This is a genomic window from Streptomyces sp. C36, from assembly GCF_040932295.1.
GTDB lineage: Bacteria > Actinomycetota > Actinomycetes > Streptomycetales > Streptomycetaceae > Streptomyces > Streptomyces triculaminicus.
The window spans coordinates 573,344-629,887 of the sequence record NZ_JBFQGI010000003.1 but is presented as its reverse complement, the minus strand read 5'-3'; the positions used below and the strand labels follow the sequence as shown (position 1 = coordinate 629,887).

The 56,544-nt window shown below is 72.4% G+C and carries 49 protein-coding genes, 1 tRNA gene and 2 pseudogenes (2 of these 52 only partly in view); 15 read left to right on the top strand and 37 right to left on the bottom strand.

Features of this window, described 5'->3' with window-relative positions:
• The 3 genes from AB4K12_RS12575 to AB4K12_RS12565 form a co-directional block, all read right to left on the bottom strand.
• A protein-coding gene (locus tag AB4K12_RS12575; RefSeq protein ID WP_368434277.1) for a long-chain-fatty-acid--CoA ligase crosses the window boundary here: on the bottom strand, positions 1-563 show its start. It extends 1,006 nt beyond the left edge of the window; 563 of the gene's 1,569 nt are visible here — the first part of the coding sequence; its start codon is at positions 561-563; its stop codon lies off the left edge, out of view.
• 50 nt (positions 564-613) lie between these two features.
• A complete protein-coding gene (locus tag AB4K12_RS12570) occupies positions 614-5,119 on the bottom strand; it encodes an SDR family NAD(P)-dependent oxidoreductase (RefSeq protein ID WP_368434276.1) in 4,506 nt (1,501 codons plus the stop codon).
• 151 nt (positions 5,120-5,270) lie between these two features.
• Complete coding sequence (locus tag AB4K12_RS12565) at positions 5,271-5,561, bottom strand: acyl carrier protein (protein ID WP_107431148.1); 291 nt, start codon at positions 5,559-5,561, stop codon at positions 5,271-5,273.
• Between the two features lie 276 nt (positions 5,562-5,837).
• Between AB4K12_RS12565 and AB4K12_RS12560 the strand changes: the two genes are divergently transcribed.
• Both AB4K12_RS12560 and AB4K12_RS12555 read left to right on the top strand, forming a co-directional pair.
• Positions 5,838-7,163 (top strand): CoA transferase, encoded by a 1,326-nt coding sequence (locus tag AB4K12_RS12560; RefSeq protein ID WP_368434275.1) that lies wholly within the window; start codon positions 5,838-5,840, stop codon positions 7,161-7,163.
• A 52-nt stretch (positions 7,164-7,215) separates the two neighbouring features.
• Entirely contained in the window at positions 7,216-7,776 is a 561-nt protein-coding gene (locus AB4K12_RS12555; protein ID WP_368434274.1) for a carboxymuconolactone decarboxylase family protein, read from the top strand.
• 82 nt (positions 7,777-7,858) lie between these two features.
• Here the strand turns inward: AB4K12_RS12555 and AB4K12_RS12550 are convergent, their stop codons facing one another.
• A complete protein-coding gene (locus AB4K12_RS12550; RefSeq protein WP_368434273.1) occupies positions 7,859-8,638 on the bottom strand; it encodes a thioesterase II family protein in 780 nt (259 codons plus the stop codon).
• Positions 8,639-8,957: 319 nt separating this feature from the next.
• Here AB4K12_RS12550 and AB4K12_RS12545 point away from each other — a divergent pair, with 319 nt between their 5' ends.
• The gene (locus tag AB4K12_RS12545) at positions 8,958-9,845 is read left to right on the top strand and encodes an NAD(P)-dependent oxidoreductase (protein WP_368434272.1); all 888 of its coding nucleotides are present in this window, start codon (positions 8,958-8,960) and stop codon (positions 9,843-9,845) included.
• Between the two features lie 22 nt (positions 9,846-9,867).
• Here AB4K12_RS12545 and AB4K12_RS12540 read toward each other — a convergent pair whose 3' ends face one another.
• Both AB4K12_RS12540 and AB4K12_RS12535 read right to left on the bottom strand, forming a co-directional pair.
• Entirely contained in the window at positions 9,868-10,938 is a 1,071-nt protein-coding gene (locus tag AB4K12_RS12540) for a methyltransferase (RefSeq protein WP_368434271.1), read from the bottom strand.
• Between the two features lie 156 nt (positions 10,939-11,094).
• Complete coding sequence (locus tag AB4K12_RS12535) at positions 11,095-11,469, bottom strand: hypothetical protein (protein ID WP_368434270.1); 375 nt, start codon at positions 11,467-11,469, stop codon at positions 11,095-11,097.
• A 167-nt stretch (positions 11,470-11,636) separates the two neighbouring features.
• Here AB4K12_RS12535 and AB4K12_RS12530 point away from each other — a divergent pair, with 167 nt between their 5' ends.
• Positions 11,637-12,740, top strand: a complete 1,104-nt coding sequence (locus AB4K12_RS12530) for a PP2C family protein-serine/threonine phosphatase (RefSeq protein WP_368434269.1) — start codon at positions 11,637-11,639, stop codon at positions 12,738-12,740.
• Between the two features lie 56 nt (positions 12,741-12,796).
• Here the strand turns inward: AB4K12_RS12530 and AB4K12_RS12525 are convergent, their stop codons facing one another.
• The gene (locus AB4K12_RS12525; protein WP_368434268.1) at positions 12,797-13,858 is read right to left on the bottom strand and encodes a methyltransferase; all 1,062 of its coding nucleotides are present in this window, start codon (positions 13,856-13,858) and stop codon (positions 12,797-12,799) included.
• 66 nt (positions 13,859-13,924) lie between these two features.
• The gene (locus tag AB4K12_RS12520) at positions 13,925-14,608 is read right to left on the bottom strand and encodes a hypothetical protein (protein WP_368434267.1); all 684 of its coding nucleotides are present in this window, start codon (positions 14,606-14,608) and stop codon (positions 13,925-13,927) included.
• Positions 14,609-14,906: 298 nt separating this feature from the next.
• On the opposite strand from AB4K12_RS12520, the gene AB4K12_RS12515 reads away from it, so the two are divergent.
• Positions 14,907-15,548 (top strand): TetR/AcrR family transcriptional regulator, encoded by a 642-nt coding sequence (locus AB4K12_RS12515; protein WP_368434266.1) that lies wholly within the window; start codon positions 14,907-14,909, stop codon positions 15,546-15,548.
• Positions 15,549-15,670: 122 nt separating this feature from the next.
• Complete coding sequence (locus AB4K12_RS12510) at positions 15,671-16,891, top strand: cytochrome P450 (protein WP_368434265.1); 1,221 nt, start codon at positions 15,671-15,673, stop codon at positions 16,889-16,891.
• 66 nt (positions 16,892-16,957) lie between these two features.
• Here the strand turns inward: AB4K12_RS12510 and AB4K12_RS12505 are convergent, their stop codons facing one another.
• The 15 genes from AB4K12_RS12505 to AB4K12_RS12435 form a co-directional block, all read right to left on the bottom strand.
• A complete protein-coding gene (locus AB4K12_RS12505; protein ID WP_368434264.1) occupies positions 16,958-18,412 on the bottom strand; it encodes an MFS transporter in 1,455 nt (484 codons plus the stop codon).
• 145 nt (positions 18,413-18,557) lie between these two features.
• Positions 18,558-19,382, bottom strand: coding sequence for an SDR family NAD(P)-dependent oxidoreductase (locus tag AB4K12_RS12500; RefSeq protein WP_368434263.1), 825 nt, complete (start codon positions 19,380-19,382; stop codon positions 18,558-18,560).
• Between the two features lie 75 nt (positions 19,383-19,457).
• Complete coding sequence (locus tag AB4K12_RS12495) at positions 19,458-20,102, bottom strand: hypothetical protein (RefSeq protein WP_368434262.1); 645 nt, start codon at positions 20,100-20,102, stop codon at positions 19,458-19,460.
• On the bottom strand, positions 20,099-21,406 hold the full coding sequence (locus tag AB4K12_RS12490; RefSeq protein ID WP_368434261.1) for an MFS transporter: 1,308 nt from the start codon (positions 21,404-21,406) through the stop codon (positions 20,099-20,101). The genes AB4K12_RS12495 and AB4K12_RS12490 overlap by 4 nt, the downstream gene beginning before the upstream one ends.
• Positions 21,403-22,215 (bottom strand): 4'-phosphopantetheinyl transferase superfamily protein, encoded by an 813-nt coding sequence (locus AB4K12_RS12485; RefSeq protein WP_368434260.1) that lies wholly within the window; start codon positions 22,213-22,215, stop codon positions 21,403-21,405. The genes AB4K12_RS12490 and AB4K12_RS12485 overlap by 4 nt, the downstream gene beginning before the upstream one ends.
• Positions 22,212-22,967, bottom strand: coding sequence for an SDR family oxidoreductase (locus AB4K12_RS12480; protein WP_368434259.1), 756 nt, complete (start codon positions 22,965-22,967; stop codon positions 22,212-22,214). The genes AB4K12_RS12485 and AB4K12_RS12480 overlap by 4 nt, the downstream gene beginning before the upstream one ends.
• Complete coding sequence (locus AB4K12_RS12475; RefSeq protein WP_368434258.1) at positions 22,964-24,967, bottom strand: SDR family oxidoreductase; 2,004 nt, start codon at positions 24,965-24,967, stop codon at positions 22,964-22,966. The genes AB4K12_RS12480 and AB4K12_RS12475 overlap by 4 nt, the downstream gene beginning before the upstream one ends.
• A gap of 2 nt (positions 24,968-24,969) precedes the next feature.
• Positions 24,970-25,905, bottom strand: coding sequence for an aromatase/cyclase (locus AB4K12_RS12470; RefSeq protein WP_368434257.1), 936 nt, complete (start codon positions 25,903-25,905; stop codon positions 24,970-24,972).
• Between the two features lie 20 nt (positions 25,906-25,925).
• Entirely contained in the window at positions 25,926-26,711 is a 786-nt protein-coding gene (fabG, locus tag AB4K12_RS12465; protein WP_368434256.1) for a 3-oxoacyl-ACP reductase FabG, read from the bottom strand.
• 25 nt (positions 26,712-26,736) lie between these two features.
• Positions 26,737-27,003: an acyl carrier protein gene (locus AB4K12_RS12460; RefSeq protein WP_368434255.1), complete on the bottom strand. Its 267-nt coding sequence runs from the start codon at positions 27,001-27,003 to the stop codon at positions 26,737-26,739.
• Positions 27,004-27,082: 79 nt separating this feature from the next.
• The gene (locus AB4K12_RS12455; RefSeq protein WP_368434254.1) at positions 27,083-28,303 is read right to left on the bottom strand and encodes a ketosynthase chain-length factor; all 1,221 of its coding nucleotides are present in this window, start codon (positions 28,301-28,303) and stop codon (positions 27,083-27,085) included.
• Positions 28,300-29,583, bottom strand: a complete 1,284-nt coding sequence (locus AB4K12_RS12450) for a beta-ketoacyl synthase (protein WP_368434253.1) — start codon at positions 29,581-29,583, stop codon at positions 28,300-28,302. The genes AB4K12_RS12455 and AB4K12_RS12450 overlap by 4 nt, the downstream gene beginning before the upstream one ends.
• A complete protein-coding gene (locus tag AB4K12_RS12445; RefSeq protein WP_368434252.1) occupies positions 29,580-29,906 on the bottom strand; it encodes a TcmI family type II polyketide cyclase in 327 nt (108 codons plus the stop codon). Before AB4K12_RS12445 ends, AB4K12_RS12450 begins: the two co-directional genes overlap by 4 nt.
• 35 nt (positions 29,907-29,941) lie before the next feature.
• A complete protein-coding gene (locus tag AB4K12_RS12440) occupies positions 29,942-31,423 on the bottom strand; it encodes an FAD-dependent monooxygenase (RefSeq protein WP_368434251.1) in 1,482 nt (493 codons plus the stop codon).
• A 237-nt stretch (positions 31,424-31,660) separates the two neighbouring features.
• The gene (locus AB4K12_RS12435) at positions 31,661-32,350 is read right to left on the bottom strand and encodes a response regulator transcription factor (RefSeq protein ID WP_368434250.1); all 690 of its coding nucleotides are present in this window, start codon (positions 32,348-32,350) and stop codon (positions 31,661-31,663) included.
• Positions 32,351-33,000: 650 nt separating this feature from the next.
• On the opposite strand from AB4K12_RS12435, the gene AB4K12_RS12430 reads away from it, so the two are divergent.
• The 3 genes from AB4K12_RS12430 (at position 33,001) to AB4K12_RS12420 (ending at position 35,408) form a co-directional block, all read left to right on the top strand.
• Positions 33,001-33,951 carry an NAD-dependent epimerase/dehydratase family protein gene (locus tag AB4K12_RS12430; protein WP_368434249.1) on the top strand — a complete coding sequence of 317 codons (951 nt, stop codon included), beginning with the start codon at positions 33,001-33,003 and terminating at the stop codon, positions 33,949-33,951.
• A 99-nt stretch (positions 33,952-34,050) separates the two neighbouring features.
• The gene (locus AB4K12_RS12425; RefSeq protein ID WP_368434248.1) at positions 34,051-35,040 is read left to right on the top strand and encodes a DUF1648 domain-containing protein; all 990 of its coding nucleotides are present in this window, start codon (positions 34,051-34,053) and stop codon (positions 35,038-35,040) included.
• A gap of 2 nt (positions 35,041-35,042) precedes the next feature.
• Positions 35,043-35,408: a GntR family transcriptional regulator gene (locus tag AB4K12_RS12420; RefSeq protein WP_368434247.1), complete on the top strand. Its 366-nt coding sequence runs from the start codon at positions 35,043-35,045 to the stop codon at positions 35,406-35,408.
• Between the two features lie 27 nt (positions 35,409-35,435).
• On the opposite strand, the gene AB4K12_RS12415 is transcribed toward AB4K12_RS12420, so the two are convergent.
• Positions 35,436-36,113 carry a macro domain-containing protein gene (locus AB4K12_RS12415; RefSeq protein WP_368434246.1) on the bottom strand — a complete coding sequence of 226 codons (678 nt, stop codon included), beginning with the start codon at positions 36,111-36,113 and terminating at the stop codon, positions 35,436-35,438.
• A gap of 109 nt (positions 36,114-36,222) precedes the next feature.
• Between AB4K12_RS12415 and AB4K12_RS12410 the strand changes: the two genes are divergently transcribed.
• Positions 36,223-37,845 carry an ADP-ribosyltransferase domain-containing protein gene (locus tag AB4K12_RS12410; protein ID WP_368434245.1) on the top strand — a complete coding sequence of 541 codons (1,623 nt, stop codon included), beginning with the start codon at positions 36,223-36,225 and terminating at the stop codon, positions 37,843-37,845.
• A 10-nt stretch (positions 37,846-37,855) separates the two neighbouring features.
• Here AB4K12_RS12410 and AB4K12_RS12405 read toward each other — a convergent pair whose 3' ends face one another.
• Positions 37,856-38,488 carry a 2'-5' RNA ligase family protein gene (locus tag AB4K12_RS12405; protein WP_368434244.1) on the bottom strand — a complete coding sequence of 211 codons (633 nt, stop codon included), beginning with the start codon at positions 38,486-38,488 and terminating at the stop codon, positions 37,856-37,858.
• 255 nt (positions 38,489-38,743) lie between these two features.
• On the opposite strand from AB4K12_RS12405, the gene AB4K12_RS12400 reads away from it, so the two are divergent.
• Positions 38,744-40,690, top strand: a complete 1,947-nt coding sequence (locus AB4K12_RS12400) for an amino acid transporter (protein WP_368434243.1) — start codon at positions 38,744-38,746, stop codon at positions 40,688-40,690.
• Between the two features lie 95 nt (positions 40,691-40,785).
• Here AB4K12_RS12400 and AB4K12_RS12395 read toward each other — a convergent pair.
• Both AB4K12_RS12395 and AB4K12_RS12390 read right to left on the bottom strand, forming a co-directional pair.
• Positions 40,786-41,130 (bottom strand): annotated as a pseudogene (locus tag AB4K12_RS12395) (MarR family transcriptional regulator); the annotation flags it as partial.
• Between the two features lie 132 nt (positions 41,131-41,262).
• Positions 41,263-41,460, bottom strand: a pseudogene (locus AB4K12_RS12390) (helix-turn-helix domain-containing protein); the annotation flags it as partial.
• A 183-nt stretch (positions 41,461-41,643) separates the two neighbouring features.
• On the opposite strand from AB4K12_RS12390, the gene AB4K12_RS12385 reads away from it, so the two are divergent.
• Positions 41,644-42,834 carry a cytochrome P450 gene (locus tag AB4K12_RS12385; protein WP_368434242.1) on the top strand — a complete coding sequence of 397 codons (1,191 nt, stop codon included), beginning with the start codon at positions 41,644-41,646 and terminating at the stop codon, positions 42,832-42,834.
• Positions 42,835-42,990: 156 nt separating this feature from the next.
• On the opposite strand, the gene AB4K12_RS12380 is transcribed toward AB4K12_RS12385, so the two are convergent.
• Positions 42,991-43,064: transfer RNA gene (locus AB4K12_RS12380), tRNA-Pro, on the bottom strand.
• Positions 43,065-43,322: 258 nt separating this feature from the next.
• Here AB4K12_RS12380 and AB4K12_RS12375 point away from each other — a divergent pair.
• On the top strand, positions 43,323-46,658 hold the full coding sequence (locus AB4K12_RS12375) for an amidohydrolase family protein (RefSeq protein WP_368434241.1): 3,336 nt from the start codon (positions 43,323-43,325) through the stop codon (positions 46,656-46,658).
• 37 nt (positions 46,659-46,695) lie between these two features.
• On the opposite strand, the gene AB4K12_RS12370 is transcribed toward AB4K12_RS12375, so the two are convergent.
• From AB4K12_RS12370 to AB4K12_RS12345, 6 genes are all read right to left on the bottom strand, one after another.
• Positions 46,696-47,571, bottom strand: a complete 876-nt coding sequence (locus AB4K12_RS12370) for a chitosanase (RefSeq protein WP_368434240.1) — start codon at positions 47,569-47,571, stop codon at positions 46,696-46,698.
• 164 nt (positions 47,572-47,735) lie between these two features.
• Positions 47,736-48,908, bottom strand: a complete 1,173-nt coding sequence (locus tag AB4K12_RS12365; protein WP_368434239.1) for an MBL fold metallo-hydrolase — start codon at positions 48,906-48,908, stop codon at positions 47,736-47,738.
• A 284-nt stretch (positions 48,909-49,192) separates the two neighbouring features.
• The gene (locus tag AB4K12_RS12360; RefSeq protein WP_368434238.1) at positions 49,193-49,840 is read right to left on the bottom strand and encodes an alpha-ketoglutarate-dependent dioxygenase AlkB; all 648 of its coding nucleotides are present in this window, start codon (positions 49,838-49,840) and stop codon (positions 49,193-49,195) included.
• 66 nt (positions 49,841-49,906) lie between these two features.
• Positions 49,907-50,755, bottom strand: coding sequence for an SAM-dependent methyltransferase (locus AB4K12_RS12355; protein ID WP_368434455.1), 849 nt, complete (start codon positions 50,753-50,755; stop codon positions 49,907-49,909).
• A gap of 113 nt (positions 50,756-50,868) precedes the next feature.
• Positions 50,869-51,132 carry a DUF397 domain-containing protein gene (locus AB4K12_RS12350; RefSeq protein WP_362252451.1) on the bottom strand — a complete coding sequence of 88 codons (264 nt, stop codon included), beginning with the start codon at positions 51,130-51,132 and terminating at the stop codon, positions 50,869-50,871.
• A 3-nt stretch (positions 51,133-51,135) separates the two neighbouring features.
• Positions 51,136-52,002, bottom strand: coding sequence for a helix-turn-helix domain-containing protein (locus tag AB4K12_RS12345; protein ID WP_368434237.1), 867 nt, complete (start codon positions 52,000-52,002; stop codon positions 51,136-51,138).
• A 100-nt stretch (positions 52,003-52,102) separates the two neighbouring features.
• On the opposite strand from AB4K12_RS12345, the gene AB4K12_RS12340 reads away from it, so the two are divergent.
• Entirely contained in the window at positions 52,103-52,597 is a 495-nt protein-coding gene (locus AB4K12_RS12340) for an ATP-binding protein (RefSeq protein ID WP_368434236.1), read from the top strand.
• Positions 52,598-52,630: 33 nt separating this feature from the next.
• Here the strand turns inward: AB4K12_RS12340 and AB4K12_RS12335 are convergent, their stop codons facing one another.
• Positions 52,631-53,431 carry an SGNH/GDSL hydrolase family protein gene (locus AB4K12_RS12335; RefSeq protein ID WP_207248411.1) on the bottom strand — a complete coding sequence of 267 codons (801 nt, stop codon included), beginning with the start codon at positions 53,429-53,431 and terminating at the stop codon, positions 52,631-52,633.
• Positions 53,432-53,587: 156 nt separating this feature from the next.
• Here AB4K12_RS12335 and AB4K12_RS12330 point away from each other — a divergent pair, with 156 nt between their 5' ends.
• A complete protein-coding gene (locus AB4K12_RS12330; RefSeq protein WP_368434235.1) occupies positions 53,588-54,394 on the top strand; it encodes a tyrosine-protein phosphatase in 807 nt (268 codons plus the stop codon).
• A 25-nt stretch (positions 54,395-54,419) separates the two neighbouring features.
• Here AB4K12_RS12330 and AB4K12_RS12325 read toward each other — a convergent pair whose 3' ends face one another.
• Positions 54,420-55,817: an aspartate aminotransferase family protein gene (locus AB4K12_RS12325; protein ID WP_368434234.1), complete on the bottom strand. Its 1,398-nt coding sequence runs from the start codon at positions 55,815-55,817 to the stop codon at positions 54,420-54,422.
• Positions 55,814-56,544 carry the 3' portion of a 1-deoxy-D-xylulose-5-phosphate synthase gene (gene dxs / locus AB4K12_RS12320; RefSeq protein WP_368434233.1) on the bottom strand. It continues 1,198 nt past the right edge of the window, so the window shows 731 of its 1,929 coding nt (coding positions 1,199-1,929); its start codon lies beyond the right edge, outside the window; the stop codon is at positions 55,814-55,816. The genes AB4K12_RS12325 and dxs overlap by 4 nt, the downstream gene beginning before the upstream one ends.

Genomic DNA, 56,544 nt, shown 5'->3' with positions numbered 1-56,544 from the left:
AAGCTGCGGTGGGGCAGCACCACGCCCTTGGGCAGACCGCTGGTGCCGCTGGTGTAGATCTGCGCGACGGGCGTCTCGTCGTCGCCGAAGGGGGCCAGGTCGTCGTCGGGGCACTCCGCCTTCCGGGCGGTCAGCCCGCCGGCGGCGGCCCCCGCCGGGCCGAACGGCACCAGGGCCGTCAGCCGGGGCAGCCGGTCCCTGACCTTCTCGGCGACCGGCAGGTGCTCCTCGTCGACCAGGAGCAGCTCGGTGCCGGAGTCGCGCAGGATGTGGTCGACCTCCTCCGCGGTCAGCCGCCAGTTGACCGGGACGAGCACCGCGCCGATCTTGGCGCAGGCGAAGGCCGCCTCCCAGTACTCCTCCGACTCCTTGCCGAGGTAGGCCACGCGGGAACCGGGGCCGATCCCGGCGGCGCGGAACGCGCGGGCCGTACGGTTGCTCTCCCGGTGCAGCTGCGCGTAGCTGACGACGCGGCCCTCGCAGATGACGGCCGCCTGGTCGGGCCGCACACCGGCCTGGTGCGCGATGACGCCGTCCAGCGTCCGCGGACGGGCTGGGTCCATGGGCATGTCCTTGTCCGTTCCGTTCGGTGGGGTGGCAGGGCCGGCGCCGCTCACGCCGCCTCCTCGAGGCCGGGACCGAGCAGCCGGTCGATGTAGTCGGCCAGCAGGTTCACGCTGGGCTGGTCGAAGGCGATCGACACGGGCAGGGTGACCCGGAAGGTGGACTCCAGGGCGTTCTTCAGCTCCACCGCGTTGAGGGAGTCCAGGCCGAGGTCGGCGAGCTCGGCGTCGGGCTCCACGTCCTCGGCGGCGAACTGCAGCACGTCGGAGATCCTGGCGCGCACCGTCGCGTTGATGGCGTTCAGCCGCTCCTGTCCCGAGGCGGCCAGCAGCGTCGCCAGGTCGAGGGCCGCGCCGCCGCCGTCGGCGCCGGCGCCGTTCGTCCTCAGCTCGGTGTACAGGGCGTTCTCCGGCCTACGGGCGATGAAGCGCTCCCAGTCGCAGGCCCCGGCCATGATGTGGGCGCCCTCGCGCTCGAGCAGGGTGGGCAGCGCCTCCATGGCCTCGACGGGCTCGAGGAACGTGATGCCCTGGCCCTCCCAGCTCCTGACCAGCGAGCTGCTGAGCTTGCGCGCCGGGTCCACGGCGGCCCAGGGGCCCCATCCGACGCTCAGCGAGGGCAGGCCCCGGGCGTCGCGCCAGGCCATCAGGTGGTCGAGGAAGGCGTTGCCGGCGCAGGAGTTGGTCTGCGTGGTGGCGCCCAGGACCGACGCCGCGGTGGAGTAGCCGACGAAGAAGTCCAGCTCCGGCATCGAGACGGTGGCCTCGTGCAGCAGCCAGGCGCCGAAGACCTTGGTCCGGAAGACGGTGTCGATGCTCTCCCAGGTCTGGTCCGCGACGGGGATGTCGGCGACCGTGCCGGCCGCGTGGACGATGCCGCCCACCGGGTGGCCGCCCTCGGCGAGCGCGGCGGTGACCCGTACGACGTCCTCGGCCGAGCCGATGTCGCAGCGCGGTGCCGTCACCTGGACCCCCTCCCCCAGTTTCAGGGCGGCCAGTTCCTCGGCCGAGGCCCCGGTGCGGGTGAGGAGCGCCAGATGGCGGGCGCCGAGGCCGACGAGCCGCCGGGCCGTGGTCAGGCCCAGGGCGCCGAGGCCGCCGACGACGACGTAGGTGCGGTCGGGGCGGATCGTGACCGGCTTCTCGCGGCGCGGCCGATCGCCCGGTTCGGCGCGGCGCAGGCGCCGTACCCAGCGCTCCTGGCCGCGGTGGGCGAGCTGGGCCTCGGCGTCGCCGGCCGACAGCCACTCGCCGACGAGCGCCTCGTGGCCGGTGCCGTCGGCCGGGAGGTCGACCAGGGTCACCTGGTAGCCCGGGCACTCGACCGCGAGCGCCCGTCCGAAGCCCCAGAGGGTGGACGCGGCGGGCACCCGGTCGCCGGGCGCGTCGCCGGGCAGCTGCTGGGCGCCCTCGGTGATCAGCCACAGGCGCTGGTTGCGGCCGAAGCGCACCTCGCCCAGCGTGCCCAGGACGTCCAGCAGCTCACGGTAGTTGGCCTCGCTCTCGGCGCGCAGCCGCTCGGCCTCCGTGCCGCCGGGGCCGTCCGGGGCGCCGAGGTCGCCGCGCCAGAACCAGCAGAGGTCGGTGGGCGGTTCGTCGCGGAGCAGCGCGGCCAGGTCGCCGGCCGAGGCCGCGAAGGTCAGGCGCACGCCGGCGTCGGCGGCGCTCGCCACGAGGTGGGGGTACCGCTCGGCGGTGCCGCCGAGCGCCAGCACATGGCGCGTTCCGCGACGGGTGTCCGGCAGCGGCTGCCGGTCCCAGTGCGCCTCGTAGAAGAGGTGGCGGTCCTTCTCCCGCTCGGCCTCCGGGGTGCGTTCGGCCCGCCACGCCTCCTCGGCCTGCCGGCGCTGCGGCGTCGGCAGCCAGTACGGCTTGCGGTCGAAGGCGTACGCGGGCAGGTCGGCCTTACGGCCCGGGCGGCCCCGGTGGTAGCCGGTCCAGGAGACGGGCAGGCCCGCGGAGTACAGCTGGGCCAGCGACCGGCGGACGCGCTCCGCGTCCTGGTCGCCCCGGTAGGTGCTGCTCAGCCACAGGTGGCCCGGGTCGGCGGCGCAGTTGCGGGCGAGCGACGTCAGGGCGCCGGAGGGCCCGACCTCCACGAAGGCGTGGCGGCCGCGCTTCTCCACGGCCGCGATCCCGGCCTCGAAGTCGACCGGGGCGACCAGGTGGCGGACCCAGTAGTCGGGGGTGGCGATCTCCGCCGCCTTGGCGACCTGGCCGGTGACGTTGGAGACCAGCGTCATGTTCGGGGTCCGGAAGCTGATGGTCTCCAGGACCGCCCGGAAGTCGTCGAGGATCCCGGACAGCAGCGGCGAGTGGTACGGCACGGCCGACGGCAGGACGGTGAACTTGACGCCCTTCTCCGCGAGCACCTCGCCGAGCGCGGTGAGCGCGTCGCGGCCGCCGGACACCAGGCACTGGGTGGGGCCGTTGATCGCGCCGATGCCCAGGTCCGGGTACGGCTCGAGGAGCGGGGCGATGTCCCGGGCCGGGGCGCCCACGGCCGCCATTCCGCCGGGGACCGTCACCGACTGGCTCAGCCGTCCCCGCTCGGCCACCAGCCGGGCGGCGTCCTCGAGCGAGAACAGTCCGGCGACGGCTGCCGCGGCGACCTCGCCGAGGCTGTGGCCGATGAGCACGGAGGGCCGCAGCCCCCAGGAGAGCCACAGCTGGGCCAGGGCGTACTCCAGGCTGAACACGGCGGGCTGGGCGTAGCGGGCCTGGTCGATCAGGCCGGGCGCCTCGCCCTCGCCCTCGCCCTGACTCTCGCCCTGACTCTCGCTCTCGCTCTCGCCGAGCATGAGGTCCTTGAGCGAGAGGCCGAGGAGGGGGGCGAAGAGGCGGTCGCACTCGTCCAGGGCGTCGCGGAAGACGGGGTACTGGCGGTAGAGGGCGGCGCCCATGCCGGTGTACTGCGAGCCCATGCCGGTGAACAGCAGCGCCACCTTGGGGACGCCGGTGGTCGCCTGGGCGTCCGCCTGCTCCAGGTGCTTGTCGAGCAGGCGGGTGATGTCGCGGTGCTCGCGGACGGGCGCGGCGATCCGGTACTTGAAGTGGGCGCGGCCGGTGTTGGCCGTGCGGCAGAGGTCGGCGACCGGCTGTCCCGGATCGAGCTCCAGGAACTCCTTGTAGCGTTCCGCCTGCGCGCGCAGCGACTTGCGGTTCTTGGCCGAGAGGGTGAAGACGCCGCCCTGGGGCTGCGTCGCGTCGGTCTCGGTGAGGGCCGGGGTCCCGGTGACCGCGGGGGCCTCGGCGACGGCAGGGGTGTCGGCCGGGGCCTGCTCCACGACGACGCTCGCGAGCGTGCCCGTGACGCCGAAGCCGTTGACGAGCGCGCGCCGGGTCTCGGCGGCGGGCCAGGGGCGGGCCTCGGTGGGGATGGTGACCGGGGCGGTGGCCCAGGCGATGCGCCGCGAGGGGTTGACGAAGTTCAGGTGCGGGAAGATCGTGCCCTCGCGCAGCTGGAGGGCCGCCTTGATGATCCCGCCGACGCCGGCGGCGCCTTCCATGTGGCCGATGTTCGTCTTGAGGGAGCCGACCACCACGGGGGCGGACGGGCTGTGCGACTCGGCGAAGACGTCGCTGATGGCGCCCATCTCGGTCGGGTCGCCCAGGGCCGTGCCGGTGCCGTGGGCCTCGACGTACTGGATGTCGGCCGGCTCCAGGCGGGCGCTGGCGAGCGAGGCGCGCAGCACGGCCTCCTGGGCGGCGCCGTTGGGCGCGGCCAGTCCGGCGCTCTCGCCGTCCTGGCCCACCGCCGAACCGCTGATCACCGCGTGCACGGTGTCGCCGTCCCTGCGGGCGTCGGACAGCCGCTTGAGCACCAGCACGCCGCAGCCCTCGGCGCGGCCGTAGCCGTCGGCGCTGTCGTCGAACGACTTGCACTGCCCGTCGGGGGCGAGCATGTTGCCCGCCTGCAGGACGCTGTTGCCCAGGGCGTTGTGGATGACGTTCACGCCACCGCACAGGGCCAGACCGCACTCGCCGTTGCGCAGCGCCTGGACGGCCAGGTGGGCGGCCGCCAGCGACGAGGAGCAGGTGGTGTCGACGGTGAGGCAGGGGCCGCGCAGGCCGAGGAAGTACGACAGCCGGCCCGAGACGCCGCTGTGGCTCAGGCCCGGCGCGAGATAGCCGTCCACGTCGGCGGGGTCGAGGTCGGTGGCCTCGAAGATGTAGTCCAGCGTGGTCACGCCCATGAACACGCCACTGGTGCTGTGGCGCAGGGCGGCCGGGTCCATGCCGGCGTGCTCCAGCGCCTCCCAGGCCGTCTCCAGGGCCAGGCGCTGGTGGGGGTCGATGTATACGGCTTCCTTGGGCGAGATGTTGAAGAAGGCGGCGTCGAACCGGTCGATGCCGTCGAGGAATCCGCCGACCGGCCGGTCGCGGTCCGAGGCGCCGCCGGGGTCCGGGTCCAGGTGCCTGCGGTCGTCGGGCAACGGCCGGATGCCGGACTTCCCCGCGCGCAGGAATTCGGTGAAACCGGGGACGTCGGTGTTTCCCCCAGGAAAGCGCAAGCCCATCCCCACAATGGCGATGGGCTCGTACTTCTCGCGCATCAGTTCACCGATGAGCTCATCTTTCCTGTGAATCTCCTCGAGGGCCTTCCGAAGCTCTTCCCGGGTTGATTCATTGATGCTTGACACTATTGTTCTCCAGTCCTGGGACGTCCGCCGCAGGCGGCCCTTCCGGCTCGACGATGCCGCATCGTCAGGAGGTCTCGGCGAGATAGTCGATCAGCTGGCCGACCGTGGGCCTGCGGAAGAGGACCGCGATGTCGATCTCCTGCCCGACCCTCGTCTCCAGGGTCTGCTTGATATCGCTCAGGCGCAGCGAGGTGAGGCCGAGGTCGAAGAACCCCACGTCCAGCGGCAGGTCCTCGTCCTCCTCCATGTACAGCGCCGACTTGAACTCCTCGGTCACCAGGACCTCAAGGGCCTTCCTGAATTCATGCGGAGGCAATTCGCGCAACTCCTCGAGAGATACACCCTGATACTCCACGGAAACTCCTCCACATCGTCAGATGAAGCACTCGCCGTTAAATTCAATCACCTGTTGCTGACACCCGCCTGACGCCCAGCTGACGCGAACTCGCAGCCCCTTCATCCCATTTCGCGGACTAGGTTCTGGTGCTACCGTTGCACCATGAAAGAAGATGGCTTCGACACACTCGAAGAGCTTGACAACGTACTTGAATTACTGGGGATTTCCCGCGATCCCGCGGTAAGTGAGTTGACGATCACAGGCAGCGATCCGGTGCTTCCGTCCACGATCCGAATGGGATCGGCGATAGGAATTTCCCTGCTTTCGGTCTCCGTCGCGGCGGCCCAGATCTGGCACGAGCGGACCGGCCGTGCGCAGAGCCTCGACATCGATCTTCCCCAGGCCCTGCACCAGATCACGCCCTACCTCGGCGGCGGGAACCGGCTGGGCGGCTACGGCTCCAACATGGGCTCGATCCTGGGCGGCGACGGGCAGACCGGTCCCCTCGTCTGGGACTTCTACCGGACGGCGGACGACCGCTGGGTCATCGTCATCGCCTGTTACCCCCGGACCCGCGACGAGATGCTGGACCTCCTCGGCACCCCGCACACCCGGGAGCGCATCGCCGCGGCCGTGGCGACCTGGAACTCCTGGGAACTGGAGGAGGCCGCGGCCGCCCGGGGCGTGCCGCTCGCCGTGGTGCGCACCCGCGAGGAGTTCCTCGCCCACCCGCAGGGCAAGGCGATCCTGTCCGAGCCCGTGGTGTCCATCGAACGGGTCGGCGATGCCCCGCCGCGGCCGCTGCCGTCCGGCCCCCGGCCGCTGTCCGGGCTGCGCTGCCTGCAGTTCACCCACATCTTCGCGGGCACCGCGGCGGGCCGTGCGCTCGCCGAGCACGGGGCGGACGCCCTCCACGTGTGCGAGCCCAACGCCTTCGACCACGACCTGTGCTGGAACGAGTGCGGCGTCGGCCTGCGCTCGACCCGCCTGGACCTCAAGGACAGGGACGGTGAGGGCCGGCGCACCTTCGACGAACTGCTGCGCACCGCCGACGTCTTCGTGCACAACCACAGGGCGTCGAAGATGGCCCGGCTCGGCCTCACTCCCGAGGAGTGCATCGAGATGGCGCCGGGCCTCATCCACCTGTCCGTCAGCGCGTACGGGGAGAACGGGCCCTGGCACGACCGGGGCGGGTTCGACCACCAGGGCCAGGCGCTGGTGGGCATCAACTGGAACGAGCGCCAGGGCGACGAGCCCCAGGTGCCGCCCGGGCGGATGCTCAACGACTACCTCGCCGCCAACTTCGCCGCGGCGGGCGTCATGGCCGCGGCCGTCCGCCGGGCCCGCGAGGGCGGCAGCTACCGGGTGCACGTCTCGCTGGCCGGCGTCGCCAACTGGGCGTGGGAACTGGGCATCCTGTCCCGGGAGTCCATCGCGCACCTGGGCGCCGACACCCTCCCGCCCGAGCCCGAGTGGCTCGTCCACGACACCCCGATGGGCGAGTTCCGGCACGTCGCCCCGGCCGTACGGCTGAGCGAGACCCCCGCCGGCTGGGACGACACGGTCCTGGTGCCGCGCGGCTCCTCCCGGCCCGAGTGGCGGGCCCCCCACCCGGCCTGAGCCGCCCCACGCACCGCGATCCCGAACACCTCACCGTTTCCAAGGAGTCACGATGCCTCGCATGCCCTACAAGGACGCCGACGCCCTGCCCGAGTCGATGCGGGCCCTGAGCCAGGGCAGGATCATCAACGTGTACCGGATGCTGCTGCACTCCCAGCAGACCGTGGAACAGATCGCCCGGCTCGGTTCCGCCCTCTTCGCCACCGGCGCCTCGCTGAGCGCCGTCGACCGCGAGCTGCTCATCCTCAACTTCGGCCTGCACTACGAGGCCGAGTACGAATGGGCCCAGCACGTGTCCATCTCGGCGGCCGTCGGGGTCACCGACGAGCAGCGCGTCGCCCTGCGGCAGGGCGACACCGACGCCGACGTCTTCACCCCGGCGCAGCGGGCCCTGCTCCGGTTCTCCGGCGCCGTCGCCGACGGGCCGACCGTCAAGGACGACGTCCACGCGGCGGTCCGTGAGCACTACAGCGAGGAGCAGGTCGTCGAGACGCTGGTGCTGGCGGGCTTCTACTTCCTCCTCGGCCGTGTCTGCACCGTGCTGGACGTCGACATCGACGCGTCGGACGGCTACGAGGTCGTCCGCCAGGCGCTGCGCCTCCAGGGGCAGTAGCACCCGCCGGGTTCCGGAAAGCCCTGCGCCCCGGGGCCGGGAGGCCGAACGCCTCCCGGCCCCGGGGCGCACCCGTGGGGGCTCAGGCCCTTGCGGCCAGCCGCCGGCGCAGATGGCGGTCCAGGCTGTTCTGGACGGCGAGGGCGTGCTCGAAGAGATAGAAGTGGTCCCCCGGGAACTCCGTGGCGCCGAGGAACTCCGGGGTCAGCCCGGCCCAGGCCTCCAGGGCGCCGGGCCCGAGGGTGGGGTCGGACGTCCCTCCGTAGGCCGCGATGGGGCAGGAGACGGCGGCGCCGTCCTCGGTGTAGTCCGCCGCGACGACGAAGTCCCCGCGCAGGGAGGGCATCACCGCGGCCAGCATGTCCCGGCTGACCGGAACTTCGTCCGGAATGAGCCCGAACTCGGCGACACGGTCGAGGATCTGCTGGTCCGTCATGTCCGCTACGCCCTCCAGCTCCTTGGACGCGACGAGGCCGGGGGCCCAGCCGGAGACGCCCAGCAGCTCGGGGCCCTGCCCGCCGTTCCGCTCGATCTCCACCGTCAGCCGGTAGGCGAGCAGCGCGCCGAAGCTGTGGCCGAAGACGACGTACGGCCTGCCGTCGAGCTCCGCCTCCAGCGCCTCCTGGAGTTCGGCGAGGAGCGGCTCGATCCGGGTGAACACCGGCTCGTCCAGCCGTTCCTGCCGACCGGGCAGCTGCAGGGCCCGGCATTCGATCCCCGAGGAGACGGTGGCCGCCCACATCCGGTAGGTCAGCGAGGTGCCGCCCGCGTGCGGAAAGAGGAACAGCTGCGCCTCGGCGTCCAGCGAGGGGTCGGGTGACGAGAACCAAGGGGCCCGCCGCGGCCCCGTGCCCGTGGTCATGTGATCTCCGTTCAGTCGATGGCACGCGTCACGGCAGCGGCGCCTCGGGGATCCCCGCGACCGCGCCGTCGGGCCGGCCGCCCCCGGGCACGCTCCCGCACGCCCCGCCTGACGGCCGAGTCAACCAGCCCCCGCTGACATGTCGCTGATCGGCGGACCTCCCCTTCGCCCGCACACCCTGGGACACCCTTAGGCGGTTTTTACCCCTCTTCTCCTTGAATGAGTGGATGAGTGCCATGAGGGAAGAATCCCGCATGGGCGTCATTCAGGGGGAAGTCGCCTGATTTATGTGAATCCAGGGGGACATGTGAATACCGATGTGACCGTTCTCGGTCTCGGGCCGATGGGGTCGGCGCTGGCCGGCGCCTTCGTCGCCGCGGGACACCGCACGACGGTGTGGAACCGCACGCCCGGCAAGGCGGAGCCGTTGGTACGGCAGGGCGCCGTGGAGGCGGGGTCGGCCGGTGAGGCCCTGGCGGCGAGCCCGCTGGCCGTGGTGAGCCTGTCGACGTACGAGGCCGTCCGGGAGGTGCTGCGCCCCGCGGCCGGCGACCTCGCGGGCCGGACGCTGGTCAACCTCACCTCGGGGCCGCCCGTGTGCGCACGGGAGATGGACGCCTGGGCCGGACGGGCCGGCGCCGCCTACCTCGACGGTGTGGTCATGACGACCCCGTCCGGCATCGGCCGTCGGGACTTCCTGCAGCTCTACGCCGGCTCGGCGGCGGCCTTCGAGCGGCATCGCGAGACGCTCGCCGCGCTGGGCGACGCCACGTACGTGGGCGCCGACCCGGCCCTGTCGTCCGTGTACGACACCACACTGCTGTGCCAGATGTGGTCCACGCTCACCGGCTGGCTGCACAGCGTGGTGCTCATCGGCGCCGACGGTCCCGGCGGCAACGTGACCGCGACGGAATACACCGAGGTGGCCAACCGCTGGATGGACACCGTGCGCTCCTTCATGAGCGCGTACGCACCCCAGGTGGACTCGGGCGAGTACCCCAGCGGCGACTTCCCGCTGGATCTCCACCGCTCGACGATGCGCATCCTCGCCCACGCCTGCGAGCTCCGCGGGGCCGACACCGGCATGTCGGAGCTCTTCAGCGCACTGACCGAGCGCGCGATCGCCGCCGGGCACGGCGGCGACAGCTACGCGCGCCTGGTGGAGTTCGTACGACGGGAGGTCCGGCCGGAAGCGACCCTGTCCTGACCCGGCACGGGCGAGCCCGTGCTCACTTGCGGGCGATCACCATCGACTCGGGCCCGGCCAGGTGACGCACCCTGCTCTCACGGAACCCCGTGTCCGCCAGCCAGGCCCGGCAGTCGGCGCCGGTGTACTCGAAGCCGCCGGGCGTCTCCAGGAGCATCGTGAGGCTCATGAGCAGCCCGGGAACGTTCCGGCGGCGTTCGTCGTCGATGAGCGTTTCGTAGACGATGAGGAAGCCGCCCTCCGGCAGCGCTTCGTACGCCTTGCCCAGCAGCGTCTTCGCCCTGGCCAGGGTCCAGTTGCTCAGGATGTGCCCGAGGATCAGCACGTCGGCCCCGGGCAGCGGTTCGGCGAAGAAGTCGCCGGCGCGGAACGAGACCCGGCCGGCGAGGCCGGCCCCCTCCACCCGGCGCCGGAAGCCGGGGCCCACGGCGGCCAGGTCGAAGCCCGTGCCGCGCAGATGGGGATGACGCCGCAGCAGATGGGTCAGCACGGTGCCGTCGGCGCAGCCGATGTCGGCGACGGTGCGATGGGCGGACCAGTCGAAGGCCTCGGCGAGGGCATGGGCCGAGCGCAGGGACAGGCCGGTCATGGCCTGCTGGAAGGCGTCGAGGCGGTCGGCGTCGTCGTAGAGGTCGGCGTAGATGCCCTCCTCGCCGGCCGCGATCTCGTTCTGCGGCTCCCCCGTGCGCAGGCCCGCGTCGAGCCTTCCCCAGAGGTCGTACATACGGGCGTCGCTCATCTCCAGCAGGCCGCCCAGGTAGGCGGGCTCGCCGCGGACGAGGTGGCGGGCGGCGACGGGGGCGTTCGCGTAGACGCCGTCGGCGCGCTCCAGGACGCCCAGAGCGACGAGGGCGTCGAAGTAGTCGCGAGCGGAGCGGGGATGCAATCGCAGGCGGGCGCGCAGTTCCTCGCCACTCAGCGGCCCCTCGGCCAGCTCCGTGAAGAGGCCGAGGCGGGCGGCGACGAGCAGGGCCTTCGACGCCATGAAACCGGTGGCGACCTCCAGGAGACGGTCGATCTCCGAGGGAGTCCCGGGGGCGTTCTCCGAGGCGGTCTCCGGAGCGGTCTCCGGGCCGGGGAGCGTGTCGCTCATGGGTTCCTCACAGGGAACTCGCAGAGAAATGGTCGGACATTTCTCAGCTACCCACCGTGTGCCCGGTTCAGGCCCTTTCGCCGGTACCGCCGAGCCGCGCTCAGCTCGTGCGTACGTGCGAACCGGCGCCGCCCGCCGGGTGCGGGCGGCCGCGGTTCAGTGGTCGGAGTAGCTGAAGTCGCCCACGGTCCAGGCGCTGACGTCCTCGATCGCGACGCGGTACATCCCGCCCGTCTCGGGGATCCCGATGCTGCCCTGCAGGATCCGGGCGACGTGGAAGTGCAGATGCGTGGGCGGCTCACCGCGCTCGGCCCGGCCCTGGGGCCGGTCGGCGGTGAAGATCCCGGAGAACGGACCCAGACGGTCGGAGTCCGTCAGGACCTCCGACACTCGCTCCTTCCATACGGATTCCGGGGCCAGCCGCCCGGTGATGACAGTGCCGCCGGTGACCACGGTCAGGGACATCTGATTGCTTTGCTCGGACTCCACCTTGGTGGCCACGTCAACGAGCAGTGCGTCAGGGCTCGACATGAGAGCCGATTCTATTCGCCGACCCGGCCGCCCGGGTGGGCCCGGCCCGGCCTCCTGCCCTCAGTCGCACGAAGGCGACCCCGGGGTCACGCGCCCACAGGTCAGGATTCCCCCTAAAAGGAACAATCAAAACCATACATCCACATTATGCAGATATGATATGCGTCATGGCCAAGTCCGGACAGTCGCGCCTCCACCGCCCCCGTGGCCGGTGGTCCCTCGTGCAGCTGTCCCCGGTGATCCTCACCGTGGTCATCGCCGGCCTGGCCTACTCCACGCCCCCGGACATGGCCTTCAGCCGCATCCTGCCCGCGGCCCCCGCTCTGGCGGCCGCCATGTGGCCCGTGCTGCCCACCGTGCTGCTGGGGACGGTCTGCTTTCTGCTCATGATCGGCCTGAGCCTCGTGTTCCCCGGCCTGGGCGCGTGGTACACCGTGGCGGGCATCGTCGCGGTCACCGTGGCGGCCGCGTACGGAAGTCATGTGCGGCTCCAGCGGGAGCAGTCCCTCTTCCAGGTCCGGCTCGTCGCCGACGCGGCGCAGATGGTGGTCCTGAGCCCGATGCCGCGCCGCTTCGGGGGCATCGAGATCGAGTCGCTGTACCTCGCGGCCGCGGCGGAGGCCCGTATCGGCGGCGACTTCTACGAGGCGGTCGACACCCCCTACGGGGTCCGGTTGATCATCGGCGATGTGCGGGGCAAGGGCCTGCCCGCGGTGGGCACGGCGGCGGCGGTGGTCAACGCCTTCCGGGAGGCGGCCTACGACGAACCCGACCTCGGCGGCATCGCGCGCCGCCTGGAGGCCAGCAGCGCCCGCTACAGCGCCGCGTTCGCCACCGAGGACCTGATGGAGAGCTTCACCACCGCCGTACTCGTCGAGATCCCGCACGACAGGTGCCACATCAGAATCCTCAACTGCGGGCACCCCCCGCCGCTGCTCCTGAACCGTGAGGGACTGCGCGTCCTGAGTCCCACCGCTCCCTCGCCGCTGCTCAACCTCGCCGGGCTGATCGGCGACAACTACAGCATCGACACCTTCGACTGCGCCCCCGACGACCAGCTGCTCCTCTACACCGACGGCGTCACCGAGGCCCGCGACCGCGGCGGCCAGTTCTTCCCGCTGACGGACTGGATGCGGCGGCAGCAGCCCCCGGTACGGCCCCGGGAACTGCTCGACGGCCTCCACCGCGACCTCCTGCGCTACAGCAGCGGAGGCCTCGACGACGACCTCGCCGCCCTCGCCGTACGCCTGCGCGACGCCCCGGACGCGTGAGGGGGCCACCGCCTCCCCGGCCGGCCCAACCCGCCGGGGGCGCGTGCGGGCGCCGCTCAGCTGTCCTTGTGGGCGACGACCAGCACCTCGTTGACACCGTCCGGAAGCGCGACCGTCTCGGGGCGGAAGCCGGTCTCCTTCAGCCAGGCGTGGCACTCGTCCACGGAGTACTCCCGGCCGCCGTTGGACCACACGAGCATGCTCAGGCTCGCCAGCGTCGCGTACAGCGAGGGCACGGCGTCGCCGACCATGGGGTCGTAGACGATCACCGCGCCTCCGGGCCGCACGGCCCGGTGGGCGCTGCGCAGCAGCCTGAGCCGGTCCTCCGGGCCCCAGTTGTGCAGGACGTGGCCGAAGACCAGCACATCGGCCTCGGGCAGCGGGTCGGCGAAGAAGTCGCCCCCGTGGAAGGAGACCGCCGCCGTGCCGCCGAGGCCGGCCATGTGCGCGTCGAAGGACGGCTCGAGCGGCGGCAGGTCGAAGACGGTGCCGGTCAGGTGCGGGTGGCGGGAGACGAGTTCATGGGCGATGTTGCCGCGGGCGCCGCCCACGTCCACGAACGACGTCCAGCGGCTCCAGTCGAGGTCGGCGAGGTGCGCGGCGATGCCCGAGTTGAACATGTCCATGCTGTCGAGGAAGAGGTCGGTGGCGGGCTTGTCCTCGTAGAGCGAGTGGTAGGGGTTGCCCTCGCGGGCCGCCCGGTTCTGCGGCTCCCCGGTGCGCAGCGCCTCACCCAGGCCGTCCCAGGCGGGGTTCAGTTCCCGCTGGCAGAACTGCAGGTAGCCGCCCATGAAACCGGGCCGGCCGCGCACCAGGTGCTGCTCGGCGGCGGGACCGTTGGCGTACCGCCCGCCGTCGGTCTCCAGCAGCCCCAGGCCCACGAGCCCCACGAAGAAGGACTCCGCGCCCGGCATGCGGTGGCCCAGGCGCGCGGCCAGCTCGTCGGCCGTGGCGGGCGAGCCCGACAGGTGGGTGAAGAGGTCGGCGTCCATGGCGGTCAGCAGGAGCTTGGTCTGCCAGTGACCGAACAGGATGCCCATGACCTGGCCGGCGCCGGCGCCGTCGGCGGGCTGGGCGGGCTGGGCGGGCTGCTCGGGGCGGCTGGAGTGGGAGTTCATGTGTGGAGGCCCTCCTCGGGCGGAACGGAGTGAGCTGCGGGCGGAAGGGGGGTGGCGCCGGGCCGGTCAGACGGCCGGGCCGGCGAGGCTGAGGTGGTGGCGGTAGCGGGCCCCGGCGTCGCCGCCGCCGGCGTGCGCCAGCAGCGGCTCGATCACCGCGTCGATGTGCGCGACGGCCTCCTCCTCGGAGACCCACTCGGAGAGGACGAGCACGCTCGCGTCGTCGGTGCCGACGTGGAAGTTGGCGGCGATCGCACCGGGGTACGCCCGCTCCTCCCCCTCGGTCTCCTCCTCCGAGGACAGCAGGGCGTCGGTCCACTCCCGGGCCGAGACGCCGTCGGCCATCGTGAAGAAGGCCCCGGGGAAGCACTCGGCGACCACGCCCGGGTCCGGGGCGGCCACCGGGCGTACGACGCGGTAGAGGTGGAAGACGGCGGGCTCGGGCACGGCGGTGTCGAGCACTCCCCAGCCGGGCTTGCCACGGGAGACGCTCGTCCCGTCCCGCAGCGACTCCCGCAGGGCCTCCTCGGACGACCACTGCGCGTAGGTCAGGAGGGAACGACCATCCGTGCTCGTGTAGCAGTTGAGGGAGACGAGCCCTTCGGGCCATCCGCCGGCGCGCCAGTGCGCGACGACGGCGTCCGCCGCGGCGCGCTGCCGCGCGGGGCCGTCCACGGGCACGATGGCGACGAGTACGGCGGCGACGTCGGGACGTTCGAATACCGGTCGCGGCCCGGCTGCAATGGACATCCTCGGCTCCTCAAGACGGTGGCCCACACACGTGCTCGCCCATCTTCGGCAGCGCTCCGAAAAGATCCGACAACCGCTTTTCAAGAAATCCGTGAACTCGTGTCAGTTCTTTCCGGCAGGGCGCGGGCACTGTCAATTCACTGTCAGCGGAGTCATAAATACCGTCGCGCCACGGCGAACGGGCCGGAGCCGGCGGAACGGTGGGCAGTCGGCGGCGGGGCCGGGAGGGCGGGCGCCGAAGGGACTCCCGGCTGAACGCACCCGTACAATTCGGCGCCCCTGACGGTAAGATGTGCGGGTGACGACCCGAGGGCGCATCGACAAACGGCACGCGATCCTGAACGCCGCGTTCACCGTCTTCTCCCGCAAGGGCTACTCCCAGTCCTGCGTGAACGAGATCGCGGCCGAGGCGGGCGTCGCCAAGCCGACGGTCTACAACCACCTGGACAGCAAGGAGAACCTGTTCCGGCATGCCATGACCGCCGCGGCCGAGGGCGCCATGGCCCGCAACCTCGCCGCGATCGAGGGGCTGCGGGACGCGGGCGGCGAGCTGCGCGGCGCGCTGGAGGAGCTGGGCCTCCAGCTCCTGCTGTGCTACGCCAACGAGCAGTCCTGGGCCCTGCGGAGGCTGCTGTACGCCGAGGTCACCCAGTTCCCCGACCTCCTCGACATCGTCCTCGGCAACGGCACCAACCGCCTCGCCGAGGCCCTGGCCGACCGCCTCGCCCGGCTGACGCTCACCGGCCGGCTGCGGGTGACCGACCCGGCCGCGGCCGCCGAGCAGTTCCTCGCCCTGCTCACCGGACCCGTCGACATCCGCTCGCGTCTGGGCACCCGGCCGCTGACCGAACCGGAACTGCGGGACGTGGCCGGGAACGCCGTCAGCACATTCCTGCTGGCATTCGCCGCCGAGGACGCCCGGGCCGCGGCCGCCACCTGAATTTGACGGCGAATTGGTCGACTTCACGCGTTCTTGTAAGGAGAGCGATTGAAGCCCCTGCGAGTCTCCTCCTAGCTTGGCAGACGGCCAACGGCCCGAATCGCCGAGGAGGCACGCAGCAGATGACCGCCCCACACCCCGGTACCTGCCCTTTCCACGCCGCGGATTTCTCCGCCGAACGCCTGGACATGGATCCGCGATACGCCCGGTTACGGCTGACGGAACCCGTGGCGAGGGTGACGATGCCCTACGGCGGCGACGCCTGGCTGGTCACCCGCCACGAGGACGCCCGGACCGTCCTCGCCGACCCCCGCTTCTCCCGCGCCGCCGCGGCGGGCCGGGACATTCCGCGCAGCACCCCGCTGCCCGACCAGCAGAACGCCTCGCTGCTGAGCCTGGACCCGCCGGAGCACAGCCGGCTGCGACGGCTGGTGACCAAGGCCTTCACCCACCGCAGGGTGAGCGCCATGCGGCCGCGCGTCCAGGAGATCGTCGACGGCATGGTCGACCGGATGACCGAGACCGGGCCGCCCGCCGACCTGGTCTCCGCCCTCGCCTGGCCGCTGCCCCTCACCGTGATCTGCGAGATCCTCGGCGTCCCGGCGGAGGACCACGGGCTGTTCCGGGACTGGATCGACCGGTCGGTGGCCCTGTCCGCCGACGACCCGGAGACCATCAAGGAGGCCGACAACGCCCTTTTCTCCTATGTCTCCGGCCTCGTCGAGCGGCGCCGGGCCGCCCCCGCCGACGACCTGCTGGGACAGCTGGTGGTCGCGCGGGACGAGGGCGACCGGCTCAGCGAGCTCGAGCTGGTCGTCTTCGGGGTCAACCTGCTCATCGCCGGGCAGGAGACCACCGCCAACGAGCTGGGGAACTTCCTGCACACCCTGCTGAGCCGCCGGGAGCACTGGGAGGCGCTGACCGCCGACCCGTCCCTGATCCCCTCGGCCGTCGAGGAGTTGCTGCGTCACATCCCGCTGGAGGCGAGCGTCGGCGGGCTGGGGTTCCCCCGCGTCGCCCTCGAGGACGTCGAGCTCGGCGGCCGGACCGTCCGCGCGGGGGACACCGTCGTGGTTCCCAACGCCTCGGCGAACCGGGACGGAAGCGTCTTCGACCGGCCGGACGAGCTGGTGCTCGACCGGGAGCGCAACCCGCATCTGACCTTCGGGCACGGCGCCCACCACTGCCTCGGCGCCCCGCTGGCCCGGCTGGAGCTCCAGGTGGCCCTCGAGACGCTGGTCCGGCGCCTGCCGTCGCTGCGCCTGGACGTCCCGGCGGACGAGGTGGCGTGGAAGGCGAACCGGATGATGCGGGGGCCCGAGGCGCTTCCGGTGGCCTGGTAGCCCCGCCACGGGCGCCGGACGGGCTCGGGGAGCCCGTCCGGCGTCACGCTCGCCCTCGGACGGTCCTCAGGCGGCGGTCCTCTCCCGCGGGGCCAGGGCCAGCGCCAGGATCGCGCAGACGACCAGCGCCGTGGCGGTCGCGGCGGCGATCACCGTGAAGGCCGACCGGTAGCCGCCGTCCAGCGCGGAGAAGAACACCGAGCCCATCACGGCCACGCCCAGCGACCCTCCGAACTGCTGGGTCGTGCTCCAGATGCCCGAGGCGGTGCCCACATGCCGGGGCGGCACCGCGGAGGTGAACAGCGTCACCAGCGGCGGGATGATCAGGTTGAGCGCGGCGCCGAGCACGACCAGGCCGGGTACGAGCGACCAGGACGAGACCGTTCCGCCGGCCGCGCGGGCGGCGACGAGGACGCCCAGCGTGCCCACGGCGAACAGCAGGCAGCCCGCCATCACCACGCCCCGGCCGAAGCGGACGGTCAGCCGGCCGGCGACCACGGCGGTGAACAGGCTCCCCACGCAGAAGGACACCGTGACCAGGCCGGCGCGCAGCGGGCTGTAGCCCTGCCCGTCCTGGAGCCAGAGGGTGAGCACGAGCAGGAAGCCGTTGTAGCTGGCGAAGGCGAGCAGCAGGACGGCGAGTCCTCCGCTGAAGGAGCGGTCGCGGAAGAGCCCGGCCGGCAGCAGGGGCGCGTTGCGCCGCCCTCCCCCGCGCTCCTCGGCCAGGGCCAGCGCCACGATGGCGACGACCCCGGCGGCCAGCGACAGCCAGCACCAGACGGGCCAGCCGTACTGGCGGCCCTCCATCAGCGGGAAGACGACGGCGACCAGGCCGACGGTGAGCACGGCGGCGGACAGCAGGTTGGGCCGGGTGCCGCCGGGCACCTTCGTCTCGGGCACCAGCCAGGCGCCGAAGGCGATCACCAGTGCGGCGACGGGCACGTTGACCAGGAACAGGGTGCGCCATCCGAGGTCGCCGACGTTGGCGGTGATGAGGACGCCGCCCACGACCAGGCCCAGCGCCTGCGCCATGCCGGCGACGATGCCGAACAGGCCGAAGACGGTGGCGCGTTCGCGCCCCTCGAAGGTGCTCTGCAGGGTGCTCATGACCTGCGGGGCGATGCCGGCGGCGGCCAGGCCCTGGACGACGCGGGCCACGATCAGCTCCGTCGGGCTGTCGGCGAAGCTGCACCAGAGGCTGGCCAGACCGAAGAGGGCCACCGCGTAGAGGAAGATCCGTTTGCGGCCCCACACGTCCCCCAGCCGGGCCGTCGTGATCAGCGCGACGGCGAAGGCCAGCAGGTAGGAGGCGGAGATCCACTCCAGCTGGGTCGGACTCGCGTCCAACTCCCGCTGGATGGTGGGTAACGCGACGTTGACGATCGTGACGTCCAGCAGGTCCATCAGGAAGGCCACCGTCAGCACGGCCGCCGCCGCCCACCGGCGCGGGTACGGCCCCGCGGCTCCCGGCTCGGTCACGGCTTCGGCGGATACGGCGGGGGAGGCCGGTTCGACGCTCACAGCAGGTCTCCAACTCGGCTCGGTACACTGGAGTATCTGAACTAGTGGGTTCAATTTAGTGACCGAGCCGGTAGCCCGCAAGGTGGTTGGAGGTCGTGCCGATGCCCAAGGTCGTTTCAGGACGGGCCCGTTGACGCGGGCGCCGTCAGCGCGCCAGCATCGTCTCGGTCGCCTCGTGCAGCCGGGCCGCGTCGCCCGCATCGAAGGACGGGTGCCCCAGTCCGATCGGCCGGTTCTCCGCGTACGCGCTCAGCCGCGCCGCGGGCGGGGCGTCGATGAGGGCGGCGATCGGCACGATGCCCTGCTCCACGGGCTTGCCGAACTTCTTCATCATCTCGATGTGGGCCGCGGTCTCGGCGTCGTAGTCACCGGAGAAGCTCGTCGACACGCTGCCCGGGTTGATCAGGACGTACCGGACCCGGCCGGCCGCGTGCCGCTCGGCGAAGGAGACGCCGAGCAGGTCGTTGGCCTTGCCGCCCTGGTTCAGCGCCTCAACGCCGTCGTAGCCGCGGGCGAGGCCGAAGTCGTCCCAGTGGACCCGGCCCATCGGAGTGCCGGGCCCGGCCACGTTCATGATGACGGGCCGCTCGGCCTTCTCCAGTTCCCCGATGAGCCCGTGGCTCAGCAGGAAACGGCTCAGGTAGAAGAGCGCGAAAGTGCGCTCGAAACCTTCGGAGGTCTGCCGACGGATGCTGCTGTAGTGCCGGGCGCACAGCACGAGCGCGTCCACCACGGGGAAGTTCTCCCTGATGTGCTCGATCACCCGCCGGTTCTCGGCGACAAGGGCGAGATCGGCCTTGACGAAGAACGCCCGGTCGTCCGCTCCGATTTCCCGGGCGGAGTCCAGTAATGCCTTTCCTTTCTTCACGTCGCGGCCGAGGATCACCACCCTTTCGCCACGCCTCAGATAGGCGAGGGCCAGTGCCCTGCCCATCCCGTCGGTGCCGCCCTGAATCACCATGGTGCGCATCCGGAAAACCTCCCTGAACGGCGGCGAGAGATACTCAACTCGCCTTTGCCGACCCGGAGTTGGGCCGACTGCGCGTCAACGTACCACGCTGCCGAAGAGGCGGTAGCGCTTGAATCCGATGGGCCGGACACCAGGGATGTCGTTGCTGGCGCGCAGTGTCGAAGCCCGGCTCGCGCCGTCCAGGAATACGTCGTGCGCGGCGTCCGACGTCCATTCGGCGTAATTGAGCACGCGGGTGCCGTCCACGCTGGCGTGGAAATTGACGGAGATCATGCCCGGGTGTTGTGCGAGCGGCATGTTCTCGAGCGTGCCGACGAGCGAGCCGATGACGTGCTCCTGCCGTTCCGCGCCGTCGACGTCGAAGGCGGCGACGACCACGCAGCCCGTCTCCCGGGGAGCGGCATCGGGCACGACGGTCCGGTGCAGCCGGTATTCGACGGCGCCCGTCCGCGCGGCGGGGCCGAGCGAGCGCACGAAGGGCGCGTACGCCCTGGCGTCGTCGCACTGGGCATAGGTCAGTACGGTCTCGTCGTCGGCGCTGAGGAAACAGCTGAAGGACAGAATTCCCCGCGGCCACGGCGTGCCGCTCCATTGGTCGAGGAGTTCCCCGAGCACGGCGGTGCCGTGTTGGCGGCCGGGTACGTGGCGATGGCTGACGAACACCGCCCCGGCGTCGGCACGGCGGACGTCCGGCAGGGCGGCGGTGGCGGGCGAGGTCATGGCGCCTCCTGGGCGTGGTGGTCGGGGGTTCCGGCGCCCGGGGCCGGTGCGCGCAGCCCGGCGACGGCCGTCACCAGGCCCACGGCCGAGACCGCGGTGAGCAGCGACAGGGCCGGCCGGTAGCCGTCGTGGGCCGTCAGCAGCGCGCCGACCGCCGGCAGCGTCAGGACGCCGCCGAGCTGGACCCCGGTCTGGTAGAGCGGCACCGCGCGGCCCCGTCGCGCCGCCGGGACGGTGGCGGTGGCCTGCATGTTGAGCGCCGCGAAGGCGAGGACGAAGCCCGCCTCGACCAGTAGCAGGACGGGCAGCATCCCCGTGGCGTACGGCCGCCCCTCCGGCCGCCACAGGTACAGCGCGCAGCCCGCGAAGGGCGTGAGCGCCCCGAGGGCGACGAGCCGGGCGGTGCCGTGGCGGGCGACCAGCCGGCCGGCGAACGGGACGGTCACCGCCAGCGGGACGCACGCGGGCAGCAGCGCCAGCGCGCACTTCCACGGCGCCCAGCCGAACCGTTCCTGGCACTGGAAGGTGACCAGCAGCAGCAGACCGGCGTAGGTGCCGTTGAGGGAGGCGGCGCCCAGGGCCGAACGCCGCAGCCGGCCGTCGCGCAGCAGGCAGGGCCGGGGCCCGGCCGGGGCGCCGGCGTCCGGCGGGTCCGGCGGGTCGGGCGGGTCGGGCGGGTCGGGCGGGAGAAGTCGCAGCCCGAGCAGCATCAGGGCCAGGGCCACCGGGGCCGGGAAGAGGAACGTCCAGCGCCAGCCGGCCTCCAGCAGCGCCCCGGACAGCAGCGCGCCCACGGTGAAGCCGGCGGCCCCGAAGAGGGAGTAGACGGACACCGCCCTGCGCTGGTCCGGCCCGTCGCGGAACGTGGTGCTGATGATGGCGAGCCCGGTGGGCGCGGTCAGCGCGGCGCACAGGCCCTTGAGGATCCGGGTGGCGATCAGGAGCGCGGGGCCGTCGGCGAGCCCGCCGGCCACCGAGGCGGCGGCGAAGACGGCCATGGCCGCCAGGTAGGCGCGGCGGCGTCCCCACCGGGCGGTGATCCACGCCCCCAGGGGCAGCAGCGCGGCGAAGCCGAGCGCGAACCCGCTCATCAGCCACTGCACGGTCAGCGGCGACATGCCGAGGTCGGCGCCGATGGAGGGCAGGGCGACCAGCACCACCGACACCTCGATCGCGTCGAGGACCATGTTCCCCGAGAGGATGAACAGCAGGGCCCACAGCCGCCCGTCCCAACGCCCGGCACCGGTGGCGGTACGGGCCGCCGTGGTCGTGCCCGGTCCCCGACGCGGTGCGTCCGGCGTCACCCTTCGCCTCCCGCGTCGGTCGCGCGTTCGATCAGCCGGACGGCGGCGGCCGCGTCGGCGTCGAGGGCGCGCGGGGACAGGTCGTGGGCGACGACGCGGAGCGCGCCCGGCGGCCCTCCGGGCATCGCCAGGGCGGCCGCGGCGGCGGTGCCGGGGCGGGCCGCCACATTGCGTACGAGCCAGCCCCGGGGCCGGGCCGGGGCGGCGGCGTCCGTGCGTTCGCCCAGGTAGTCGGCGGCCGGGGAGCGGTTGAGGCCGGTGCCCAGGCCCTTGAGATAGGCCTCCTTGCGCGTCCACAACCGCCCGAAGGCCCCGGCCCGTTCCGCCTCCGGCAGGGCGGCCAGCTCCGCCCGCTCCGCCGGGTGCAGGGCGCTTCGGCACGCCTCCGCGGTGTCCGCCGACGGCATCGCCTCGGCGTCGACGCCCACCGGCGACGCGGCGACGGCGACGAGGACCAAGCCGCGGGTGTGCGTCAGCGAGAAATACGTCCCGCCGTGCGCCGGAGCCAGGACCGGGCGGCCGTGCGGGCCGCCGCAGCGGACACACGGCGCCCGCCGCAGAGGGATCCGGCCCGGCGGCACGCCGAGGTGGGCGGCCAGCACCCGCCGCAGCGCGACGTGCGCCGCCGTGTAGCGCCGCCGGTCCGCCGGCCGGACGAAGGAGCGGGCCCGCCGCAGTTCCGCGGCGTCGAGCTCCGCGGCGGCCACGGCCGTGAGGTCCGGCCAGGGGCCGGGCAGCGCCCACAGGCGCACTTCCCCGGCCCGCAGGGGCCGGGCCGCGGGGGCGGCGAGGGTCGGGTGGGCGGTCACCAGGCCAGCACCTGCCCGTCCGCGGTGCCGTCCTCGCCGAGGAAGGCGGCCGTCGGCCCGTCCTCCCCCAGGGTGGCCAGCAGCACGGGGATCCGCGCGCCCTCGTCGGGGGTGAGGTCGCCCTGGTGGTCGTTGATGTCGGTGGCCACGAAACCGGGCGAGCAGGCGTTGACCAGGATGCCCGTGCCGCGCAGCTCGTTGGCGTAGGTCACGGTGATCGCGTTCAGGGCGGCCTTGGAGGTGTTGTAGTCCAGTACCGCCGGGAAGACCCCGGGCGGGAAGACCCCCGAGGGGTCGTCGCGTCGCGCCGCGTGGGTGATGGAGCCCAGCAGGCTGCTGATGTTGACGACGCGGCCGGCCGGTGAGCGGCGCAGCAGCGGGAGGAAGGCGTTGGTGACCGTGATGACGCCGAAGACGTTGGTCTCGTAGGTCCGTCGCACCTCCTCGAGCGGCGTGGCGCTGGGAAGCCGCACCGGGGCGCCGGTCCCGGCGTTGTTGACCAGGGCGTCGAGCCGGCCGGCCTCGTCCGCGACGCTGCGGGCGGCGAGGGCGACGGAGTGCTCGTCGGTGACGTCGAGGCTCAGGAAGCGGGCGTCGAGTCCCTCGGCGCGCAGGTCGTCCTCGGCCGCCTTGCCCCGGCCGTCGTCCCGGGCGCCCAGGTAGACGGTCATGCCCAGCAGGCCCAGGCGCCGGGCGACCGCGCGTCCGATGCCCTTGTTGGCGCCGGTGACCAGGGCGACGCCGGCCGTCATCCGCCCGCTCCGAGCAGGGTGCCGCCGCTGGCGTCGACGTAGGAGCCGGTGATCCAGCGGGCCTCGTCGGTGGCGAGGAAGGTGACCACGTCGGCGACGTCGCCCGCCTCGCCGACCCGTTTGAAGGCCGACAGCTGGGACATCTGCTCCACGGCTTCGGGGATGTCGAAGACGGCGGAGCCGTTGTCGGTGATGCCGGGGGCCACGCTGTTGACGGTGATGTTGCGGGGGGCGACGTGGCGGGCGAGGTGCAGGGTGATCTGCTCGATGGCCCCCTTCGTCATCGCGTACGCGATCTGGTGGGGCGTCGAGCAACGGGTGAGCCCCGAGGTGATGTTGATGATGCGGCCGCCGTCGGGCATCCGCTCCAGGGCGCGCTGGACGATGAAGAACGGCGCCTTGGCGTTCACGGACCAGTTCCGGTCGAGGGCTTCGGGGGTGACGTCCTGCGGCGCGATGCCGTCGTTGCCGGTGACCGCCGCGTTGTTCACCACGATGTCGAGGGCGGTGTCGCCCGTGCGCTCCTTGAGCCCCTGGTCCAGGCCCAGGAACAGCTCGTGCACGTCGCCGGGGGTGCCGAGTTCGGCGCGCACCGGGAAGGCGCGGCCGCCGTCCTTCTCGATGAGGGCGACGGTCTCGCGGGCCGCGTCCTCGTTGGTCGCGTAGTGCACGGCGACCAGGGCGCCCTCGCGGGCCAGCCGCACGGCGACCGCCCGTCCGATGCCGCGGCTGGAGCCGGTGACGAGCGCCGTCCTGTGCACGAGCCTTGCCATGCGGGAACTCCTGTGTGTCGGTGTCGAAGTGGACCGGTCCCGGTGCGGCGTGACCGCCGCCGGGGCCGTGGTGCGGCCGTCCAGGCCGCTGATGCCGCGGGCGAGGTGCGCGGCCGCGGCGTCGATCCCCAGCAGTTCGCCGAAGACCTCGCGCAGCCCCTCGGTCTCCGGCCCGCCGAACAGCAGCCGCTCCTGGGCCTCGATGCCGGTCAGGGTGCGGGCGCCGACGGGATGGCGGGCCTCGTGGTAGCCGTCGAGCGGCGCGTCCCCGCCGGCGCCGGTGACCGCCGCGGCGAGCCGGGGCCCGAGGTCCGCCGCGTCCTGCAGGCCGAGGTTGAGGGCCTGGCCGCCGACCGGCATCTGGACGTGGGCGGCGTCGCCCGCGAGGAACACCCGGTCCCGGCGGTAACGCGTCGCCTGGCGGCTGGCGTTGTCGAACCGGTTGATCCATACGGGCGTGCCGGCGCCGATGTCCTCGCCGGTCACCGCGGCCCAGGCCGCGACGACCTCGGCGAAGTCCGGCTCGCCGGCGGCGGGCCCGGCCCCGTAGCGGTGGATCATCAGGCGGGTGGTGCCGTCGGGGCGGCGGAAGGCCGTGGCCACGCCGTCCGGGTAGCGGCGCAGCCGCCGGCCGGGGATGTCGATGCCCGCCACATCGGCGCGCAGCATCTCGCGGGTGGCGGCCCGTCCGGCGACCTCGAATCCGGCCAGCCGGCGTACGGTGCTCCGCTCCCCGTCGCAGCCCACGACGTACCGGGCGGTGTGCCGCCGCGACGTGCCGTCCGGCCCGGCCGAGACGACCTCGACGCGGTCGGCGTGCGCGGTCAGCCCGGTCACCGTGCTCCCCCGCCGGACGACGGCGCCGAGCCCGGCGGCCCATTCCTGCAGGACGGGCTCCAGGTGGGACTGCAGGCACTCCCACTGCCCGGCGAACCGGTGGCCCGGGCCCGCCGCCGCCAGGTCGAGCGGCAGCCCTCCGAAGTGGCCGGGCCCGACGGCCCGCAGGGGGCCGAGCCGGGCCAGGACGCCGCGCTCCTCGAGGATCTCCATGGTGCGGGTGTGCAGGATGGAGGCCCGGGATTCCGTCGTGGGCCGGGCCAGCCGCTCCAGTACGGTCACCCGGGCGCCGCCCGTGCGCAGCTCCCCCGCCAGCAGCAGCCCGACCGGGCCGGCGCCGACGACGATCACATCCGTGTCCGGCACCTGCGTCTTTGGTGTGTGCGCCATGCTCAGCGCCGCGCTTCCGCGTACTCCTTGGCGTGGCCGAGGGTGGCCCTGCTGTTGGCGCCCAGGGCGTTGCGCAGGAAGGCGCGGGCCTCGGGGACGCCGGCGTCGGGCCCCAGCACCGTGGTGATGTTCGCGGTGTTGACCACGACGGTGTGCCGGGAGGTGGCGAGGACGCCGTCGCCGTCCTCCTCCAGCCGCCAGTAGCCGGTGTGCAGGGTCATCAGGGCGGGCAGGGTGGTCTGCTTGTAGGCGATCCCGTGGTGGGGGAAGCAGACGCGGACCGATTCGGTGGTGTGGGACGAGCCGTCCTTGGTGCGGGTGTCCATGCGCAGGGTCTGCAGCCCGGGGGTGTCCTCGGTCAGCCGGACCGCGGCCACGTGCGGCAGCCGCTCGGACCACAGGCCGGCCTCGTTGAGGAAGTCGTAGACGTCCTTGGCCGAGCCCGCGACGCGCACGGTGTCCTCGAAGGAGAGCGTGAGCCCGTCCGCGCCCGTGGCCAGTTCGACGTTGGCCTTGAGCGCGGCGAGTTCCGAGCGGCTGTTGCGGTCGACGGCCTCGTCGATCCACTTCAGCTTCTCCGGATCGTCGCCCGTGGCCCGGTAGTCGTGCAGCAGCCGGATGCGGCAGCGCGACGGCGCGAGGGGCTCGATCACCCAGGTGCCGCCCATGGCGGCCACGGGCGGGGTGGAGACCTCCTGCCGGAAGGTGATCCGCAGCCCCTGGGGGTCCAGGGTGCGGCGGGAGGTCCAGCTCTTGGCCTCGCCGTTGGCGGTGGCCCAGATGCGGATGCGCTCCTCGCCCTCGCCGCGCTCGAGGTGGTCGACGTGAACGGTGGGCGGGAAGATCCGCGGCCAGTTCTCCACCTCGGCGATCAGCCGGTAGACCTCGGCGGCGGGCGCCTGCGCGGTGATCTCGTGCTCGACCTGACGGACGGTCATCGTCACTTCTCCTGTCCGGATCAGAAGTTGCCCAGGCCACCGCAGACGTTGAGCGCCTGCGAGGTGATGGAGGCCGCGGTGTCGGAGGCCAGGTAGCCGACCAGCCCGGCGACCTCCTCCGGCGTGGAGTAGCGGCCGAGGGGGATCTTGGCCTGGAACCTCTCGAGGATCCGCTCCTCACTGGTGTCGTAGGCGGCGGCGTAGCCCTGCCGTACCCGCTGGGCCATGGGGGTCTCGACGTAGCCGGGGCACACGGCGTTCACGGTGATCCCGGTGGGGGCCAGCTCGTTGCCCAGCGCCTTGGTGAACCCGACGACGCCGTGCTTGGACGCCGAGTACGGGGCGCCCAGGACGACGCCCTGCTTGCCCGCGGTGGAGGCGATGTTGATGATGCGCCCGCGCTCCTTCCGTCGCATGCCGCCGGTCGTGAGCACCTCGCGCGTCATGCGGAAGACGCTGGTGAGGTTGGTGTCGAGCACGTCGGCCCACAGCTCGTCGGTGATGTCGGCGGTGACTCCGCCGCCGCTGCGCCCGGCGTTGTTCACCAGCACGTCCACCGGCCCGAAGCGGTCGGCCGCGGCCCGTACGAAGTCCCGGACGGCCGTCCCGTCGCGCACGTCGCAGGGGGCGCCCGCCACGTCGAGTCCCTCCTCCCGGAGCTCCTTGACGGTGGTCGTCACGCCCTCCTCGGTGCGTGCGCAGAGGAAGACCCGGTGGTCCTGCCGGGCCAGCAGGCGGGCCGTGGCGAGGCCGATGCCGCTGGTCGCACCGGTGACCACGGCGACCCTGGCGTCCTGCTGTGTCATGTCCTTCTCCTGGTGGTCGGGGCGGTCAGGCGGCGTCGGCCGCGAGGCGGGCGTTGACCGCCTCGATCAGCGCGCGGGGGGTACGGGCGTCCGTCAGCGTGTCGTCGTCGAGCGTGATGCCGAGTTCGCGCTCGATGCGGCCGCCGGTCTCCAGCAGCGCGAGGGACTCGTAGCCGAGCGTCTCGAACTCGGTGTCGAGGATGTCCCCGTCGAGATCGACGCCCTCGTCCGCTCCGGCCCCCTCGCGCAGGATGCGCCTGAGGTCCTCGAGGGTGAAGGAAGTGGCGGGCATGGTGGTCCTTTCCGATGGCGTGCGGTGGCGTCCGATGGCGTACGCGCTCGCGTGAACGGTGGTGGTGGGGTGGCTGGTGTCAGGCGGCGGTGCTCCGCACGACCGCCGCGGAGTTGAAGCCCCCGTGTCCGCGGGCGAGCACCAGCGCGGTGCGCAGGGTGGCGGGGCGCGGCTCGGGACCGACCAGGTCGAGGCCGTAGCGCGCGTCCGGGGACGTGTGGGCGGTCGGGGGGATCACCTGGTCGCGCAGGGCGAGGAAGGCGGCGGCGAGGTCCAGCGGCGCGGCCCCCGAGTAGAGCCGGCCGGTCATCGTCTTGGGGGCGGTGACCGGCACGCCGCGCGGTCCGAAGAGGGCGCCGAGGGCCTCGGCCTCGACGCGGTCCAGCTCGGGGACGGCGGCGGCGTCGGCGAAGACCACGTCGACGCCGTCCGGGCCGGTGCCCGCGTCGGCCAGCGCCAGCTCGACGGCCCGGCGCAGGCCGGGGGGCCGGCCGCTGCCCGGCCGGGGGTCGAACGTCGAGCCGTATCCGGCGAACTCGCCGTAGACCCGGGGCGCGCCGCGGCGGGCGGCGTGCTCCGCGTCCTCCAGGACGAGCAGGGCCCCGCCCTCGCCCGGTACATGGCCCCGGGCCTCGGCGTCGAACGGTACGTAGGCGCGCTCGGGGTCGTCGCTGGTGCTCAGCCGGTCGCCGGCCAGCTGGGCGACCCAGCCCCAGGGGCACAGGGAGGCGTCGACGCCCCCCGTCATCACCAGCGAGGTGCCCTTGCGGATCTGCCGGCGCGCCTGGGCGAGCGCGTCCAGCCCGCCGGCCTGGTCGCTGACGAGCACGCCGCTGGGCCCGCGCATGCCGTTGCGGATGGAGATCTGTCCGCTGTTGACGGCGTAGAACCAGGCGAAGGACTGGTACGCGCTGACGTACTGCCCGCCCCGGCTCCACAGCGCCCGGAGCTCGTTCTGGCCGAACTCGAAGCCTCCGGAGGCGCTGGCGGTGATCACGCCCATGGCGAACTCGGGCAGCTCGCCGGGGTCGATCCCTGCATCGGCCAAGGCCCAGTCGGCGCCCACCAGGGCGATCCTGGTCATGCGGTCGGTCTGCGGCAGCAGCCGGCCGGGCAGGTGGTCCTCGGCGGTGAACCCGTCGATCTCCCCGGCCAGCCGGGCGGGGTAGCCGGTGGCGTCGAAGCGGGTGAGGCGGCCGATGCCGTTCCGCCCCTTCAGGGTCGCCCGCCAGTACGCCTCCAGGCCCAGGCCGTTGGGCGCGGCGACGCCCAGTCCCGTGACGACGGCCCTGCCCTTCACCGCCGGCTCCTCTCGGGGCGGGCGAGCACGATCGCGCTCTGGAACCCGCCGAAGCCGCTGCCCACGGACAGCACCGCGTCGGTGCGGTGGTCGCGGGCGGTCAGGGGAACGTAGTCGAGGTCGCACTCGGGGTCGGGGGTGTGGAGGTTGGCCGTGGGCGGCACGACGCCGTGCTCCATGGCGAGCGCGGAGGCGGCGATCTCGATGGAACCGATGGCGCCCAGCGAGTGGCCGACCATCGACTTGATGGAACTGACCGGCGTGCGGTGGGCGTGCTCGCCCAGGCTGCGTTTGAAGGCCGCCGTCTCGTGCCGGTCGTTCTGCTTGGTGCCCGAGCCGTGCGCGTTGACGTAGTCGATGTCCTCGGGGTTCATCCGCGCCTCGTCGAGGGCCACCCGTACGGCCTCGGCCATCTCCCGTCCGTCGGGCCGCAGGCCGGTCATGTGGAAGGCGTTGGAGCGGGTGGCGTACCCGGCGATCTCGGCGTAGACGTGGGCGCCGCGCCGCCGTGCGGCGCCGAGCTCCTCCAGGACGAACACGGCGGAGCCCTCGCCCAGGACGAAGCCGTTGCGGCTCGCGTCGAACGGGCGCGAGGCGTGCTCGGGGTCGTCGTTGCGCGGTGTCGTCGCCTTGATCGCGTCGAAGCACGCCACGGTGATCGGGGAGATCGGCGCGTCGGCGGCCCCCGCGATCATCACGTCGGCGGAGCCCTCGCGGATCAGCTCGGCGGCGTGGCCGACGGCGTCGAGGCCGGAGGTGCAGCCGGTGGAGACCACCGTGGCGGGCCCCTCGGCGCCCACGGCCCAGGCCACCTCGGCCGCGAAGGAGCTGGGCACCAGGTAGTTGTAGAGGTGGGGCACGGCGTAGGTGTGGTCGACCAGCTCCAGCCGGCCGCCGTCGCTGACGGTGCGGTACTCCTGGTCCAGGCCCATGGTCGCGCCGACGGCGCTGCCGATGGTGACGCCGGTGCGGCAGGGGTCCAGCGCGTCGGTCTCCAGGCCGCTGTCCTGGACCGCCTCGCGCGCGGTGACCACCGCGAACTGAGCGGCCCGGTCCATGCGGCGGATCTCCTGCGGGCGCAGGCCCAGCAGGTCGGCGTCGAAGTCCACCTCGGCGGCGACCTGGGAGCGGAACGGCGCGGGGTCGAAGAAGGAGATGCGGCGGGTGGCGGTCCGGCCGTCGGTGAGCAGCTGCCAGAAGTTCTTGACGCCCGGGCCGCCCGGTGCCGTGACGCCGATCCCGGTGATCACGACCCGGCGGCCGCCGGTGCCGCCGTTCATGACGCCGTCCAGTGGTAGAAGCGCCGGGCCATGGCGTCGGCCGGCGAGCGCCAGGTGGCGGGGTCGTACGCGCCGATGTACGGCTTGAGGTCCTCGCTGATCCCCACGAAACGCGGGTCGGCCTTGGCCGCCTCGATGCGCTCCCCGCCGTCGGCGCCGTCGAAGTCCTGCAGGTGGAAGTACAGGCCCCGGTAGGCGAAGAGCTGCCGACGGCGGGTGCCCATGCGGTGGGGCATGTCCGTCCGGTCGAAGTCGCCGAACAGCCGGCCGACGTCGTCGGCGGAGCCGAGGTCCATCCGGGCCACGATCAACGTGCTGTGCATCATTGCCTCTCTCCGTTGGTGCGGTGATCGGTGCGTCACCGGCCGGGCCCGAACCAGCGCTCCAGGGCCATGGGCAGGTCGTGACGGCTGCCGGGCGCGATCCAGGCCACGTGGCCGTCGGGCCGTACGAGCACGGCGGCGGCGCCCTCGAGCCCGTGCCGGAGCCCGGGGCCGTGCGGCGCGGCGGTGACCACGTCGATCCGGTCCGTCCAGCCGTCGGCCCGCCGGCGCAGGTGGGGGTTGTCCGCCAGGTCCAGCAGCACGCCCCGGCCGGCTCGCAGCAGCTCGGTGCTGCTGGTGGGGCGGTCCGGCCGGGCGCCGCCGACGCGGCGGAGCTCGAGGTGGGGCATGCGCGTGCCGAGCAGGGGGTGGCCGCTCCCGGCGTCGTAGCGAATGTCCAGCCCACTGGCCTTTCCGGCCAGGTGCCGGGCGACGTCCTCGTACCGCGTCAGCTCCCCGAGCACGTCGCGCAGCGGCTGCGCCTCGTCGCCGCCGAGCAACAGCAGGCTCTGGGCGCGGGTGTTGGCGAGCAGTCGGCGGCCGATCTCGTGCCGCTCGCCGTGGTAGGTGTCCAGCAGGGCCTCGGGGGCCGTGCCCCGTACGACGGCGGCGAGCTTCCAGCCGAGGTTCACCGCGTCCTGGATTCCGGTGTTCATCCCCTGGCCGCCGGCCGGGAGGTGGATGTGGGCGGCGTCCCCGGCCAGCAGCACCCGTCCCCGCCGGTACTCCGTGACCTGCCGGGCCGCGTCGCCGAAGGCGCTGACCCACAGCGGTTCGGCGTGCGAGATGTCGATGCCGGTCAGCCGCTTCCAGGCGTCGGCCACCTCACCGAAGTCAGGGGGGCCGGTGCGCCGTCGCGGGGGCGCGCCGCGCTCGCCGACGACGATGCGCACGATGCCTTCGCCGAGCCGGTTGGCCATGACCATGCCGCCGGAGACCCGGTCGGCGACCATGCGGGGCTCGAGGTCGACGCCCCGCAGGTCGGCCAGGAACATCTCCGTGGTGGCGGGAGTGCCGGGGAAGTCGAAGCCTGCGTCCTTGCGGACGACGCTGCGGCCTCCGTCGCAGCCGACGAGGTAGCGGGCGCGCAGCGTCCGCTCGCCGGCCGAGCCGCGGACCCGGGCCTCGACCGCGTCGCCGTGGTCGGTCAGCGAGACGAACTCCTGGCCGCGCCGGATGTCGGCGCCCAGGTCGCGGGCCCAGTCCTCCAGTACGGACTCGGTGACGGACTGCGGCACGGTCCTGGCCGCGCCGTGCACGGCGATCAGCGGGCCGAAGTCCACCGGGATGCCCCCGAAGTGCCCCTGCTCGCTCGTCTCGACGTCCCCGAACCGGCCCAGCAGGCCGCGCTGGTCGAAGACCTCCATCGTGCGCGGCGCCAGCCCGATCCCCCGGGACTCGCCCGTACGCCCCGGCAGGCGCTCCAGGACGACGACGCCGATGCCCGCCAGCCGTAATTCCCCGGCGAGCATGAGCCCGGCCGGCCCTGCCCCCACAATGATGACCGATGCGTCCATCCACCTTCTCCCGACTGGCGTCCACCGCGTGCCGCGCACGCCTCGCGCGGAATTCCCGGGAGAAGCCCGGGAATCGAGATCGCGAAGCCGGGAATTAGCTTCGTCGCCACGCCTGATCCGCGGCAAGGAATCCCGTCAAAGGACATCTGCAAAGGTGCGTCAGGCGTTCGTCAACAGGACAGGGAAACGTCAATTCCCCCGGTGAGGGGCCTGTGCGCGGAGCCGGTCACCCGCGGGTCACCGGCCCGGGCCGATGCGGAAGCCGACGCCGCGCACGGTGCGGATCCAGCCGCTGTGACCCAGCTTGCCCCGCAGCGAGCTGACGTGGGTGTCGATGGTGCGGCTCGCCCGCGGCCCCAGCGCGTTCGCCGAGGTGTCGCCCCAGATCTCGGCCATCAGCCGTTGCCGGGTGACAACGCTGTCGGAGTGCGTCGCGAGGTAGTAGAGGAGGTCGAATTCCTTGCGGGTGAGGTCCACCGCCCGGCCGCACAGCCGTACTTCGCGGGAGGCGGGGTTGATGCACACGTCCCCGACGGACAGCGCCTCGGCCGGCGGGCGCACCGGCTCCGGCGGGCGCCGCGCGCGGCGCATCACGGCATCGATGCGGGCCATTAACTCGCGGAATACGTAAGGTTTGTCCAGGCAGTCGTCGGAACCCGCCTGCAATCCCAGGACACGGTCCAGTTCGGCTCCCCGGCCGGTGAACGCGATGATCGGCGTATCGCTCTCCCGGCGGATTCGCCGGCACACCTCCAGGCCGTCGATATCCGGGAGTTCGAGGTCGAGCAGGATGAGTTCGGCCTCGGCGTAGGACTCCAGGGCCGCCGCGCCGGTGGCGACCGTGACGGCTTCGTGGCCGTACCGTTCCAGTCTCGGGGCCAGGGGCTCCGCCGCCGCCGTACGGTTCTCCACCACGAGAAGTTGCACGATGCCTCCCAGATGCGGTTGCACTGCCCGGCCGCCGGCCGGGCAGCGAAGGGGGGTCCGGTGCGCGACGGTCCACGCCGACCGCGGCGCGCTGTGGGAACGCTGGGGCGCAACTGCCCCGTCAGGGGCCGATCGAGGGGTTCTGTCGTGGAATCCGGGAACAACACCGCTTCAGCACGTGCGTCACCTCGATGACGTTTCTCCCCCGTTGGGACCGCCCGTCGGGCGGCCGCATGCGCTACTCGTGCAAGCGTCACCGAGTGCCGTGTTCCGGGCAACCCTTACCGAATTCATTGGCCATGACAGCTACAGGGCGTGGCAGACACCGTCTGTCGGCCACCACGCGGCGGATTCATTCCCTCCGTGCAATGGCTCGATCCTTGCTCGATCCAGCCTGTTCAGCCCCCGGGTCGAACGCCCCCTCGGGACGGCGAGGCCCGAGCGGGCCGCCGGAAAAACCGACCGCGCGTGACAACGGCCGCGGAACCGGTCACTCTGCGTCCGATCGATCACTTGAACACCGGGGCATTGAACTGAATGGTTCAACGTCCTGGTACACACGGTAAGTCGGGATTGCCTCGACGGAGAAGGACGCGGCGCCCCGGTCATCCGACATACGGACGGTTTGCGGTTCGTACTAATGTGCGCGGGTGAGTCTTTATGTCGTCGTAGGATTCGGGCCCGCCGGAGCGGCCACCGCTCGACTGTTGGCCGAGCAAGGCCATTCGGTACGGGTCGTCACCAGGTCCGGCCGCGCCCCGGAGCCCGGCACCCAACGCATCGAGCACGTCGCGCTGGACGCGACGGACCGCGAGCGCCTGACCGAGGCCGCGCGGGGCGCTGTCGCGATCTTCGGCTGCGCCGCGCCGCCCTACCACCGCTGGGCCGCGGAATGGCCGCCGCTGGCCTCGTCGGTCTGCGCTGCGGCCGAGGCGACCGGGGCCGTCCTGGTCATGCTGGGCAACCTCTACGGCTACGGCCCGGTGGACGGCACCCTGACCGAGGACCTGCCGCTCGCGGCGACCGGCCCCAAGGGGCGGGTGCGCGCCGCCGGATGGGAGCAGGCGCGGGCCCTGCACGAGCAGGGCCGGATCAGGGCGGTCGAGGTGCGGGCCTCGGACTTCTTCGGACCCGGCGTGACCGACGGCGGGCACCTGGCCGCACGGGTCATGCCGCGACTGCTGCGCGGCAAGCCGGTCTCCACGCTCGGGGATCCGGACGCCCCGCACAGCTGGACCTACCTCCCCGACGTGGCCAGGGCCCTTGTCGAGGTCGCGGGCGAGGAACGCGCCTGGGGCCGGCCCTGGCACGTCCCCACGGAGCCCCCGCTGTCCGTCAGGGAGATGACCGGCCTGCTCGCCACCCAGGCGGGAACGCGGCCGGTCGCGGTGCGCGGGACGCCGTCCGCCCTGCTGAGTGTCGCGTCGGTCTTCTCCCCGCTGATCCGCGAACTGAGGGAGATCCGCTACCAGTTCGACCGTCCGTTCGTCGCCGACTCGAGCGCGTACGACGACGCGTTCACCGTCCGCGCCACCCCGGTCGACCAGCAGGTCAAGGCGACGGTGGACTGGTGGCGTGAGCGCCTGGCCACCGCCGGGTGACACCGCACCCGCCAGAACCGCGTTAAGAAACAGGCAGTCACCTTCCCTCACGTGCACGCCGGTTGTTCTACTAGTGTGCAAACAAGTGGAGGTACTGCCATGCCGCACTCACGATCCGCGTCCCTCGACGCCCGTCGCATCGCCGTCGCCGTCGCGCCGGCCCTGATCGCCGCCGCCGTCGTCCTGTCGGTCTTCCTGTCCGTACAGGACCGGCTCCCCGGCCGCATGGCCGTCCACATCGGAGAGGGAGGACGCGCCGACGACTTCTCGGGTCAAGGCTCCTTCCTGGCCACCGCGTTGGGGGTGCTGGTGGGCGACGGCGTCGTCTTCGGCGTGCTCGCCTTCTGGATACGGCCGAACCCGGGCGTGCAGCGCGTCCTGGCCGTCATCGGCGGCGCCGTCGCGGTGCTGACCGGGTGGCTGGTCACCGCCGTGCTGCTGGCCAACACCGACGTCGACGACGCCGCCACCGTCACCCTGCCCGGGACGCAGGCCGCACTCGCCTTCGGCGCGGCAGCCCTCTGCGCGGCCGTGGGCTGGGCGGCCTGCGGCACGGCCCAGGAGACCGAGACCGTCTCCGGGCCCTCGGCCCAGGCCCCGCGCCTCACCCTCGGCGACGCCGAGACCGCCGGCTGGACACAGGTGACGGGCTCCCGGGTCCTGCCCGTCACCGGCGCCCTGATCCTGGCCGCCGGCATCGTCGTCTGCGTCACCACCGGATGGGCGCCCGCACTGCCGCTCCTCCTCACCGGAGCGCCCATGGCCGTCCTGACCAGCGCCCGGGTCACCGCCGACCGGCGCGGGATCACCGTCACGCCCTCACTCGCCCCCTGGCCGCGCCTGAACGTGCCTCTGGAGAGGATCACCGAAGCCGGCCACCGCACCGTCAACCCGCTGCGGGACTTCGGTGGTTGGGGATACCGAGCCCGTCCCGGAGCCAGCGGCATCGTGCTGCGCTCCGGCGACGCCATCAGCGCCCGCCTGACCACCGGCAGCGAGTTCGTCGTCACCGTCGACGACGCCGCCACCGCCGCCGCGCTCCTCAACACCCTCGCCGACCGCGAACGCCGCACGTCGGCCGGGGGGTGACCGTGCTCTTCCGTATCGACCCCTCCTCGCCCCTCCCCCTGGGCGACCAGATCGCCGCCTGCGTGCGCGGCGCCATCGCCGACGGCACCGTACGCACCGGCGAGCGCCTGCCCTCCGCCCGCGACCTCGCCGCCTCCCTCGGCGTCAACATGCACACCGTGCTCCGCGGCTACCAACGGCTACGCGAGGAAGGCCTCCTCGAACTCCGCCGCGGCCGCGGGGCCGTCGTCACCGGAGGACCGTCCGCCGAGCGCGCCCGGCTCACCGAACAGGCGCGGCGCCTGGTCGTCGACGCCCGCGCGCTCGGACTCGGCGACAACGACGTGATGGACCTCGTCAGGAATTCCCTGACGGCCGACCGCCGATAGGCATGAGACGCGCTGAGAACGGCTCGGTCAGCGGCGGGATATGGAGCGCTGGGGCGGCGCGATGCGTACCCGCTTCTCGGCAGGCGCGTTCTCGATGTCGTCGAGTTGCGCGACGATCGTGCTGCGCAGGTCGTCGTAGTCCTCGAAGTGGTAGTCGTTGAACAGCGTGTAGCCCGTCCACATCAGATTGGCGCACACCCGCGCCGGCACCCGGCCGGTCCGGGCGCCCATTCCGACCAGCGCCACCGAGGTGATGCTGCCCGGCGCTTCCTTGTTCTGCCGGTGGATCGCCTGGAACGCGGCGGCGCACGCCAGGGCGACATTCAGGGTCTCGCTCACGTTCTGCGAGGACGTTTCCATCGTCGGCGTCGAGATCAGGAACTTCGGATCGACGGCCCCGGACGGAACGCACACCGCGCTTCCTACTGGAAAGGTTCCGGCAAACCGGTCGCGGATCGCCCGCTGCACACGCAGCTGGATGCCCGCTCCCAGATGCCGCTTGATGACTGCGTCGAGGCCGCCGTCCATACGGCCCCGGGAGTTGGTCGGAGTGACCCAGGCGTCGACCTTCTCATCGAGGATCGAGCCCTTGCGGATCTCGATCCCGGGGGTGTCGGCGAACGCCGCCCGCCAGGCCTCCACCACCTTCGCGTTGACGTCGGTCAGCACCACCCTCAGCGGCGACTCCACACGGTTCACGGTCATAGTCCACTCCCATCGGGACACGGTCGTTCCATCGCTCACGACGCTACAACCGCCCACTGACAACCGGTGGGGAGCTCGATTGTCGTACCCCGTTGCTAGCCTCCCGGCCATGATCGATGCCAACACCCCTGCCCAGCCCGACGCGAACGACCCGCTGGCCCTTGCAGAACTGTTCAAGGGCGGCGGTGAACCCTGGCTTCCGCTGTTGAAGCCGGTCATCGAGGCTCAGCCGAACGCGGCCGCGTTCATCGGCTCGGGCCGCGGACAGGAAGTCGTCCCCGTCCGCGAACTGACCTTCCAGGCGCTCAAGCCCAATCCGCCGCACAAGTGGAAGGTCGTCGTATTCGGTCAGAACCCGTATCCGCGCCCGGAAAGCGCCACGGGCATCGCCATGTTCGACAACACCTTCCACGACTGGAAGGACAGTCAGTTCGGCAGGGTCGTGAGCATCCGCTGCATCATCAAGGCGGCGGCGATGTGGAAGTACGGCATACCCAAGAAGACCCCGATCGCCGACATCCGCACGCTGTTGAAGAAGCAGGACACCGTCCAGCCGCCGGAATGGTTCCAGGCGATGCTCACGCAGGGCGTACTGCTGCTGAACGCGGCACTCACCGCCAGCAGTGACGGGGGGAGGGGCGCCGATGCCGACCGGCACACGGCATTCTGGCGTCCGGTCACCGAGCGGATCGTCGAGGAGGTCCTCCAGGCCAAGCAGAACGCCGACGAGGAAGACCGCGGTGTCGTCTTCGCGTGGTGGGGAGCTCACGCCCGCAACCTGAAGAAGGTCGTCCTCGAACTCCAGAAGAAGTACCCCGACGTCGACGTCCGGCACATCGACCACCCCAATCCCGCGGCGCAGGGCGACATCTTCTGCGAGGGCGACCATTTCGGAGTGGTGAACGACGCCCTCGCGTCGCTGGGCTCCGATCCGATCGACTGGCTGCCGAGCAAGGGGTGGAACGAGGGCGCGGCGGAGGTCGGTGGGACGGACGGCGGCATCGCCGAACGCATGGGCGCGTTCATCACATCCACCATGGAGCTGCACCAGCTGTACCTCGAGCGGCTCGCCAGCGTCAAGGACGAGGGTCTCGCCCTCCCCGCGATCACCGGTGTGTTCGACACCCCGCTCATGGACTTCCAGAACGCCGTCGCCCCGGTCGCCGAGCTGCTGTCCGGCCTCGACCGGCACGTCGACCAGTCGCACGAATTCGGCAAGAGGAGGGCGGACGAAGCGGCCGGCAGCCTCTCCGCCGACGCGATCGCCGCCCTCTACCTCTACACCTGCCAGTCCGCGTTCTACCGGGAGATCAACGCCGTCCTGCGTGCGCCGGACCGGGCCAAGGTCATCCCGTATCTCCCCTATCTGCGGCTGCTGTTCTCGGCGGTGTCGCAGCTTCCCGCCCGCAAGGAGCCGTTGTGGCGCGGCGTCTCGCTGGACCTGCGTGCGCAGTACCCGCTCGGCCGGACCGTGACCTGGTGGGGCGTTTCCTCGTGCACGCCCAATCTCAACGTGGCCCGGAACTTCCTCGGCAGCCGCGGCAAGCGGACGCTCTTCGAGGTGGTCCCCGCCCGGGCGGTGGGCATCAGCAGTTTCTCCGCGTTCGCCGGCGAGGAGGAATTCATCCTCTCGCCGGGCACGCAGCTCAAGGTGACGGACGTGAAGACCGAGCGCGGCGGTCTGTGCACCGTAAAGCTGACCGAACTGGAGGAGCAGACCCTCGTGTCCTGAGCGCCGACCGCTACGAGCCGTCGGACGCCCCGGGCTCCGACGGCCAGGCCTCCGGCGGTCGGCGGACCTCGCCCGTGCCCAGCCTGATCACGGCCCGCGGCCGCATGGGCTCCTCACCACGCCGCGAGAGCAGGACCACCTCCTCGACCACGGCCGTCAGCGCGCCGAGCCGGGCGGCGCACTCGGCGGCCAGACGCCGCGGGTCCTGGGTGCGGCCGAGCGACAGATGCGGGGTGAAGCGGCCGCCGCGCCCACGGCAGAGCGGGAACCGCAGCCCCAGCGCCCGGTGGAGACGGTCCCATGGCGCCGGCCCCGCCGCGGCCGGGTCGAGCCACACCGTCGCGGCCTGCCGGTGCCGGAAATACCGCACACCGGCCAGCCGCACCTCGAACGCCGCGCTCTCCGCCGCCCCGGCGGAGAGCAGCGGCACAGCCCGCTCGAAGTCCTCCTCCGGTACGAAGCCGAACAGCACGTTCACATGCGGCGGCCACCGCCGTACCTGCGGATCGTGCTCCCAGCGGATGTCCTGAACCGCCGGCCAGAGCTCCCGCGGCGGCAACCACGCCACCGCCGTCCGGGCCGTCGGCGCCACCTCGAGCACGTCCACCGGCTCGGCCCCACCGAACACCGGGTTCCCGTCCACACCCCCATGATCCGCGCCACGCCCACACCGCACGAGTCGACCGCCGGCAGTCGGCCGCCGCGCTGTGGTGAACGCGTTCAGCCGCACAGCTCTACTGGGCCCGGGACCGGCCTGGCTACGGCCCTCACGCGAATCTTGACGCTTTCCTGACGCCCCTCCCCGGGCAGGCGAAGAATCCATTGCTTACGCTGGCTCGGCTGTCCGCATGATGGCCGAATTTCGCCCCCTCCCCCCGCAGGATTCCAGGAGCACCACATGGCCACCCCGACCGACACGCACACGAGTCGTCTACGGGCGTGGATGCTGGAGGGGCTCTCCGACATGGGCAAGGGCCGTCCGTCGCAGGCCGCCCCGGAGCCCGAGCACAAGGGCCAGCCCTGGTACCGGGTGATGTGTCTGACCGGTGTCGACTATTTCTCGACCCTCGGTTACCAGCCGGGCATCGCCGCCCTGGCCGCCGGTCTCCTCTCCCCCGTCGCGACGATCGTGCTCGTGATCGTGACCCTGGCCGGCGCGCTGCCCGTCTACCGGCGCGTGGCCGAGGAGAGCCCGCACGGCGAGGGTTCGATCGCGATGCTGTCGCGGCTGCTGTCCTTCTGGAAGGGCAAGCTGTTCGTCCTCACGCTGCTGGGCTTCGCCGCGACCGACTTCCTGATCACGATCACGCTGTCGGCCGCGGACGCCTCCACCCACCTGGTGGAGAACCCCAATCTGGAAGGGGCCCTGCACGACAAGCAGGTGCTGATCACCCTGATCCTCATCGCGCTGCTCGGCGCGGTGTTCCTCAAGGGCTTCCTGGAGGCGATCGGCGTCGCCGTCGTCCTGGTCACGGTCTACCTCGCGCTCAACGTGGTGGTCGTGGTCACCGGCCTGTGGCACGTCCTCACCGAAGGCCACGTCGTCACCGACTGGACCGCTGCCCTCACCACCGAGCACGGCAACGTCTTCGTCATGATCGGCGTCGCCCTGATCGTCTTCCCGAAGCTGGCGCTCGGCCTGTCCGGCTTCGAGACCGGCGTGGCCGTGATGCCGCACGTCAAGGGCGCCCCGGACGATGCCGAGGACAGGCCCGCCGGGCGGATTCGCGGCACCAAGAAGCTGCTCACCACCGCCGCGCTCATCATGAGCGCCTTCCTGATCATGACCAGCTTCATCACCACCGTGCTCATCCCGCACAAGGAGTTCGAGTCCGGCGGCGATGCCAGCGGCCGCGCGCTCGCCTACCTGGCGCACGAGTACCTGGGCAACGTCTTCGGTACGGTCTACGACGTCTCCACCATCCTCATCCTGTGGTTCGCGGGCGCCTCCGCCATGGCCGGTCTGCTCAACCTGATGCCGCGCTACCTGCCCAAGTACGGCATGGCCCCGCACTGGGCCCGCGCCGTGCGCCCCATGGTGATCGTCTTCACCCTCGTCGCCTTCCTCGTCACCTGGCTCTTCGACGCCGACGTCGAAGCCCAGGGCGGCGCCTACGCCACCGGCGTCCTGGTCCTCATCTGCTCCGCCGCCATCGCCGTCACCATCGCCGCCCGCAAAGCCGGCCAGCGCGGCTGGACCATCGCCTTCGGCGTCATCTCGGCCGTCTTCCTCTACACCACCGTCCTCAACGTGATCGAGCGCCCGGACGGCGTGAAGATCGGTGCCTGCTTCACCGCCGGCATCCTCCTCATCTCCCTCCTCTCCCGCCTCGGCCGCGCCTTCGAACTCCGCGTCACGCATGTGGAACTCGACGAGATGGCCGAGCGGTTCGTTCGCGACATCTCGCAGCGCACGCCGCGCTTCATAGCCAACGAACCCGACGAGCGCGACGTCACCGAATACCGCGAGAAGATCGGACAGATCCGCGCCGACAACGACATCCCCACCGCCGAGGACTTCGTCTTCGTCGAGGTCACGGTCACCGACCCCTCCGAGTTCGAGGCCGGTCTGACCGTACGCGGCGAGATCCTGCACGACCGCTACCGCGTCCTCACGATGGAGAGCTCCTCCGTCCCCAATGCCCTCGCGGCCTTCCTCCTCCACGCCCGCGACCTCACCGGCACCCGCCCCCACGTCTTCTTCGAGTGGACCGAGGGCAACCCCTTCACCAACTTCGTCCGCTTCTTCCTCTTCGGCCAGGGCGAGGTCGCTCCGGTCACCCGCGAGATCCTGCGCGAGGCCGAACCGGGCCGCGACCGCCGCCCCCGCGTCCACGTCGGCTGACCGACCGTCCATCGCACCGGCCGGAACCGCGGCAGGCACACCACCCCCACCACCCGTGGCCCGACGCCCCCTGACAGCGGTCCGGCTGGGATCCGTCACGCCAGGAGGGTGCGCCAGCGGTCGGCCGACACCATCAGGTCCAGGGTGATCCGCTCCAGGAAGGCCCCCGCCCTGGACAGCCGCTGCCCGACGGGCGTGTCGAGCCCGGACGTCTGCGCCGCCGCCATCGAGGTCCGCACCGCCTCGAGCGTCTGTCGCGCGCTGATCACGACCGAGTGGTACCAGGCCTCGTCATCGACCACGTAGATGTCGCGACGCCGCCGCGGATCGCGCTCGCGCCGGACGTACCCCTGCTGGACCAGGGAGTTCACAGCCACGGAGACCGAGGCCGGGCTGACGTTCAGCCGACGGGTCAGCTCGGCCGCGGTGCGCCTGCCGTCCTCGGACAGCAACAGGTCGACGTGCACGCGCGCCGTCATCCGCGGCATCCCCGACCTGACCGCCAGCTCGACGATCCCTTCCTCCACCGCGCCGCCCTGCGGGCCGGCCGCGCGTGGGGGTGCGGGTGTTCCCCGGCGCGCCCGCTGGACCGTCGCATCGTGTGCCTCCTGGGGCCGGTAGCCACCGGGGCCACCGTTGCGTGCGACCTCCCGGCTGATCGTCGAGGTCGACCGGTCGAGCCGCCTGGCGATCTCGGCGTACGAGAGCCCGTCGGCTAGGCCGGTCGCGATGCGCCGGCGGTCCTGTTGGGTCAAGCGTCCTCCTGGCATGCCGTCAGTATTGCCTTCGCCGTCAATCATTGCAACGGTCCGTTGCGTTCGACGCCAACGCCATTGCATCAATTTTCCTGCGCTGACCTGGAGAAATGCCTCTCGGTTGATTGACGACATTCTGAACGCAACGTAGCTTTCGAGAAGCATCAAACACGCAGTATCGCGAGACGAGGAATGGTCATGGGTGAATCCGTCCACACCGTCACGACGCTGCCGACGGCACGTCGGCCCGGCTGCCCCTTCGACCCGCCGGCAGAGCTGACCGACGCCCGCCGGCACGGCCCCATCAGCCGCTGCACCCACCCCGGCGGAGCACCCGGCTGGCTCGTCACCGGCTACGACCTGGTCCGCTCGGTCCTGGCCGACCCGCGATTCAGCTCGCGCAAGGAGCTCATGAACATGGGCGACTTCGAGATTCCCCCCGCGCCGCCCGGCGAGTTCGTCCTCATGGACGACCCGCAGCACCGGCGCTACCGGAAACCGCTGATGGGCAGGTTCACCGTGCGGCGGATGCGCCTGCTCACCGAGCGCATCGAGCAGATCACCACCGACTGCCTGGACGCCATGGAGAAGGCCGGGCCGTCGGCGGATCTGGTGACCGCGTTCGCCAAGCCGATCCCCACCATCGTGATCTGCGAGCTGCTGGGGGTGCCGTACGAGGACCGGGGCTCCTTCCAGGAGCAGATCGACACGTTCATGGGCGGGGAGACGAGCGACGAGGAACTGATAGCGGCCTACACGGCGACCCAGAACTACCTCGCGGAGCTGGTGGCCGCAAAGCGCGCGAACCCCACCGACGACATCCTCAGCGAACTCACCGACAGCGACCTGACCGACGAGGAACTGAAGGGAATCAGCCTGATTCTGCTCGCGGCCGGCTTCGACACCACCGCGAACATGCTGTCCCTGGGCACCTTCGCGCTGCTGCGGAACCCGGCACAGCTCGCCGAACTGCGCGCCGACCCGGCACTCGCCGATGGGGCCGTGGAGGAACTGCTGCGGTACCTGAGCGTCGCCAAGCAGTTCTGGAGGACGGCACTGGAGGACGTCGAGCTGGGCGGTCAGACCATCAAGGCAGGCACGACGGTCATCCTGTCGTACAACACCGCCAACCGCGACCCCGAGCGCTTCACCGACCCCCACACGCTCGACCTCCGCAGGCAGGACGGCGGACACCTGGCCTTCGGCCACGGCATCCACCAGTGCCTGGGCCAGCAACTGGCCCGCATCGAGATGCGGATCGCATTCCGCGCACTGTTCGACCGCTTCCCCACCCTGCGCCTGGCCGTACCGGCCGAAGAAGTCGGCCTGCGCCCGGAGACCGCGGACATCTACGGGGTCAGGAGCCTCCCGGTCACCTGGGACGCCTGACCGCGGCGCACGGAGGGCGCGGTTTCCGCCGGAGGCGTGTTGGCTCCATGAATTCGACGGTCCACCAACACCGCGTAGCGGTCAACAGCGGGCCCGAAGAACGACAAACGCCCTCTGACCTGGGATTTCTCCCAGATCAGAGGGCGTTTTCACGTGTCGGGACGGCGGGATTTGAACCCACGACCCCTTGACCCCCAGTCAAGTGCGCTACCAAACTGCGCCACGTCCCGGTGCTTGTCCGACCTGGGCTTTTGTGCCCTCGTCGACCGCGCATGAGAACAATACCGTACTTCGCGCGGTGGTCGCGCACGCCTTTCGGCGGCCCCGGCGCAGGCGGCGCCCGGCGCCGCCTCCATCCCTTTTCCTCCCAAGATCGTCCGCGCTCCTCCGGGCGGGTGCGGTGTTGACCCGGCACCTGCGCGGCGTGCGACCATCGGGCCTCGGATGTAGCTGCCGCCTCTCGCAACTCCCCTGGCTCAGGAGGACAGTTGGACACGAGCAACTCCCGTGGCGCACCCCCCGACGCGGCCACCGGCGCACCCCCCGGCACACCCCGGAGCGTCTCCCGGCGCGGGTTCCTGCAGACGGCGGCCGGGACCGCCGCGGTCGTGGGGGTGGGTGTCGCGCTGCCCATGGCCGGCGAGGCGGTGGCGGCCCCGGGGGCGGGGGCGGGGCGGCGGGGGGTGTTGTCGTTCAGTGGGGCCACCAACGGTGCCGGGACGCTCTCGCCCGCCGGTGACCGGCTGGTCGCCGAGGTGCAGAACGTGCTGTGGTCCGTTCCGCGCAAGGGCGGCGAGGCGGTCGCGATCACGCCGGCCGACCTGGAGCCGACGCGACCCGTCCACTCCCCCGACGGCAGGCGGCTCGCGGTCTGCGCCTACCGGGGCGGCGGCTTCCATATCTGGGTGCTGAACACGGACGGCTCGGGGCTGCGGCAGCTGACCGACGGCCCCTGGGACGACCGGGGGCCGTCGTGGTCGCCGGACGGGCGGAAGATCGCCTTCGCGTCCGAGCGCGGAGGCGACCCGGTGGCGGGCAGTCCCTACCGCGTGTGGGTGATGGACATGCGTACGGGATCACTCGAGCGGGTGACGGGGGTGGCCGGTCAGGAGGGGCCCGGGCAGGACGGGGCGTGGGAGGACTTCGACCCGGTGTGGTCCCCGGACGGCAGGCGGCTGCTGTTCGTGCGGGGGCGGGTCGTGGAGGGCGCGCTGCAGGCGCGCACGATCATGTCCGTGGCGGCCGACGGGCGCGGGCCGGTGCGGGCCGAGCACACCGAGACCGCCGCCGCGCAGGTGATGACTCCGGCCGTCTCGCCGGGCGGGCGGCTGGCCTACCTGCGCGTCACGGCCGCGCCCGCCGCCTCCTGCACGCTCGTCGTGGACGGGGCCGCCGTGCCCGTCGAGGGGGACGTGGCGCCCGTACCGCCGCGGTGGGTCTCGCACGACGAGCTGTTGCTGACCGTGAGCGGGCAGTTCCTGATCGTCCGGCCGGGGGCTGGCGAGGGGGAGCGGGCGGGGCCGCGCACGCCCGCCGACTCGCTTCCGCACCCCTCGGCGGCGCCCGCGCCCACACCGCCGGCCGTCACCGTCCCCTTCACCGCGAAGCTGCCCTTCGACCGGCCCCGCTACGAGGTCAAGCGGTTCGACTTCGGGGGCGAGGGCGTACGGCCGGTGCGCGCGCTGCATCTGCCGGCCCTGTCTCCCGATGCCCGGCGGGTGGCGTTCGCCGCGCTCGACGCGCTGTGGATCGCGGACGTGGCCGGCGGCCGGGCGCCCCGCCGGGTGGTGAGGTCGGCCCCGGGCCGGTACGTACTGGCGCCGTCCTGGTCCCCGGACGGGCGGGCCCTGGTCTACGCCGACGACCGTGACGGGCTGCTCGCCGTGCGCCGCCACGACCTCGCCTCGGGCGAGGAGGAGGTGCTGGCCGACGGCGGGCGGGTGTTCCCCGTGCTGTCGCCGGACGGGGGCCGCCTCGCGTGCCTGGACCTGTCCGGGAACCTCGTCGTGCGCGATCTGGCGGCCGGTGCCGACAAGGTGCTGGCGGCGCCGCTCGGCGCGGGCGGCCTGCCGGGCAGACCGAGCTGGTCGCCGGACGGCCGGTTCCTCGCCCTGTGCGACCGCAATCGGCTGAACCAGCGGTTCCGGGAGGGCTACAACCTGATCCGCGTCGTCGACGTGGCCACCGGGGCCGCCCGGCTGCACGCGATCGCCCCGCACGCCTCGGTCTCCGACCGCTACGACTCCGGGCCCGTATGGTCCCCCGACGGCCGCTCCATGGCGGTGATCAGCGAGTCCGCGCTGTGGCTGCTGCCCGTACGGGCCGACGGAACGCCCGACGGCGAGCCGCGCCGGCTGACGGACGAGGCCGCCGACCACCCCTCCTGGTCGGCCGACGGGCGCCGGATCCTCTACCTCTCCGCCGGCCGCCTGCGGCTGCTGGAGACCGCCGACGGCTCCACGCGCACGGTCCCCGTAGCGCTCGACTACCGGCGCCCCGCCCCGGCCGACATCGTCGTGCACGCGGGCCGGCTCTGGGACGGCACGGGCACGACGGTGCGCGAGGACGTCGACCTCGTGGTGCGCGGCGGCCGGATCGCCGCCGTGGAACCGCACCGGGCCCGGCGCGCCGCGAAGACGACGGTCGACGCCTCGCGGCGGACCGTGATCCCCGGGCTGTGGGACGCCCACATCCACCCCTGGCTGAGCACCTACGGCGGCCGGCAGCCGGCGTCGTTCCTGGCCTACGGGATCACCACCACCGTCTCCCTCGGCGGCTTCGCCTACGAACAGGCCCGCCTCCGCGAGGCCGTGAACGCCGGCGCCATGGCCGGGCCGCGGCTGCTGACCTCCGGCGAGCTGCTGGACGGCGGGCGCGTCGCGTACAGCATGGGCCGCGCCCACCGCACCCGCGAGGGGCTGCGCCGGTCGCTGACCCGGGCCGCCGCCCTGGACTGGGACTTCGTGAAGACCTACGTCCGCGCGCCCGGCTGGGTGATGGAGGAGGCCGCCCGCTTCGCGCACGAGCGGCTGGGGGTACGGGCCGGCAGCCATCTGTGCTCCCCCGGCGTCCAGCTGGGCCAGGACCTGACGACCCATCTGCAGGCCACCCAGCGGCTGGAGTTCGGCCACGCCACGACGGCCACCGGGCGTGCCTACCAGGACCTGGCGGAGATCTACACCGCCACCGACTTCCGCCTCGTGGCCACGCTCTTCACCTCCACTCCCCTGCTGGGCGCGGACCCCGCGCTGGCGAAGGACCCCCGGGTCACCGAGCTGATGCCGCCGTGGGATGTGGCGGTCGTCCAGCAGACGGCCGCCAAGGCGCCCACGGAGGAGCAGCTGGCCACGCTGCGCCGCGAGGTCGACGTCTATCGCCGCGTGCTGTCCGGCGGCGGGCTCGTCGCCCTCGGCACGGACGCCCCGCTGGTGCCGGTCGGCCTCTCCCTGCACATGGGCCTGCGGGCCCTGCACCGGTACGGGGGGCTGTCGCCGGCCCAGGCCCTGAGCACCGCGACGGTGCTGGCGGCACGGGCGTACGGCGCGGAGCGGGACCTGGGCACACTGGAGGCGGGCAAGCTCGCCGACGCCACCGTGATCGACGGCGACCCGTTCAGCGACTTCGACTCGCTCGTACGGACTACGGCGGTGCTGCGCGGCGGGGTCGCGTACGAGCAGCGCGAGCTCGTCGGCGCGTACGAGCGGGCCGCCGCCGCGGCGCCGCGCGTGGGCGGCCGGCCCGGCGACTGGCTGGAGGTCGGGCGGCAGCTGCGGCGGGACTCCTGCTGCGACATGGAGCACCTGCTGGATCAGCTGGGCCACTGAGTGTGCGCTCCCCCGGGAGCGCACACTCCCGCGGCGCCTACTCGTTGATCTGGTAGGAGTCGCCGTAGACCTTCCACTTCAGCGGCGGCACGAGGTCGAGGTTGCCGCTGTCGAGGAAGACGCGCTGCGCGGTGTCGACGCGGCTCGTGTCGTTGTGCGCCTCCTCGCCCCGCATGGCCTTCTTGCGGGCGTCGAGGAAGGCGTTCAGGTAGGTCTTCTCGTCGCCGCCCTGGGCCGGGGGCTTGGCCTTGGCCAGGGCGGCCTTGCGGATGCCGCCGAAGCTGTTCCTGCCGCTGCCGGGACCGTGCATGACGGTCGCGTCGTAGTAGGCGAACTGGCCGAGCGCGCGCAGCCCGTCGTCCTTCGCCTGCTTGACGGCCGGGTCGAAGTAGACCCGGTCGCGCTCGGACTCCTGGGCGTCCTGGAAGGCCTTGTCCTGGGCGGCCTTGTGCCAGGCGTCCTCGAAGGGCTTGCCGAGGCCGGCGTGCGAGGCGGTGCCGTTGACCTTGCGCAGGGCGGGCAGGAAGGGTGCCAGCGGGTTGCCGGGCTTGCGCTGGGTGTAGTGCTCGACGAGCTCGAGCATGTCGCCGGTGCCCGAGCAGAAGCCGATGATGCCGGCGGTGTAGCCGCGGCCGTCCTTGATGTCCTCGATGTAGGTGAACTGGGCCCGCCAGTCGAGCGAGGAGTTCTCCGCGCTCGACACCAGCCGCATGGCGATGTCCTTCTTGTGCGGCTCGTCCAGGCCCGGCGCCGCCGCGTCCGCGTGCCGTATCGCCACCGTCGGCGCCGCCGCCGGCGCGGAGGGTGCGGGTGTCGCCTGGCCGGTCCCCGCCAGGGCGAGGGAGGCGGGGAGGGCTACGGCCAGGCCCAGGAGGGCGGCGCGCATCGGCTTCTTCGAGGGGCGTGCGGACATGCGAGGCTCCGTTCGTTCCCGATGGTCGGCCGACCCGATGGGTCGGCTGAATGTTAGGAAACTTTCCTAACCGACCTCGGCATTGAAGCGACACGTCCGCTTATCTGACAAGGGGTCATCCCACCCCCTGGGTAAACGCGCCAACGCCGCGCGGGACGACCGCGCTACGCCTGGAGGAGCACCTCGGCCGTCTCCGGCTCCTCGGCCGGACGCTCGCCGTCGCCCGCCGCCGGCGCCGCGACCGCCCGCCACCACGGCTCCAGCGGCAGCCCCACGGCCGGCTCGAACGGCTGGCCGGGCCGGGGTGCGACGACCCGGGCGCCCGCGCGGCGGCCGGCGGCGAGCGTTCCCTCGGCCGGCTCCTCCCAGGGGTGCGGGGCGAGGTTGAAGGTGCCCCAGTGGATCGGCAGCATGACGCCCGGCGCGGCGTCGCCGCCCTGCAGGTCGGTGTGCGCCCGCATGCCCTCCTCCGGGGTCATGTGGATGTCCGGCCAGAATTCGCTGTAGGCGCCGATCTGCACCATCGTGGCGTCGAACGGCCCGTACTGCGCGCCGATGTCGGCGAACCCGGGGAAGTAGCCGGTGTCACCGCTGTGGAAGACGCGGTGCTCGGGGCCGGCGACCACCCAGGAGGCCCACAGGGTGTGCTGGGTGTTGCGCAGCGCCCGGCCGCAGAAGTGCCGGGCGGGGGTGGCGGTGAGGGTGAGGCCGGCCACCTCGGTCGACTCGTGCCAGTCGAGCTCGGTGACGCGGTCCGCGGGGACGCCCCAGTGCTCGAGGTGGGCGCCGACGCCCAGCGGGACGACGAACGCCGTGCCGGTCCGGGCCAGCGCCCGGACGGTCGGCATGTCGAGGTGGTCGTAGTGGTCGTGGGAGATGACCACGGCGTCCAGCGGGCCGGTCTCGGCCAGCGGTACGGGCACCGGGTGCAGCCGCCGGGGGCCCAGATGGGCGAACGGCGAGCAGCGCTCGGACCACACCGGGTCGAAGAGCACGCGCGCGCCGTCGATCTCGGCCAGCACGCTGGAGTGGCCCATCCAGGTCAGGCGCAGCCCCGAGGCCGCCGGCACGGCCAGGTCGGCGACGGTGGTGGGGTGGACGGGCACGGCGTGGGCCGGGGCCCTGCGCAGGCGCTCCTCCTTGCGGAAGTACGTGGGCAGGAACTTCAGCATGGAGCCGGACGGGGTCCGCCGGGTGCCCTCCGGGTTGACGAACACGCCGCCCGCGAAGTTCGGCGACCGCCTGATGCGCGCCATCCGCTCCCCTGCCGGGTCCGCGCCGAAGGCGTCCGGCCGCAGCGAGTCGAGTGGTGAGCGGGTCGGACGGGAGCCGGTCACGGCGCCTCCAGGGTGAAGTGGGCAGGTCACCCCATTATCCGTCCGGGAAGGATCACCGCGGGGCGGGCCCTGCGCCAGGCGGCCCGCGACCCGTCACCCGTGGGCGCGACGCGTACGGCCGGCCGGGCCCACCCCCGTCGATCGGGGCCCGGACGGCGTCGTACGCACGGCCGGGGGCCAACTCTGCACGCTTCCCCGCACGGCCGCATCCGAATTTCCCGGCGGCCGTCGTTTCCCGGCGGCCGCCTTTTCCCGACAGCCGTCGTTTCCCGACGCGGCCGGCGTCACAGCCCGCTCACCCGCAGCGTGATGTTCAGCCGCCCCGTCAGCCCCAGGGCGGGCGGCGCGGTCCCGGGAAGGACGCGCGGCACACCGTGATAGGCGCGGCGCGCCGGGCCGCCGAAGACGAGGAGGTCTCCGCTGCGCAGCTCGACGTCCGTCCAGGGGCGGGTGCGTCCGTCGGTGTTGCCCAGGCGGAAGACGCAGGCGTCGCCGAGGCTGAGCGAGACGACGGGGGCGTCGGACCTCTCGTCGCCGTCGCGGTGCATGCCCATCTTCGCGGCGTGGTCGTAGAAGTTGACGAGCGCGATGTCGTACGCCTCCGGGCCGGCCGGCCGCCCGTACGCCCGGGTCACCGCGTCCCGGGCGAGAGCGTCCAGCCAGGGCGGGAAGGGTTTGACGGGCGCGCCGTCGCCGTCGACGACGGTGCGGGCGTAGCCGTAGGGGAACCAGTGCCAGCCCAGGCAGACCGTGCGCACCGACATCAGCCCGCCGCTCGGCATGCGCACGGTGCGCAGGCCGGCGGGCGGTCTGGCCCACTCGCGGCAGGCGGCGAGGAGGCGGAGCTGGGCGTCCTGGTCCAGCCATCCGGGGAGGTGCACCGCGCCGGGCGCGATCTCCGCCGGGGGCCGGGGGAAGAGCTCACCGTCCATGCGACCACCCTAGGACGGACCGCTGACACCGTCCCTGACCTGCGAGTTTCCAGAGGATGGCGGTGGTCAGCCCTTGCGGCCCACGCCTCCGTAGAAGATGGTGTTGCTGAGCTCCTCGGGGCCGGGCACCGGTCCGTCCGGCCGCCACAGCGGCACCCGGACCAGGCCGGGTTCGAGGAGCCGGAAGTCGCCGAAGAGCGGCTCGATGGCGGCCCGGCCGCGCAGGTTGAGGGCGGCGGTGGCGTTCTTGTAGACGTCCAGCACCCCGTCCCGGGCGACGGTGTCCGTACGGCCGGCCGCGTATCCCTCGTAGGGCTCCTCGGTGGCGTGGGAGAGGACGAGCATGCTGCCGGAGGGGAGGGCGTCGCCCAGGGTGGCGACGATGCCTGCCGGGTCCTCCTCGTCCTTGACGAAGTGCAGGACGGCGACGAGCAGCAGGGCCACGGGCTCGTCGAAGTCGATGAGCCCGCGGACGACCGGGTCGTTCAGGATCGTCTCGGGCCGCCGTACGTCCGCGAGCGCGAACCCCGCGCCGCCGGCGTCGGTCAGCTTCGCCCCGGCGTGGGTGGCGACGATGGGGTCGTTGTCGATGTAGGCGACGCGCACCCCGGGGTCGGTCTCCCGGGCCACCTCGTGGGTGTTGGGCGAGGTGGGGATGCCGGTGCCGATGTCGATGATCTGGCGGATGCCGCCGCGCACCGCCTCCTGCACGGCCCGGCGCATGAAGGCGCGGTTGGCGCGGGCGGACAGGCGCACCTGCGGGTGGGCCGCGATGACGCGCTCGGCGGCCGCCCGGTCGACCTCGTAGTTGTCCCAGCCGTCGAGGTAGTAGTCGTACATGCGGGCCGGGTGCGGCCTGCTGGTGTCGATCTCCTCGGCCGGGAAGCCCTGCTCGCCCGCGCCTATGCCGGGCATGCCCTGCTCGATCACGCCGTGTTCCCTTCGGTGCGCATGCAGATGTCGGCGCATGCGGATGTCCACGCATGCGGAGGTCGCCGGGCCGCCTGGTCCCGCGGCCGGACGGGGCGCTAGTCCGCGCTCGCGCGCGGGCCCGCCAGCAGGAAGTCCGCCTCGCCGGCCTTCGCGCCCCGGATGAAGGTCTCCATCTCGTGACGCGTGTAGATCAACGCGGGGCCCCCGGGGTCGGTGGACTGTCTCAGGGCCACCCGGCCGTCGCGCAGCCGCATGACCTCGACGCAGCTGCCGCCGTTGCCGCCGCTCCACGGCTTGCTCCAGCCCTCGGTGCCGAGGTCGGTCGCGGGCATGCCGTTGTAGACGCTGTCCAGATCCATGGTTCAGATCTCCTTACGAATGCCACCCAGGATTGCCTTGGTGGTGTGTGCCGGCGCGGCCTGCGCGCACATCCGGTCCAGCGCTTCCAGGAAGGACGAGACGTCGTCGCGCTGGTCGAAGTACGAGGCTCCGACGAGGTTCTCCGCGTACGCGATGTCCGGCAGTTCCTGGATGGGGAACCGGAAGATATGGAAGGGGCCGTACATCGCCGGGTGCGGCCCGGCGGCGAACGGCATGAACTGCAGCCGTACGTTCGGCATGTCGGTGGCCTCGACGAGCCGGTCGAGCTGGGCGCGCATGACGTCCGGCCCGCCGATGGGCCGGCGCAGCACGGTCTCGTCCATCACCACCCACAGCAGGGGCGCCTTCTCCCGCGTGAGCAGGCCCTGGCGTTCCCGGCGGACGGTGACGGCGCGCTCGACGTCGGCCTCGCGGGCGTGCGGCATCCCGGCGCGGAGGACCGCGCGGGCGTAGTCCTCGGTCTGCAGCAGTCCGGGGATGTAGTGGGGTTCGTAGGCGCGGATGAGATTGGCCTCACCCTCCAGGCTGACGAACGCGCTGAACCACTCGGGCAGTACGTCGCGGAAGCGGTGCCACCAGCCGGGGCGGTTGGCCTCCCGGGTGAGGGCGAGGAAGCCCTCCACCTCCTCCGCGTCGAGGACCCCGTAGACGCGGAGGAGCTTCTCCACGTAGGGGATCTTCAGCCCGACCTCGGCCTTCTCCATCCTGCGGACGGTGGCGTGGGTGACGTCGAGGGCACGGCCCGCCTCCTCGTAGGAGAGCCCCGCCTTCTCCCTCAGGTCGTGCAGGCGCTTGCCGAGCACGACCCTCAGGACGGTCGGAGCACCCGCCGGCCGCGAGTCCGCCACTGTCCACCCCCTCCAACTGCCGTCATATGCCTGCAGTGTGCCACGCGGTCTGTCGACCCGACAGACTGTCCTTACGATTCTGCAATTTGCAGATTGAACCTTGCCACAGACGATCGACATCGCACATAGTTGCGGAGTGCTCCCCTCCCACGACGCACCCTCGCTCGCGTTCCGCGGCGGCTTTTTCGCGGCCCGGCTGCAGGACGCTTTTCACTTCCCGGCCCTCAACACCTCGGTGGCGGAGGCGCGACAACGAGTGCTCGCGCGGCTGCGGGAATGGGGAATCGACGAAGTCGCCTGCGACGACGCCCAGTTGGTGGTGTCCGAACTGGTCACCAACGCGGTGCGGCACACCGACAGCGACAAGGTCAGCTGTCAGCTGCGGGTCGGCGGAGCGGCGCTGCGCATAGAGGTCGCCGACCGGGGGCACGCCCCGACCCAGCCCGTCGCCCGGTGCAGCGGGGCGGACGAGGAGAGCGGACGGGGCCTGCTGCTGGTCGGGGCGTTGTCCCAGGCCTGGGGCGTACGGCCCGACGACGACGGCAGAGGCCGCGTCGTCTGGGCCGACGTGCCGCACCGGCGGCTCGCCCACTGAAAGGCCTTCCGGGGCCCTCGCGGGCCCCGGGCGTCACAGCGGCAGCAGGTCCGGGCGCTTGGGCTCGACGTTGTCGCCCGAGGACTCGCCGCGCAGCCGGCGCCCGATCCACGGCACGAGGTACTCGCGCGCCCAGTGGACGTTGTCCCGGCGCACCTCGGCGGCCGAACGCTGCTCCTCCGTCGGCCACTCCTGGTCGGGGTCGGCCGGCACCTCCAGGCCGAGGACCTGGGCGGCGCGCAGGGCGACGCGGGTGTGCCCGTCCGCCGACAGGTGCAGGCGGTCGTCGCTCCAGGCCCGCCGGTCCTGCACCGAGCGCAGCGACCACAGGTCGAGGACCGGGCAGTCGTGGCGGTCGGCGATGGCCCGCACATGGGCGGTGTACGTCGCGATCTTGCCCCGCAGGTGACGCAGGACCGGAACGCCCCGGGTGTCGAAGCCGGTGCACAGCAGGACCGTTCCGACCGAGCCGGTGAGCCGGACGACGGCGGCCTCGTAACGCTCGGCCACGTCGTCGGGGTCGCTGCCCGGCCGCAGGATGTCGTTGCCGCCGGCGCAGAAGGTGACGAGGTCCGGCCCGAGCTCCTGGGCCCTGGGGACCTGCTCCTCGACGATCTGGTCCAGAAGCCGGCCGCGGACGGCGAGGTTGGCGTACGTGAACGAGTGCTCGGGCTGCTGATCGGAGAGGAGTACGGCCAGTCGGTCGGCCCAGCCGACGAAGGCGCCGTCGGGTCCTGGATCCCCGACGCCCTCGGTGAAGCTGTCCCCGACGGCTGCGTACGACCCGATCGCGCCGATGGCGCGCTTGCTGAAGGAATTCGAATCGTCTGCCACGTCAGTGCATCTTTCACCTTCAGGAGTGACCTACGCCACCGTAACCAGGGGTTGACGTGCCGTGATGTATCCCACCCCGGAAAAATCACCGCTCCCGGAATACGATTTGGCGTCACCCCCGACGGCCCGTCGCCACCATGATTCCGAGGAGCGCCCGTGACGCAGACGCCACACGTCCCGTCCACCGAGCCCGAGCTGGCGGGAGTGCGCAACTTCCGTGACCTGGGCGGCCTGCCGGCCGCCGGCGGGCGGAGCGTACGGCCCGGCGTCCTCTTCCGCAGCGGTCACCTGGCCCACGCCACCGAGGCCGACACCGCCTTCCTCGCCTCGCTGGGCCTGCACACCGTCTTCGACTTCCGCAACGCCGCGGACATCGCGCTCGAGGGCCCGGACGTGACGCTCCCCGGCGTGCGCAACCTCAACATCCCGCTGTCCGACCCCGCGGACGGCAGCGAGTTCTGGCGGATGGTCCGCGACGGCGACCTGGACATACTGCGGTCCGTGCTGGGCGAGGGCCGTGCGGCGGGCCGGATGGCCGCGTCGTACCGCGTGATGATCACCACCCGCACCGCCGAGCACAGCCGGGTGCTGCACACCCTTGCCGACGAGTCCGTCCCCGCCCTGATGCACTGCGCCGCCGGCAAGGACCGCGCGGGGCTGTCGATCGCGGTGACGCTGCTGGCCCTCGGGGTCGAGCGCGAGGCCGTCGAGGCGGACTACCTGGAGTCGAACGCGCCGCACCGGCGGTACCGGGTGCGGCGCGGCGACGGCACGGACGGTTCGGCGTCCCCGGAGGTGCTGGAGCTGCTGTCGCCGCTGTTCGAGGCGCGGAGCATGTACCTGGCCGCGGCGTTCGCGGCGATCGACGAGCGGTGGGGAGGCACCGAGCGGTACCTCTCCGAGGGGCTCGGGCTGGCCCACCACACCCGCGACCGGCTGCGGGAGCGGCTGCTCGGCGACTGAGGCCGGGGGGTGGGGGCCGGCCGGCTCAGCGGCTCCCCACCGCCTGCTTCACCAGCGTGCGGCCGAAGTCCCACATCAGGCCGCCGCCGTTGTGGGCCTCGTCCATGACGGCCGTGAATGCCTTCACGAACCGGTCCACCTCGGGCTCGCCGATGATCAGCGGCGGGATCAGCTTGATGACCTCGAGGTGGTCGCCCGAGACCTGGGTGAGGATGCGGTGCCTGCGCAGCAGCGGCACCACGACCATCTGCGCGAACAGCCCCTTGCGGGCCGCCTGCAGCATCGTCCAGCGGCTGCGCAGCGCCAGCGACCTCGGCCTGCCGAACTCGATGCCGACCATCAGGCCCCGGCCGCGTACCTCGTGCAGCAGCTCGTAGCGGTCGACCAGCGCCGCCAGCCGCGAGCGCAGCAGGTCGCCGGTGGTCCGGGCGTTCTCCACCAGACGCTCCTCCTCCATGACGGCGAGCACCGCCAGCCCGGCCGCCATGGCCTGGGCGTTGGAGCCGAAGCTGGCCGAGTGGACCAGCACCCGGTCCATGGAGGAGTAGACCTTCTTGAAGATCCAGTCCTTGCCGAGCGTGGCGCCGACGGGGACATAGCCGCCGGACAGCGCCTTGGCCACGCACACCAGGTCCGGCTCCACGTCCCGCTCGTGCCGGTAGGCGAAGAAGTCGCCGGTCCGCCCGATGCCGGTCTGCACCTCGTCCGCGATCAGCAGCGCCTTGTGCCGGTGCAGCAGGTCCTGTGCCGCGCGCAGGAATCCGGGCGGCGCCTCGTGCACGCCCTTGCCCTGGACGGGCTCCACCACGAAGCCCGCCACGTCCCCGCGCTCCAGCTCCCGCTCCAGGCGCCCGAGGTCGCCGAGCGGGATCGCGGTGTCCGGCAGCAGGGGCGCGAAGCCGTCCCGGAAGCCCTCCTCGCCGTTGACCGACAGGGAGCCCGCGGTCAGGCCGTGGAAGGCGTGCTCGCAGTAGAGGATCCTCGGTCTGCCGGTGGCGTACCGGGCGAACTTCAGCGCCGTCTCCACCGCCTCGGTGCCGCTGTTGCCGAAGAACACCCGGTCCAGGTGCGGCGCGTGGGCCAGCAGCTTCTCGGCGAGCAGGCCGGGCAGCGGGGGGCAGTCGAAGCGGGTGAGGTCGGCCAGCTGGGCGTCGAGGACGTCGTGCAGCGCCTTGCGGACGACCGGGTGGTGCCGGCCCACCCCCATCACCCCGAAGCCGGCGAGCATGTCGAGGTAGTCCTGCCCGTCGGCGTCCCAGAAATAGGCGCCCTCGGCGCGCTCGTAGACCTTGTCGAAGCCGATGGTGCGCAGCATGCGCGGCAGCTGGTGGTTGAGGTGCCGGGCGTGCAGGTCGTACCGCTCGCCGCCGCGCTCGGCCAGCAGGTGGGCCAGGTCGAAGCCCTTGGGGTCGTCGGCGGTCATGCGGTGCTCTCCTCCTTGACGGCCGTCTCCTCGGTGCGGGCCAGGGCCGCGCTGATCCGGCCGGCGATCTCGGCGGGGGTCAGGCCGAGGTCGGCGAGCACCTCGGCCCGCTTGGCGTGCGCCAGGAACTGCTCGGGGATGCCGAAGGTCCGTACGGGCAGGTCGACGCCCGCGTCGCGCAGCGCCTGGGACACGGCCCAGCCGACGCCGCCGGTACGGCTGTTGTCCTCGGCCACGGCGACCAGGCGGTGGCGCGCGGCGAGGCCGGGCAGGGCCTCGTCGACCGGCTTGACCCAGCGCGGGTCGACGACCGTGCAGGTGGTGCCGCGGTCCCGCAGGAGCCCGGCGACGTCCAGCCCCACCTCCGCCATGGCCCCGACGGCGACGAACAGCACGTCGGCGCCGTCGTCCGCGCCCTCGTCCGCGCCGTCCGGCCGGGCCAGGACGTCCATGCCGCCGACCCGTCCGACGGCCGGGATGTCCCGGCCCACGGTCTCCTTCGGGAAGCGCACGACGGTCGGGGCGTCCTCGACGGCCACGGCCTCGCGCAGCTGGGCGCGCAGCTGGCCGGCGTCGCGCGGGGCGGCGATGCGCAGGCCGGGGACGACCTGGAGGATCGACATGTCCCACATGCCGTTGTGGCTGGGCCCGTCGGTGCCGGTGACGCCGGCCCGGTCCAGCACGAACGTCACCCCGCACCTGTGCAGGGCGACATCCATGAGCACCT

What these genes read in the sequence shown, in the direction of transcription:
- AB4K12_RS12450 (WP_368434253.1), bottom strand. Translation starts at nt 29,583, where the DNA reads ATGAACGGCGGCACCGGCGGCCGCCGGGTCGTGATCACCGGGATCGGC.
- AB4K12_RS12525 (WP_368434268.1), bottom strand. Translation starts at nt 13,858, where the DNA reads ATGAACTCCCACTCCAGCCGCCCCGAGCAGCCCGCCCAGCCCGCCCAG.
- AB4K12_RS12440 (WP_368434251.1), bottom strand. Translation starts at nt 31,423, where the DNA reads ATGGACGCATCGGTCATCATTGTGGGGGCAGGGCCGGCCGGGCTCATG.
- AB4K12_RS12460 (WP_368434255.1), bottom strand. Translation starts at nt 27,003, where the DNA reads ATGCCCGCCACTTCCTTCACCCTCGAGGACCTCAGGCGCATCCTGCGC.
- AB4K12_RS12350 (WP_362252451.1), bottom strand. Translation starts at nt 51,132, where the DNA reads ATGGATCTGGACAGCGTCTACAACGGCATGCCCGCGACCGACCTCGGC.
- AB4K12_RS12445 (WP_368434252.1), bottom strand. Translation starts at nt 29,906, where the DNA reads ATGCACAGCACGTTGATCGTGGCCCGGATGGACCTCGGCTCCGCCGAC.
- AB4K12_RS12540 (WP_368434271.1), bottom strand. Translation starts at nt 10,938, where the DNA reads ATGAGCGACACGCTCCCCGGCCCGGAGACCGCTCCGGAGACCGCCTCG.
- AB4K12_RS12500 (WP_368434263.1), bottom strand. Translation starts at nt 19,382, where the DNA reads ATGCGCACCATGGTGATTCAGGGCGGCACCGACGGGATGGGCAGGGCA.
- AB4K12_RS12570 (WP_368434276.1), bottom strand. Translation starts at nt 5,119, where the DNA reads ATGCGCGAGAAGTACGAGCCCATCGCCATTGTGGGGATGGGCTTGCGC.
- AB4K12_RS12355 (WP_368434455.1), bottom strand. Translation starts at nt 50,755, where the DNA reads ATGCCCGGCATAGGCGCGGGCGAGCAGGGCTTCCCGGCCGAGGAGATC.
- AB4K12_RS12370 (WP_368434240.1), bottom strand. Translation starts at nt 47,571, where the DNA reads ATGTCCGCACGCCCCTCGAAGAAGCCGATGCGCGCCGCCCTCCTGGGC.
- AB4K12_RS12415 (WP_368434246.1), bottom strand. Translation starts at nt 36,113, where the DNA reads ATGACCGTGAACCGTGTGGAGTCGCCGCTGAGGGTGGTGCTGACCGAC.
- AB4K12_RS12400 (WP_368434243.1), top strand. Translation starts at nt 38,744, where the DNA reads ATGGCCACCCCGACCGACACGCACACGAGTCGTCTACGGGCGTGGATG.
- AB4K12_RS12480 (WP_368434259.1), bottom strand. Translation starts at nt 22,967, where the DNA reads ATGACGGCCGGCGTCGCCCTGGTCACCGGCGCCAACAAGGGCATCGGA.
- AB4K12_RS12360 (WP_368434238.1), bottom strand. Translation starts at nt 49,840, where the DNA reads ATGGACGGTGAGCTCTTCCCCCGGCCCCCGGCGGAGATCGCGCCCGGC.
- AB4K12_RS12475 (WP_368434258.1), bottom strand. Translation starts at nt 24,967, where the DNA reads ATGGCGCACACACCAAAGACGCAGGTGCCGGACACGGATGTGATCGTC.
- AB4K12_RS12425 (WP_368434248.1), top strand. Translation starts at nt 34,051, where the DNA reads ATGCCGCACTCACGATCCGCGTCCCTCGACGCCCGTCGCATCGCCGTC.
- AB4K12_RS12470 (WP_368434257.1), bottom strand. Translation starts at nt 25,905, where the DNA reads ATGACCGTCCGTCAGGTCGAGCACGAGATCACCGCGCAGGCGCCCGCC.
- AB4K12_RS12510 (WP_368434265.1), top strand. Translation starts at nt 15,671, where the DNA reads ATGACCGCCCCACACCCCGGTACCTGCCCTTTCCACGCCGCGGATTTC.
- AB4K12_RS12555 (WP_368434274.1), top strand. Translation starts at nt 7,216, where the DNA reads ATGCCTCGCATGCCCTACAAGGACGCCGACGCCCTGCCCGAGTCGATG.
- fabG (WP_368434256.1), bottom strand. Translation starts at nt 26,711, where the DNA reads ATGACACAGCAGGACGCCAGGGTCGCCGTGGTCACCGGTGCGACCAGC.
- AB4K12_RS12410 (WP_368434245.1), top strand. Translation starts at nt 36,223, where the DNA reads ATGATCGATGCCAACACCCCTGCCCAGCCCGACGCGAACGACCCGCTG.
- AB4K12_RS12520 (WP_368434267.1), bottom strand. Translation starts at nt 14,608, where the DNA reads ATGTCCATTGCAGCCGGGCCGCGACCGGTATTCGAACGTCCCGACGTC.
- AB4K12_RS12535 (WP_368434270.1), bottom strand. Translation starts at nt 11,469, where the DNA reads ATGTCGAGCCCTGACGCACTGCTCGTTGACGTGGCCACCAAGGTGGAG.
- AB4K12_RS12550 (WP_368434273.1), bottom strand. Translation starts at nt 8,638, where the DNA reads ATGACCACGGGCACGGGGCCGCGGCGGGCCCCTTGGTTCTCGTCACCC.
- AB4K12_RS12560 (WP_368434275.1), top strand. Translation starts at nt 5,838, where the DNA reads ATGGGATCGGCGATAGGAATTTCCCTGCTTTCGGTCTCCGTCGCGGCG.
- AB4K12_RS12530 (WP_368434269.1), top strand. Translation starts at nt 11,637, where the DNA reads ATGGCCAAGTCCGGACAGTCGCGCCTCCACCGCCCCCGTGGCCGGTGG.
- AB4K12_RS12495 (WP_368434262.1), bottom strand. Translation starts at nt 20,102, where the DNA reads ATGACCTCGCCCGCCACCGCCGCCCTGCCGGACGTCCGCCGTGCCGAC.
- AB4K12_RS12325 (WP_368434234.1), bottom strand. Translation starts at nt 55,817, where the DNA reads ATGACCGCCGACGACCCCAAGGGCTTCGACCTGGCCCACCTGCTGGCC.
- AB4K12_RS12385 (WP_368434242.1), top strand. Translation starts at nt 41,644, where the DNA reads ATGGGTGAATCCGTCCACACCGTCACGACGCTGCCGACGGCACGTCGG.